Annotated in this window: 50 protein-coding genes, 1 tRNA gene and 8 pseudogenes (2 of these 59 running past the window's edge); 37 read left to right on the forward strand and 22 right to left on the reverse strand. The window is 61.2% G+C overall.

Translation table 11 applies throughout. The annotated features are described in order from the left end of the window. The 4 genes and pseudogenes from C480_RS07525 to C480_RS07540 form a co-directional block, all read left to right on the forward strand. Positions 1-687 carry the 3' portion of a site-2 protease family protein gene (locus C480_RS07525; protein WP_006665018.1) on the forward strand. 576 nt of this gene lie to the left of the window's left edge, so only the last 687 of its 1,263 coding nucleotides appear in the window; the start codon falls outside the window, past its left edge; it ends in the stop codon at positions 685-687. An 80-nt stretch (positions 688-767) separates the two neighbouring features. Next, a complete protein-coding gene (locus tag C480_RS07530) occupies positions 768-1,847 on the forward strand; it encodes an ABC transporter ATP-binding protein (protein WP_049903391.1) in 1,080 nt (359 codons plus the stop codon). Between the two features lie 5 nt (positions 1,848-1,852). Next, positions 1,853-2,017, forward strand: a pseudogene (locus C480_RS07535) (ABC transporter permease); the annotation flags it as partial. A gap of 41 nt (positions 2,018-2,058) precedes the next feature. Then, positions 2,059-2,826 carry an ABC transporter permease gene (locus C480_RS07540; protein WP_006665021.1) on the forward strand — a complete coding sequence of 256 codons (768 nt, stop codon included), beginning with the start codon at positions 2,059-2,061 and terminating at the stop codon, positions 2,824-2,826. 185 nt (positions 2,827-3,011) lie between these two features. Here C480_RS07540 and C480_RS07545 read toward each other — a convergent pair whose 3' ends face one another. From C480_RS07545 to C480_RS07565, 5 genes are all read right to left on the reverse strand, one after another. After that, a complete protein-coding gene (locus C480_RS07545; protein ID WP_006665022.1) occupies positions 3,012-4,031 on the reverse strand; it encodes an NADP-dependent oxidoreductase in 1,020 nt (339 codons plus the stop codon). 255 nt (positions 4,032-4,286) lie between these two features. Then, entirely contained in the window at positions 4,287-6,869 is a 2,583-nt protein-coding gene (locus C480_RS07550; protein WP_006665023.1) for a DUF2309 domain-containing protein, read from the reverse strand. Then, a complete protein-coding gene (locus C480_RS07555; RefSeq protein WP_006665024.1) occupies positions 6,862-8,361 on the reverse strand; it encodes a proton-conducting transporter transmembrane domain-containing protein in 1,500 nt (499 codons plus the stop codon). Before C480_RS07555 ends, C480_RS07550 begins: the two co-directional genes overlap by 8 nt. A 305-nt stretch (positions 8,362-8,666) precedes the next feature. After that, the gene (locus C480_RS07560) at positions 8,667-9,131 is read right to left on the reverse strand and encodes an Lrp/AsnC family transcriptional regulator (RefSeq protein WP_006110605.1); all 465 of its coding nucleotides are present in this window, start codon (positions 9,129-9,131) and stop codon (positions 8,667-8,669) included. Between the two features lie 151 nt (positions 9,132-9,282). Beyond that, positions 9,283-9,477: a hypothetical protein gene (locus C480_RS07565; RefSeq protein WP_006665025.1), complete on the reverse strand. Its 195-nt coding sequence runs from the start codon at positions 9,475-9,477 to the stop codon at positions 9,283-9,285. A 363-nt stretch (positions 9,478-9,840) separates the two neighbouring features. Here C480_RS07565 and C480_RS07570 point away from each other — a divergent pair, with 363 nt between their 5' ends. From C480_RS07570 to C480_RS07625, 12 genes are all read left to right on the forward strand, one after another. Then, the gene (locus C480_RS07570; protein WP_004267330.1) at positions 9,841-10,035 is read left to right on the forward strand and encodes a cold-shock protein; all 195 of its coding nucleotides are present in this window, start codon (positions 9,841-9,843) and stop codon (positions 10,033-10,035) included. A 191-nt stretch (positions 10,036-10,226) separates the two neighbouring features. After that, on the forward strand, positions 10,227-10,796 hold the full coding sequence (locus tag C480_RS07575; RefSeq protein WP_006665026.1) for a hypothetical protein: 570 nt from the start codon (positions 10,227-10,229) through the stop codon (positions 10,794-10,796). Beyond that, positions 10,793-12,364 carry a UbiD family decarboxylase gene (locus C480_RS07580; RefSeq protein WP_006665027.1) on the forward strand — a complete coding sequence of 524 codons (1,572 nt, stop codon included), beginning with the start codon at positions 10,793-10,795 and terminating at the stop codon, positions 12,362-12,364. Before C480_RS07575 ends, C480_RS07580 begins: the two co-directional genes overlap by 4 nt. Further along, complete coding sequence (locus C480_RS07585) at positions 12,361-13,800, forward strand: UbiD family decarboxylase (protein ID WP_006665028.1); 1,440 nt, start codon at positions 12,361-12,363, stop codon at positions 13,798-13,800. Before C480_RS07580 ends, C480_RS07585 begins: the two co-directional genes overlap by 4 nt. 241 nt (positions 13,801-14,041) lie before the next feature. Then, positions 14,042-15,769: an acyl-CoA synthetase gene (locus C480_RS07590; protein WP_006665029.1), complete on the forward strand. Its 1,728-nt coding sequence runs from the start codon at positions 14,042-14,044 to the stop codon at positions 15,767-15,769. A 141-nt stretch (positions 15,770-15,910) separates the two neighbouring features. Then, positions 15,911-17,077, forward strand: a complete 1,167-nt coding sequence (locus tag C480_RS07595; protein ID WP_006665030.1) for an acyl-CoA dehydrogenase family protein — start codon at positions 15,911-15,913, stop codon at positions 17,075-17,077. Between the two features lie 9 nt (positions 17,078-17,086). Beyond that, positions 17,087-18,886 carry an acetyl/propionyl/methylcrotonyl-CoA carboxylase subunit alpha gene (locus C480_RS07600; protein ID WP_006665031.1) on the forward strand — a complete coding sequence of 600 codons (1,800 nt, stop codon included), beginning with the start codon at positions 17,087-17,089 and terminating at the stop codon, positions 18,884-18,886. A 3-nt stretch (positions 18,887-18,889) separates the two neighbouring features. Continuing rightward, positions 18,890-20,716, forward strand: a complete 1,827-nt coding sequence (locus C480_RS07605) for an acyl-CoA carboxylase subunit beta (protein ID WP_006665032.1) — start codon at positions 18,890-18,892, stop codon at positions 20,714-20,716. Positions 20,717-20,794: 78 nt separating this feature from the next. Then, on the forward strand, positions 20,795-21,160 hold the full coding sequence (locus tag C480_RS07610; RefSeq protein ID WP_006665033.1) for a cupin domain-containing protein: 366 nt from the start codon (positions 20,795-20,797) through the stop codon (positions 21,158-21,160). Positions 21,161-21,291: 131 nt separating this feature from the next. Further along, on the forward strand, positions 21,292-22,401 hold the full coding sequence (locus C480_RS07615; RefSeq protein ID WP_006665034.1) for a FecCD family ABC transporter permease: 1,110 nt from the start codon (positions 21,292-21,294) through the stop codon (positions 22,399-22,401). Next, a complete protein-coding gene (locus C480_RS07620; RefSeq protein ID WP_006665035.1) occupies positions 22,401-23,312 on the forward strand; it encodes an ABC transporter ATP-binding protein in 912 nt (303 codons plus the stop codon). The genes C480_RS07615 and C480_RS07620 overlap by 1 nt, the downstream gene beginning before the upstream one ends. A 122-nt stretch (positions 23,313-23,434) precedes the next feature. Then, positions 23,435-24,556, forward strand: coding sequence for an ABC transporter substrate-binding protein (locus C480_RS07625; protein ID WP_006665036.1), 1,122 nt, complete (start codon positions 23,435-23,437; stop codon positions 24,554-24,556). Between the two features lie 77 nt (positions 24,557-24,633). Here C480_RS07625 and C480_RS07630 read toward each other — a convergent pair whose 3' ends face one another. Both C480_RS07630 and C480_RS07635 read right to left on the reverse strand, forming a co-directional pair. After that, a complete protein-coding gene (locus C480_RS07630) occupies positions 24,634-25,287 on the reverse strand; it encodes a hypothetical protein (protein WP_049903394.1) in 654 nt (217 codons plus the stop codon). A gap of 204 nt (positions 25,288-25,491) precedes the next feature. After that, positions 25,492-26,058, reverse strand: coding sequence for a helix-turn-helix transcriptional regulator (locus C480_RS07635; protein WP_006665038.1), 567 nt, complete (start codon positions 26,056-26,058; stop codon positions 25,492-25,494). 376 nt (positions 26,059-26,434) lie between these two features. Between C480_RS07635 and C480_RS07640 the strand changes: the two genes are divergently transcribed. Both C480_RS07640 and C480_RS07645 read left to right on the forward strand, forming a co-directional pair. Continuing rightward, on the forward strand, positions 26,435-26,980 hold the full coding sequence (locus C480_RS07640) for a hypothetical protein (protein ID WP_241433801.1): 546 nt from the start codon (positions 26,435-26,437) through the stop codon (positions 26,978-26,980). 125 nt (positions 26,981-27,105) lie between these two features. Beyond that, positions 27,106-29,172, forward strand: a complete 2,067-nt coding sequence (locus C480_RS07645; RefSeq protein ID WP_006665040.1) for a DEAD/DEAH box helicase — start codon at positions 27,106-27,108, stop codon at positions 29,170-29,172. A 165-nt stretch (positions 29,173-29,337) separates the two neighbouring features. On the opposite strand, the gene C480_RS07650 is transcribed toward C480_RS07645, so the two are convergent. Then, positions 29,338-29,592, reverse strand: a complete 255-nt coding sequence (locus C480_RS07650) for a pro-sigmaK processing inhibitor BofA family protein (RefSeq protein WP_006665041.1) — start codon at positions 29,590-29,592, stop codon at positions 29,338-29,340. 82 nt (positions 29,593-29,674) lie between these two features. Here C480_RS07650 and C480_RS07655 point away from each other — a divergent pair. From C480_RS07655 to C480_RS22970, 5 genes and pseudogenes are all read left to right on the forward strand, one after another. Continuing rightward, positions 29,675-29,747 (forward strand) — tRNA-Pro (locus tag C480_RS07655). 88 nt (positions 29,748-29,835) lie between these two features. Next, positions 29,836-30,066: a DUF7563 family protein gene (locus C480_RS24200; protein ID WP_086009646.1), complete on the forward strand. Its 231-nt coding sequence runs from the start codon at positions 29,836-29,838 to the stop codon at positions 30,064-30,066. Between the two features lie 598 nt (positions 30,067-30,664). Continuing rightward, positions 30,665-30,898: pseudogene (locus tag C480_RS07660) on the forward strand (DNA-binding protein); the annotation flags it as partial. A 321-nt stretch (positions 30,899-31,219) separates the two neighbouring features. After that, the gene (locus C480_RS22965; protein ID WP_152424020.1) at positions 31,220-31,540 is read left to right on the forward strand and encodes a hypothetical protein; all 321 of its coding nucleotides are present in this window, start codon (positions 31,220-31,222) and stop codon (positions 31,538-31,540) included. A gap of 373 nt (positions 31,541-31,913) precedes the next feature. Beyond that, positions 31,914-32,276, forward strand: a complete 363-nt coding sequence (locus C480_RS22970; protein ID WP_152424021.1) for a hypothetical protein — start codon at positions 31,914-31,916, stop codon at positions 32,274-32,276. Positions 32,277-32,280: 4 nt separating this feature from the next. On the opposite strand, the gene C480_RS22975 is transcribed toward C480_RS22970, so the two are convergent. Then, positions 32,281-32,892: a hypothetical protein gene (locus tag C480_RS22975; RefSeq protein WP_152424022.1), complete on the reverse strand. Its 612-nt coding sequence runs from the start codon at positions 32,890-32,892 to the stop codon at positions 32,281-32,283. A gap of 184 nt (positions 32,893-33,076) precedes the next feature. Between C480_RS22975 and C480_RS07665 the strand changes: the two genes are divergently transcribed. The 3 genes and pseudogenes from C480_RS07665 to C480_RS07670 all read left to right on the forward strand — a co-directional run bounded on the left by C480_RS07665 (position 33,077) and on the right by C480_RS07670 (position 34,345). Then, entirely contained in the window at positions 33,077-33,331 is a 255-nt protein-coding gene (locus C480_RS07665; RefSeq protein WP_006665044.1) for a DUF7692 domain-containing protein, read from the forward strand. 477 nt (positions 33,332-33,808) lie between these two features. Next, positions 33,809-33,961, forward strand: a complete 153-nt coding sequence (locus tag C480_RS23770; protein WP_006665045.1) for a hypothetical protein — start codon at positions 33,809-33,811, stop codon at positions 33,959-33,961. Then, a pseudogene (locus C480_RS07670) lies at positions 33,958-34,345 on the forward strand (type II toxin-antitoxin system VapC family toxin). Before C480_RS23770 ends, C480_RS07670 begins: the two are co-directional and overlap by 4 nt. Before the next feature lie 17 nt (positions 34,346-34,362). Here C480_RS07670 and C480_RS07675 read toward each other — a convergent pair. Beyond that, entirely contained in the window at positions 34,363-34,755 is a 393-nt protein-coding gene (locus tag C480_RS07675) for a hypothetical protein (protein ID WP_006665047.1), read from the reverse strand. 389 nt (positions 34,756-35,144) lie between these two features. Here C480_RS07675 and C480_RS22120 point away from each other — a divergent pair. Then, positions 35,145-35,882, forward strand: a pseudogene (locus tag C480_RS22120) (IS6 family transposase). A gap of 201 nt (positions 35,883-36,083) precedes the next feature. Here the strand turns inward: C480_RS22120 and C480_RS22125 are convergent. Beyond that, on the reverse strand, positions 36,084-36,620 hold the full coding sequence (locus C480_RS22125; protein WP_006665049.1) for a type IV pilin: 537 nt from the start codon (positions 36,618-36,620) through the stop codon (positions 36,084-36,086). Between the two features lie 326 nt (positions 36,621-36,946). On the opposite strand from C480_RS22125, the pseudogene C480_RS07685 reads away from it, so the two are divergent. After that, positions 36,947-37,780 (forward strand): annotated as a pseudogene (locus tag C480_RS07685) (hypothetical protein). Positions 37,781-37,784: 4 nt separating this feature from the next. Here the strand turns inward: C480_RS07685 and C480_RS07690 are convergent. Beyond that, positions 37,785-38,099, reverse strand: coding sequence for a hypothetical protein (locus C480_RS07690; RefSeq protein WP_006665050.1), 315 nt, complete (start codon positions 38,097-38,099; stop codon positions 37,785-37,787). Positions 38,100-38,543: 444 nt separating this feature from the next. Further along, positions 38,544-38,782: pseudogene (locus C480_RS07695) on the reverse strand (MarR family transcriptional regulator). Positions 38,783-38,791: 9 nt separating this feature from the next. On the opposite strand from C480_RS07695, the pseudogene C480_RS24750 reads away from it, so the two are divergent. Next, positions 38,792-39,022 (forward strand): annotated as a pseudogene (locus C480_RS24750) (tyrosine-type recombinase/integrase); the annotation flags it as partial. Positions 39,023-39,220: 198 nt separating this feature from the next. On the opposite strand, the gene C480_RS07700 reads toward C480_RS24750, so the two are convergent. Continuing rightward, the gene (locus C480_RS07700) at positions 39,221-39,433 is read right to left on the reverse strand and encodes a hypothetical protein (protein ID WP_006665053.1); all 213 of its coding nucleotides are present in this window, start codon (positions 39,431-39,433) and stop codon (positions 39,221-39,223) included. A 274-nt stretch (positions 39,434-39,707) separates the two neighbouring features. Next, a complete protein-coding gene (locus tag C480_RS07705; protein ID WP_006665054.1) occupies positions 39,708-40,862 on the reverse strand; it encodes a sensor histidine kinase in 1,155 nt (384 codons plus the stop codon). 114 nt (positions 40,863-40,976) lie between these two features. Between C480_RS07705 and C480_RS07710 the strand changes: the two are divergent. Both C480_RS07710 and C480_RS07715 read left to right on the forward strand, forming a co-directional pair. Beyond that, positions 40,977-41,663, forward strand: a pseudogene (locus C480_RS07710) (DUF502 domain-containing protein). Between the two features lie 148 nt (positions 41,664-41,811). Further along, entirely contained in the window at positions 41,812-45,330 is a 3,519-nt protein-coding gene (locus C480_RS07715; RefSeq protein ID WP_006665055.1) for an LAGLIDADG family homing endonuclease, read from the forward strand. 93 nt (positions 45,331-45,423) lie between these two features. Here C480_RS07715 and C480_RS07720 read toward each other — a convergent pair whose 3' ends face one another. Beyond that, entirely contained in the window at positions 45,424-46,335 is a 912-nt protein-coding gene (locus tag C480_RS07720; RefSeq protein ID WP_006665056.1) for a transcription initiation factor IIB, read from the reverse strand. Positions 46,336-46,624: 289 nt separating this feature from the next. Here C480_RS07720 and C480_RS07725 point away from each other — a divergent pair, with 289 nt between their 5' ends. The 3 genes from C480_RS07725 to C480_RS07735 all read left to right on the forward strand — a co-directional run bounded on the left by C480_RS07725 (position 46,625) and on the right by C480_RS07735 (position 49,745). Further along, positions 46,625-47,392, forward strand: coding sequence for a YqjF family protein (locus C480_RS07725; protein WP_006665057.1), 768 nt, complete (start codon positions 46,625-46,627; stop codon positions 47,390-47,392). Between the two features lie 167 nt (positions 47,393-47,559). Further along, positions 47,560-49,005, forward strand: coding sequence for a sugar porter family MFS transporter (locus tag C480_RS07730; protein ID WP_006665058.1), 1,446 nt, complete (start codon positions 47,560-47,562; stop codon positions 49,003-49,005). Positions 49,006-49,133: 128 nt separating this feature from the next. Beyond that, on the forward strand, positions 49,134-49,745 hold the full coding sequence (locus C480_RS07735) for a hypothetical protein (RefSeq protein WP_006665059.1): 612 nt from the start codon (positions 49,134-49,136) through the stop codon (positions 49,743-49,745). Between the two features lie 128 nt (positions 49,746-49,873). Here C480_RS07735 and C480_RS07740 read toward each other — a convergent pair whose 3' ends face one another. After that, positions 49,874-50,926 carry an alanine dehydrogenase gene (locus tag C480_RS07740; RefSeq protein ID WP_006665060.1) on the reverse strand — a complete coding sequence of 351 codons (1,053 nt, stop codon included), beginning with the start codon at positions 50,924-50,926 and terminating at the stop codon, positions 49,874-49,876. On the opposite strand from C480_RS07740, the gene C480_RS07745 reads away from it, so the two are divergent. Further along, positions 50,916-51,107: a hypothetical protein gene (locus C480_RS07745; RefSeq protein WP_049903403.1), complete on the forward strand. Its 192-nt coding sequence runs from the start codon at positions 50,916-50,918 to the stop codon at positions 51,105-51,107. The genes C480_RS07740 and C480_RS07745 overlap by 11 nt on opposite strands. A gap of 18 nt (positions 51,108-51,125) precedes the next feature. On the opposite strand, the gene thsA is transcribed toward C480_RS07745, so the two are convergent. Continuing rightward, a complete protein-coding gene (thsA, locus tag C480_RS07750) occupies positions 51,126-52,790 on the reverse strand; it encodes a thermosome subunit alpha (RefSeq protein ID WP_049903405.1) in 1,665 nt (554 codons plus the stop codon). A gap of 166 nt (positions 52,791-52,956) precedes the next feature. After that, positions 52,957-53,517 (reverse strand): KH domain-containing protein, encoded by a 561-nt coding sequence (locus C480_RS07755; RefSeq protein WP_006665062.1) that lies wholly within the window; start codon positions 53,515-53,517, stop codon positions 52,957-52,959. Between the two features lie 124 nt (positions 53,518-53,641). Between C480_RS07755 and C480_RS07760 the strand changes: the two genes are divergently transcribed. Next, a complete protein-coding gene (locus C480_RS07760) occupies positions 53,642-54,403 on the forward strand; it encodes a proteasome assembly chaperone family protein (protein WP_006665063.1) in 762 nt (253 codons plus the stop codon). Between the two features lie 58 nt (positions 54,404-54,461). On the opposite strand, the gene C480_RS07765 is transcribed toward C480_RS07760, so the two are convergent. Together C480_RS07765 and C480_RS07770 are read right to left on the reverse strand one after the other, a co-directional pair. Further along, positions 54,462-54,965 carry a metallophosphoesterase family protein gene (locus C480_RS07765; protein WP_006665064.1) on the reverse strand — a complete coding sequence of 168 codons (504 nt, stop codon included), beginning with the start codon at positions 54,963-54,965 and terminating at the stop codon, positions 54,462-54,464. A gap of 44 nt (positions 54,966-55,009) precedes the next feature. After that, the gene (locus tag C480_RS07770; protein ID WP_006665065.1) at positions 55,010-56,260 is read right to left on the reverse strand and encodes a tryptophan--tRNA ligase; all 1,251 of its coding nucleotides are present in this window, start codon (positions 56,258-56,260) and stop codon (positions 55,010-55,012) included. Between the two features lie 487 nt (positions 56,261-56,747). Between C480_RS07770 and C480_RS07775 the strand changes: the two genes are divergently transcribed. Continuing rightward, positions 56,748-57,137 carry a hypothetical protein gene (locus C480_RS07775; protein WP_006665066.1) on the forward strand — a complete coding sequence of 130 codons (390 nt, stop codon included), beginning with the start codon at positions 56,748-56,750 and terminating at the stop codon, positions 57,135-57,137. A gap of 43 nt (positions 57,138-57,180) precedes the next feature. Here the strand turns inward: C480_RS07775 and rio1 are convergent, their stop codons facing one another. Further along, positions 57,181-57,671, reverse strand: the 3' portion of a protein-coding gene (gene rio1 / locus C480_RS07780) for a serine/threonine-protein kinase Rio1 (protein WP_006665067.1). It continues 385 nt past the right edge of the window; only the last 491 of its 876 coding nucleotides appear in the window; its start codon lies beyond the right edge, outside the window; the stop codon is at positions 57,181-57,183.

A 57,671-nucleotide genomic window follows, 5' to 3' on the forward strand; every position in this document is an offset into this window, starting at 1 on the left:
GCGCAAGCGACCCAGCAGGCCGCGAGCATCGGGAAGTTCCTCGCGGTTCTGATGGGGCTGTTCGGTCTGCTTCAGTTCAATATCATCCTCATCGGGATCGCCTTCTTCATCTACATCGCGGCCTCGAGCGAGGCCCAGCAGGTGACGATGAAAGCCGCCTTCCAGGACGTGACCGTCGCCGACATCATGACCCCTGCAGGCAATCTTCACACCGTATCACCCGAGACATCGGTCGCAGAGTTGGTGCAGCGGATGTTCAGCGAACGGCACACGGGCTATCCGGTCATCGACACGAGCGGATTCGATAATGGACGGCTGGTCGGCCTCGTGACGCTCTCGGACGCCCGCGAGATCAAACCCGTCGAGCGCGACGCCTACACGGTCGAGGAGATTATGACGACGGATCTCCAGACCATCTCGGCCGACTCGGACGCGATGACCGCGATCGAACGGATGCGAGAGCACAATATCGGACGTCTCCTCGTCGTCGAACGACAGTCGCCGACACAAACCCAAACCCAGCCCCTCGGCACCGATGGCTCTACGGAGCCCGCCACGGAACTGAGAGAGCCACAGGAAGGCGACGATCTCGTCGGCCTGATCTCGCGGTCCGACGTCATGACCGCCTTCGATATCGTCCAGAAGAGCGGTGCCGTCGGACTCTCACAGACACAGCGCGCGGACTGACACCCCGTTCTCCCGCTAAAACCCCGTCTCCCGTGCCGAGACCAACATTCTTAACCGCAGCCGTGGCCGACGATGTGTCGATGCCACCGGCCATCGATACTGTCGATCTCGTGAAGGATTACGGTGATCTCCGAGCGCTGAACGAACTCTCGCTCACCGTCGAGTCGGGCGAGTTCTTCGGCCTGCTCGGCCCCAACGGGGCCGGCAAAACGACGTTCATCAATACGCTGGTCGGCCTCGTCCGCAAATCCGGCGGCGAGGCGCGGGTCTTCGGCTACGACGTCGAGGACGACTACCGCCAGGCACGCGACGCCATCGGCCTCGCGCCACAGGAGTTCAACGTGGATCGGTTCTTCCCCATCAAGGAGGTGCTGATGCACAAGGCCGGCTACCACGGGATTTCCGAGGACGAGGCCGCCGAACGGGCCGACGAGGTACTCAAGCGCGTCGGCATCTACGACAAGCGCAACGAGCGATTCGACTGGCTCTCGGGCGGGATGAAACGACGACTCCTGCTCGCGCGGGCGCTCGTCACCGATCCCGATCTCCTCATCCTGGACGAGCCGACGGCCGGGGTCGACGTGCAGTTGCGCCACGACCTCTGGGACCTCGTCACCGAACTCAACGACGAGGGCACGACGATCCTCCTGACGACCCACTACATCGAGGAGGCCGAACGCCTCTGCGACCGCGTCGCGATCATGAACGAGGGCCACAAGGTCACGGTCGCCACGCCGGACGAACTCAAACAGCGCGGCACCGACACCGTCGACGTGCGCCTCGAGTCGCCGCCGGACACCGCAGCCAGCATCGCGACCGAACTCGGCGCGTACGCCCACGACGCGACCGTCACCGGCGACCACCTCGAAGTCCGCGTCGACGACGGCGGCTCGACCGCCCCGCAACTGCTCAGTGAACTCGAGACGATGGGCTACGAGATCGCCGATCTCGAGATTTCGCGTACGTCGCTCGAGGAGATTTTCGTCGACATGACGAGACAGGATGACCGCTCGGTGACCCGATCGGATGCACCGAGTGCAGCTACCGGTACTGCCGATGGGCCGAAATCCGAACGCAACGATGGCCGGACAGGTGGAACGCAGGAAGCGGTGGCCGACCGAGAACCCGACTCCGAGCGGGAACAGGAGGGGATTGTCTAATGCTCTCGGTCGGTTTTCGCGCGGTCTTCCGGGTGATTCTCGGCGGGCGCATCGAAGAGCCAGTCGACGGCATCGGCTACATCCTCTTTCTCATCCCGAGGCTCGTCGTCCTCGGGGTGATTTCGAACGCCTCGTTCTCGATCTTCCACGGGCGGTGGAACGAGTTCGTCCCAAGACAGAATACTCAAGATATACGTAACGGAGATATACAATGAGCATTGCCAACACACAACTAAAGACGTTGATCCAACGAGAGGTACTCCGGTTCGTCAGACGTCCGTACAACACGTTCCTCCCACCGCTGATAACGAACGTTCTGTACTTTTCGGTATTCGGCGTAATCCTGGGAAGTCGAATTGGATCCATAGGAGATGTGACCTACATCCAATTCGTTTTGCCAGGATTAGTGGTGCTTGGAGCTATGTCGAATGCCTTCGAGAACGCTTCATTCAGCATTTTCCACGGGAGGTGGAACGAATACATTCACGAAGTCATCACGTCGCCGCTATCGCATACGCAAACGATAGGCGGATATGTAATATCAAGTGCGCTTCGTGGCATTATTATTGGCACTTTGATCGTTGCGGTGGGATTCATCTTCACGACAATTCCCTTTGCACATCCGTTTTACCTCCTTAGTTTTGGTGTCGTGACGACCACCCTATTCGCCGGCCTTGGCATAATCGGTGGTCTCTGGGCGGAAGACTTCGATCACCTAACGGTCATGAATCAATTCCTTCTCCGGCCGTTGGTGTTTTTCGGTGGAGTCTTCTATTCGTTAGATCAACTGGAGGGGATAGCCCACACAGCGTCGCTGCTCAACCCGATGGTCTACATGGTCAACGGTGTCCGATACGGAATGATCGGTGTTACAGAGATAAATCCGAACAGATCTCTATTCGTGCTTTCTGCAGCAGCTGTAATTGTCCTTTTTATCGATCTTCTACTGTTCAAGCGGGGATATGGAATTTCCGACTGATGTGCCGTGGTGAATCACCATACGGCGTCGGGTTTTCCTAGCTCACAACACGCCTAATGCTGTTCAAGATCGGATACGGGTTGACGGACCGAGTCGGCGAGCGATCGACACACCTGATTTGGCGTCGAACGACAACACGAGAACGACCGGTCGCGATGCGAAATCGGCGTTCTCGACGGGCTTCGTCACCGGGTATCGAGTTCAGCAACCTGGACGAGTTGTTTCCCGATGTTCTCGCCCTCGAACAGACCGAGGAACGCATCGGGTGCGTTCTCGAACCCGTCGACGACGTGGTGACGGTAGCGGAGGTCGTTGTCTGCGACGAACGTCGAGAGCCGATCGAGGGCTACGTCCCAGCGGTCGTCGTAGTCGCCGACGAGGAACCCCTCGACGTGTGCGCGGGTTTCGATCAACTTGGCGAGTTTTCGCGGTCCGGTCGGTACGTCAGTGGCGTTGTAGATCGAAATCTGCCCGCAGACCGCGACGCGGGCGTCGACGTTCAACAGCCGCCAGACGGCATCCGTGATCGGGCCGCCGACGTTGTCGAAGTACGCATCGACGCCGTCGGGACACGCTTCGGCCATCGCCTGTCCAAGATCGTCGACCTCCTTGTAGTTGATCGCGTCGTCGAATCCCAGATCGCCGGTGAGCCAGTCGCATTTCTCGTCGCTGCCGGCGGTTCCGACGACACGCGCACCCGAAAGGCGGGCGAGTTGACCGGCGACGGAACCGACTGCGCCAGCGGCGGCCGAGACGACGACGGTGTCGCCGGGGGACGGATCGGCGACATCGAGCATGCCGAAGTACCCGGTCACGCCGGGCATGCCGAGGACGCCAAGGGCGGTCGAGACCGGGCCACGGTCGGGATCGACGGGGCGGAGTTCGTCCCCGTCTGCAACGGCGTGCTCGGCCCACAGGAGATTGCCCGTGACGACATCGCCTGCCTCGAATCGATCGTGGTTCGACTCGAGGACTTCGCCGACGATGGCGGCTTGCATCGGGTCACCGACATCCCAGGGTTCGGCGTAGGATTCGGCGTCGCGCATTCGACCGCGCATGTAGGGATCGACGGATTGGTACAGCGTTCGGACGAGGACCTCGCCCGGACCGGGCTCGGGACGGTCGACGGTTACGAGTTCGAAGTTGTCGCGGGTCGGTTCGCCGGTGGGGCGGCTGGCGAGTCGCCACTGTCTGGTTTCTGCCATACCGAACCTAGCGGTCGGCGACGGATGAAACGCCGGCTCGCGGAAGTCAGTGCCGGTGTTGCAATCGACGGGGGTGAGAGGGACCTCGAGAGCGGGGCGGCTTCGTCGTCGGCTTCCTGCTTTTCGTGCTCGTCCACTTCGTTTCGATTGCGATCCACCGGCTCGAGAAGCGCGAGGAACTGTAACGGCGGGGTAGCATCGAGGAGGACGAGACGGAGAAAAAGAGTCAGCAATCAGCGCTCAGTAAGCAACGGATCAATCCTGCGCCGCTGTTGAAATCGGTCCCTGTCCCTGATCGCGGGCCGCCATTGCCGTCTGTGACTGCGACGTCCACTCGAGGTCGCCCCGATAGTGGAACGCCTCGTTATCGCGCTCCGGATCGATGACGGTCAGGTCGCCGACCCAGCCGTTGTCGACCAGCCGTTTGACGTCCTCGTGGTGACGGAGGATGTCGGTCACACGCTCACGGGGTGCGTGGATGACCGCTGTCAGGCGGAGCGGCTGGTGGTACGGCTCGTCGTCGGAGCACTGCAGCGACTGGAGCGGGAGACCGGTCATCAGATCGCCGCCGTTACCCTGCACGACGCCGACGTTACCGAGCGGGTTCTGCGTGATCTTCGAACCGCTGCCGTAGACGCCGTTGTCCACCGTCGCGAAGTAGTACTGGTTGTTGATCCACTGGGTGACGACCAGCGGGCCGGTCATGATGGCCTCCAGTGCCTCGCCCTCGGGATCGGTCGTCCAGTCGTAGGAGTGGAGGAACGCGCGGCCGTCTAAGCTCTCATCGTCGGTCAACTCGCGCGGGCCGATGACGAACGAGGCGTTGCCGGCCAGCCCCCACTCGGGGCGGGTTTCCGCCCAGTCGGCGGCCTTGCGCTCGACTTCGGCGACGGCCTCCTCGGGGTTGACGTCGGTCTCGTCGGTCATCGACTCGAGGCGCTCGGCCGCCGCGCCGGCCTGTGCGCGCTCGAGGTCGGCGCGAAGCTGCTCGAGGTCCTCGCGGTGGCTCTCTGGGACGGCGTCGTCGAACAGGTCGATCTCGTCGGTCGTCGTGTTGTGCTCGCCCGCGAGGAAGACCGTGTCGTCGGGGATCTGGAAGCCGCGCTCGCGGAGTTCCGCCTGCACGTCCGGATCGTTGCAGATTTCGGCGAGCACGCGTGCGTTCGGGCCGCCGGGGTTACCGGCGCAGGCCCCGCAGTCGAGGCTCGAGTCAAACGGATTATTCGTCGTCTCGCTCGCGTGGCCGGTGAAGACGACCAGGCGGGCGAACTCCGTCCAGCCCATGAGCGCGAAAGCGTTCTGGGCGTACTCGACTTTCTCCTCGAGGGTCATCCCCTGCGGAAGGTCGTGGTCGGCGTGACTGTGATCGTCGTGGTCGTCGTAATCGAGGACGGGCGAACAGAACTCGTGCTGGCTCGGGACGCGTTCCTCGACAGCGTTCTCGAGCGAGGCGATCGCCGAGGGGGCGAGCGTCCGGGCGGCCATCGCCGAGCCGTACGCGGCGCCGCCGCCTTCGACGAACGGGAAGGCGGCGACGACGTTGGCCTTGAGCCGCTTGAAGTGTTTCCGGGTCGCCCTCGCGAGGCCGGTCCAGCGGTCGCGTTTCGTCGCCGTCTCTTCGTCGTCGGGCCGGTCGACCACGCGGTGCTCGGGGTCGACGATCGGCGGACACGCGTCGACGGCGGCGGTCGCGTCGTAGCCGCGGTAGCGCATCGGGACGCCGAAGAAGCCGGCGTAGCCGTGGGTCTCGTAGCGGCCCTGCCCCTCGATGTAACGGCGGATGATCTCCGAGCGCGTGTCGATGCAAAACACCAGTTGGGCGGCCGGCCGCGACGACTCGCCCGCGTCGGCGGGATCGGTCACCGAACCGTCGAGTTGCTCGAGCAAGTGCTCGCGATAACTTTTCTCCCAGGCGGTCAGCCAACGTTCGGGGAGCGGGGGCGTCTCGTCTTCACCCTCGCTCTCGTCGCCAGCATCGGCGCCGCGCTCGTCGTCGCTCGAGGGCTCGATCGGCGCGTCCAGCAACTCCGCGAGCGTCAGCCGCACCGCGAGGTACTCGTGCAGCGTGATCGGATACGTCGATTGCCAGGGGTCGGTGTCGTCGTCGACGCGCTGTTTGATGAACCCGGTCCAGCCCGGCAGCGCGGCAAAGTGGTGCTCGGCGATGTCGATCCACCGGCCTTCGGGATGCTCGTCGAGGACCGACTCGAGCGCCTCGGTCGCCGTCTCGGGGAGGTCCGACGAGTCGTCGCAGCCGGGTACGTCGCCGTCGTAGGGGACCATCGAACGCCAGGCGGCGTAGAACCCCTCCTCGCGGTTCGGCATCGGCCACTTGGCCTGCCCTTCGTCGAGGAAGGCGGCGAGCCACTTCGAGAGCACGCGGTCAAGGATCTCAGTCGCCTCGTCGGACTCAGTGTCGGCGTCGCGCGCCGCTTCGGCCGCGGCCATCTCTTCGAGGAGGGCCTCGGGATCACGATCGATCCCGTGAGCCTCGAGTTCACCGGCGAGCACGTCGGGGTCGATCTGGCCGCGCTCCCAGGCCGTGCGAAAGATGTCGGGGTGCGGATACCCCCGTCCGCCGAACAGGCGCTCGCCGTCGGCGACGGCTCGGTGGAACGGCTGGTCCTCGAACCCCGAAAGAGGGTTGGCCGTGACGAACGAATACAGCGGCCAGACGGCCCCGACCCGCTCGACCGCGCGCTCGATCGTCGTGGCGATGGGGTCCTGATCGGCGTCGGGGCGGGTCCCGTGGTGATCCGCCGCCTGATCGGATTGCTGTAGCGCCTGTTCGGCTCGGGCGTCGCCTTCGAGTTCGGATTGGGCAGGCTGCTTAGACATCGTTGTACTCCTCCTTGGTCGTGAGCACGGTCGCGGAATCCGGCTGCGAGAGGTTCAACAGCGAGACGTAGAGACGTTCGCTCGAGCGGTGCCACCCGAGTTCAGTCGCGAGGTAGGCCCCGACGAACAGGGCGACGACGAGGCCGTGGGCGATCGTCACGTCGGTCGGCGCGTGGGTCATCGCGGAGGGGACCACCGCCGAGATCGCGTTGTACAGCAGCGCGTAGCCGCCGATCGCGGTAAGGACGACCAGCGGGACGCTGACGAACCGCAGCGTCCGCGGCAGGGTCGTCCGGTTGAGGATGTCCCGCGCCGCGGTCAGCGTCGTCAGGACCACCACGAGCGTCAGGATCGTCCCGCTGTCAAACGCCAGGCCCGTCGCCTTCCCGGTGAGGGTGCCGAAGAGCACGCCGCCGCCGACGGCCGTGGCGAGGCTGACGGCGGCGCTCGCGAAGCCGAACTCGGTGTGGCCGGCGTGTTTGGCCGTCGATGCGGGCGCGGCCTCCTCGACGGCGGCTCCCGACGAGAGGAAGAGGTAGGCCTTGTAGAAGCCGTGAAGGATCAGGTGGGCGATCGCGGCCGCGAAGAAGCCGAGGCCGCACTGGAGGATCATAAAGCCCATCTGGGCCATCGTCGAGCCGCCGAGCTTGCGCTTGACGTTCGTCTGGACGAGCAACATCGCCTGTCCCAGCAGGGCGCTGACCGCGCCGAGGACGACGACGGCCGACATGATCGCGAGGTGGTCGGAAACCAGCGGCGCGAAGCGGGTCAACAGGACGCCGCCCGCGTTGACGAAGCCGGCGTGCATCAGCGCAGAAGCCGGCGTCGGAGCCGTCATCGACGACAGCAGCCACCCGTGGAACGGGAACAGTGCCGACTGGATCAGCGCCGCGAGGACGATCCCGCCGGCGGCGACGAGGCCGACCGTCGCGGAAACCTCTTCGAGGCCGCCGAGGATACCGGCGATCGATGTCGTTCCCGTCTCCCAGGCCAGCAGCGCCAGACTGCCGGCGAGTACCGCGCTGCTGGCGACGAAGTAGCGACGCGCAAGCGAACCGGCGGCCTGCGCCTGCTCCCAGTCGCGGACGTGTCCGATGAGGCCGGCCATCAGCAGCCCCATCGCGAGCCACGCCGCCGAGAACAGCGCGACGTGATCAGCCGCGGTTAGCGTCATCACGACGATCGTGAATCCGAGCACGCGGGCGAAAAAGCGCTCGAGGTCGCGGTCGCCCGCCATGTAGCGCCGGGAGTAGCTGTGGACGATGCCGCTGAAGAAGGTGACCACGATCCACAGCACCGCGGTCAGGCCGTCGACGACCACGTAGTCGACGCCGGTCCACGGCTCGCCGCGGTTGACCGTCAGCGCGAGGACGCCGACGCTACAGAGAAACAGCGCCCACACCAGCCGCGTCGACGCCCGGGGGACGACCGAATCGTCCGTCGTCGTCAGTTCCGAGAGTTGTACGGCGTCGATCGAGCGTTCGTCGGTCATGTGTCGAGTATCACCTTCGACCAGCGCGGGCGTTCATACGGGTCGATCCGTCTGGTCGCGTTACCAGCCCATTGAACACCCTGGTTATTATATCCTGCTGTTCGAACAAATCGTTCGCTAAATACCGTGTGAAAGAACATCATGGTCTATCGCAAAAAGTGCCGTGAACGAACCTGCCGATCCGACGACGATCCGGAGGGCCAGTCACGCTGGCACGACTGAGACGCCGCTCACCCGCCGTTATCGTCGAAGGTGGGCGAGAAGAGGTGGTATAAAAATCGAGCCGGGAGTCCGCACCGGTGCGGTCACTCCGCGGAGAACTCGTCGAACGAGGTCGACTCGTGGCTGCGCACGAGCACCTCGTCGGTAATCGTCAGACCCATGTCCGAAATCTCCTGCGCGATCGGCGTGATGTCCCGATCGTTCTTGACGACGGCCGTTACGAGGAGGTTCTCCTCGCCCGTTACCAGTTCCTGCACCGAGACGACGCCGGGAATGTCCAGAGTGTCGTCGATGTAGTCGCCTCGGTCCGGAATCGGCGCCGTACAGAAGAGGAGCATCCGGATCGGATACCCGGATTTCATGTAATCGATGTTGGCGCTGTACCCCTTGATGACCCCCTCCGACTCGAGGCGCTGGATGCGCTTGCGGACCGTACTCGAGGACGCGTCGGTCCGTTCGGCGATCTCGCCGGACGAAAGGTTCCGGGCCTCCTCCTGGAGCGCGTAGAGGATCTCCCGGTCGACCGCGTCGAGCTCGTACTCGGACATACCGCGTCGTTTCGACCGGCGAATATAAGGGACTTCGCCTGCGTCCCGCGGACCGGGTCCGGGTCCGGGTCCGACGGACCGACGCTCGCCGGTCTCGAGCCGCCTCGCACGTCTCGCTTTCGACTCGAGGAGAAGGACAGCAGCGACTCGGTTAGTACCCGCCTGCATCGGCGAAACAGCGACCACACCGGGAGACGTTTCGGTCCGTCGTCGTCCGGTCGATCGAGACGAGGCGGAGTCGGTCGTGAGTCACGTGCGATGTCGCGCCGCAGTGCGTTCTGAAATCGGAACGGCCGGTCTTGTGCTTGTGAACAGTGTTCGTCGTTTCGTTTAGAACCCCATCCATGACATATGGTAGCACTCCCAAAGCATATAGTTTCAGTCCCGGAGTACGTAGGCGCCCGCGTTCTGTGACGCGATCGATTGGCCAGTCGAATCGAAAAGAAAGGCGATGAAGCGCTATTCGGGTTCGAGACGAGGTGCTACGGCACGGTTGACCTCTCCGTTCGTGCCGGTAACGTCTCGATACCGATCCACCGTCACGAAGACGGCGAGTACGCTTTGGCGACTGTACTCGAGTTCACCGCACCAGGGCATCGGAGCGACCGCGATTCGTCTGAACTCGCCAAAAGAGGACGTACGAACGATCTATCCGGATATCTGGCGAGTCGCAGGGTTTATGCATACAGGGACGTTCTCTTTAGAGGCAATGGCGAAAGGAACCGTTGATTTCTTCAACGACACTGGCGGCTACGGATTCATCGAGACTGAGGACGCGGACGACGACGTGTTCTTCCACATGGAAGACATCGGCGGCCCGGACCTTGAGGAAGGACAGGAACTCGAGTTCGAGATCGAGCAGGCCCCCAAGGGCCCGCGCGCGACGAACGTCGAGCGCCTGTAAGGCGGATTCGTACGGTATCGGCACTTGACTGCAGTATTTTACTTCCGGTGAGCGACGGCGCTTGCAAGCGACGGACGAGTCCCCGCCGACGGACGTGAACGCGACCTTTTATCTCGCTCGACTCTGTACTCCCGAGGTAGTTCACTCGCGGATCGCGTCGCACACGCGGCTACGATCCAATCCACTCGACTATGGCGAACCAGTACATTACCGCCGACGAGCACCTGCCAGAGACGGGAACAGACGAGACCGTAACGCATCTCCAGATCCGGGATCCGGAGACGAAAGAGATCTTCGAGGCGCGAGTTCACGTCGCGAGGGAGTCGGATCGGCTCGACGACCCGGAGCCGCTGTCGGTCGTCAGAGGGCCGCACGAGAACACGACCGAGCAGTGGTACGTCGAGTTCGTCGACGAGGCGGTCGAGACGGAGCGACTCGAGCGACTCGCCGACGAGCAGCGCGAGCGTTCGAACGTGGTCAACACACGGTCCGACGATCTGACGGTTCTGTTGCGGTATCTCGTCGAGACCGGCCGCTACGAGTCGACATCGGCGGCCGTCAGAGCGATCTTGTTCGAGCACCTCGCCGACCGCGATCCGGCGGTGCTCGAAGCCTACGACGAGATCCGGACGGCTTACGACGCGGATCCGTTGCGGGAGGCGCTCGCGGATGCGAACCATAGCAACGCCGGCACAGACGACGAGCCCGCCGTCGTGGTGACGGAGCAGGAGACGGAAACCGACCGATCCGGGGCCAGATGACCGCCGAGACGTTTCGGGACTTTCTGGGGCTGCTCGCCGACGTCGGCGCAACGAACGAGATCACGACGCCGGTCTCGTGGGATCTCGAGGCGAGCGCGATTACGATGCGGGCGAACGCCACCGACGAGCGGATTCCGGTCTTCGAAACCGTCGAGTTCGACGGCGCGGACGCCCGCCTCATCGGCGACCCGTATCGAGGGCCGCGCGGGCGCGTCTTCGAGCACCTCGCGCGGGCGTTCGAACTGCCCGATCCGGCGGGACTATCGGGGCCGGCGTACTACGAACGGGTGATCGATCGACTGGCGAACCAGCGCGATCCGATCATCGTCGATTCGACGACGGCCCCCTGTAAGGAGGTCGTCCGAACCGGCTCGGCGGCCGACCTGCTCGAGTTTCCCTGGCCGTACATCCACCGGCAAGACGGCGGTCGGTACGCGACGCTAACGACGCTCGTCGCGCCCGATCAGGACGGCGAGTGGGGCCGGTGGTCGCGCCACCGCGCGATGATCCACGGCCGCTCGCAGGCGAGTCTGTTGTTTCTCGCCGGCGAACAGCTCCCGAATCGCTACTACTACGAGTTCGAGCGCCGCGGCGAGGCGATGCCGGTCGCGCTGACGGTCGGTGCGCCGCCGGCCGTAACGGCCGCAAGCGAGATGTGGATTCCAGTCGGCCGCCAGGAAGCGACGTTCGCCGGCGGCCTCCAGGAATCGCCGGTCGACCTCGTCCCCTGCGAGACGAACGACCTCCGCGTCCCGGCGTCGGCCGAACTCGTCATCGAGGGCCGCGTGCTTCCGGAGGAGCGCCTCGACGAGGGGCCGTTCGGCGACTACTTCGGCTACGTCAACGGCCCGCGGCGATCGATGCCGGTCCTTGCGGTCGACGCGATCACCCACCGCGAGCGGCCGTCCCTTCCATTCTGCGTGGCCGGGTCGGGCGTCGGCGACGCCGAGAACTCGACGAGTTCGCTCCAGGTCGCAGCGGGCGGGCCGGACGCCACCCTCGGACTGCGTGCCGCGGGCTACGACGTAGCGATGGCCGCCCCCTGGCCGTTCACCGAGCGGACGGTCTGGGTGATCGCGACGGAGCGCCCTTACGCAGGCTACCTGCACGAACTCGCGAACTTCATCTTCACGACCTGGGGGATGCTCCACATCGACTTCTTCGTCTTCGTCGACGCCGGCGTCAACCCGCTGCACTCGCGCGCGGTGGTGGAAGCGCTTGCGCTGCACGCCGATCCGGCGACGGACTTCCACCAGTTCGGCGTCGAGCGGATGCCGAAGGTGCCGCTGAACATCTACCAGACGCCCGACGAGAAGGGCAACGCGGCGGTCGGGACCTCGAAGTCGAAGACGGCGAAGGCGTACGTCGATGCGCTTTCGGACGGAGACCGACCGACGCGGGCGATCGGCGAGCGCGAGGACCGCGAGCGCGCCCGCGACCTGCTCTCGGCGGCCGGCGTCGACGGCGCGTTCGAGCCCCACTATGTGACCGACGCCGGCATCGACGCCGATACCGACACCAGAACCAACACCAACACCGAGACCACGATCCACCGATCCAACCGATGACCGCCTTCCGGAATCACCTCGAGTTCCTCCGTCGAACCGACGACTGCTGCGCGCTCGACCGACCCGACGATCTCTCCCCGCAGGTCGTCGCCGCGGAGGCGCTTCGAGCCGGCGGTCCCGCGATCGAGTTGACGACCGATGGGCGAGCCGGCGTTGAACTCGCGAGCGGCGTCTACGGCGGTGTCGACCAGACGCGCGGTCGAACGCGGGGACAGCCCCGCAGCCGGTATCCCTGGACCCGCCTCGGGCTCGGCCTCGGAGTCGACCGCGATCCGGCGTACGTCGACGTGCTCGAGACCCTGCTCTCACTCGGCGAGCGACGGGCGGAACGCGACGTGACCTACGTCGAGCGCGCCGCCGCGGCGACTGAACTCGGCGTGCGGGAACTCGGCTTGCCGACGCCGCCGGACGAGGCCTGGCCCCGGTTCACGCTCGGCCTGCTCTCGATCGGCACCGATGCGGGATCGTACTGGGCACCGATCCACGGCGCGATCCTCGACGGACGGACGATCCGCGCTCGCGTTCCAGAGGCGATCGCCGCCCACGATCGGCTCTCGACGGGCGCGTCCGCCACGATCGCGCTCGGCGTCCCGTCGGAGGCGCTCGCGGCGGCGCACGTACTCGCGATCACCGACCGGCTCGCGACGCCGATCGAGGACCGCGGCGTCGGCGCGACGGTCCCGCTCATTCCCACCGCGGGCGGCGTCGTCCCGAGTTCAGCGGAGGTCGTCATCGAAACCAGCGTTGCGGACCGCCAGCCCGACACCCGGTCCGAGAAGCGCGAGTTCTGGGAGCGCCTGGTCCCGAGTACGACGCTGACGCTCGACGCCGAGGCCGTCTTCTCCCGCGAGGATGCCGTCGTGCCGTACACGCCGCTCGGAGCGGCGCTGTCGGACGATCTCCAGTTGGCGGCGCTTGCGCTGTCGGCGACGCTGTACGATCGGGTCAACAGCTACTGGGGCGTGTCACCGGTCGACTGGCTGTTGCTCCCGACGGAGGGACGGCTCGGGCTCTGCCTGGTCGCCTCGGAGATCCTCTACGCCGGCTTCGAGTGGCAACTGGCGAACCTGCTGTTTTCGCTGTCCGACTGCTTCGATAAGGTGATCGTCGTCGACACCGAAACCGGGCCGCGAAATCTCGGGCGAGTGCTCGGCGATAGCTGGGTCAAGGCCCACCCCTCGCGGGACTGGCTGTTCAGCGAGGCCGACGCCCCGGCCGCACGGCTGCCGGCCTACGGCCGGGACGGCGAGACGGGTGCGCGACTGTACGTCGACGCCACCTGGGACCCCCGTTGGAAGGACGAGTTCATCGCGCCGCGCGTGTCAGTTACCGACTCCTATCCGCCGGAGATTCGCGCGGCGGTTCGCGACTCATGGGCTGAACTCGGCTTCGAGTCCGACGGTGCGTTCGAAGAAGCGAACGACTCCGGGAGCTAGCGTGTGCCGTCAGTGTTGGGTCGGTGGAAGGACTGGACGAGTAGCGTCGACCCGATTCTGCGAGTTCGATTCGTGATCAGTTTGCGGGCAATTGTGGCCGAGTCTTGCGTATACGAAACTGTTTACGCAAGCGGGCGTCGGGGTATGCTGGCTGCTCGGCACTGAACACGGTTCATTGTTTCGCTCGATGGCGTAAAAATTACCGGAACAGTTATCATGACCGGAGTAACCGCTTCGGAGTATGCCACCGGACCACAACCTGCCGGCCTACGACGAGACGCGCCAGGCGTTTTCGTGGGACGACGGTTACGAGGAAGCCGACTGGGACGCCCCGGAGCGGATAAATATCGCACACGAGGTCTGCGATCGCCACGCCGAAAACAAGGAGAAGGTGGCGCTCTACCAGGTCGGCGAGGACGGCGAGTTGACGACGCTTACCTTCTGGGAACTCGCCGAGCGAACCGACCGGTTCGCGAATCTCCTCGCTGAACTCGGAATCGAGCGCGGCGACCGGGTCTTCTCGTATCTGCCGCGCGTTCCGGCTCACTACGTGGCGCTCGTCGGGACGCTCAAACGGGGTGCCGTCTTCGGCGGTGTCAACGAGCGGTTCGGGCCGGACGGCATCGCCTACCGGCTCGACGACTGCGACGCGAAGGCGGTCATCACGACCGCCGACAACCGAGATACCGTCGAGGCCGCGCTCGAAGACGCGCCGTCGGTCGAGCACGTCATCGTCGTCAGCGACGACGGAACGGGGCTGCGCCGCGGCGACGTGAGCTACCACGCGGCCATGGAGCGAGCGAGCCGCGAGTACGAGACGGCCGAGACGAGCGGCGAGGACGACGCGCTGTTGTACTACACCAGCGGAACGACCGGACTGGCGAAGGGCGTCCTCCACAAGCACCGGTGGGTTGTCGGCGTCGCCACGACGCAGCGCTACGCCGCCGACCTCCAGCCGGGTGATTTGTACTGGTCAACGGGCGACCTCGGCTGGCTGACCGGCCCCATCAACACGCTCGGAGCCTGGTTCTGGGGCACCGCCCTGTTCACCTACGAGGGCGAGTTCGACCCCGAGACGTGGGCCGACCTGCTCGATACCTACCCGATCAGCGTCCTCTTCTCGGTGCCGACGGCCTACCGGATGCTCCGGGAGAACGAGAGCGTTCTCGAGGGAACTGCACTCGACCTGCGCCACGCGCTGTCGATCGGCGAACCGCTCTCGGCCGGCGTCGTCGAGTGGGGCGAGGAGACCCTCGGCGTCACCATCCACGACACCTACGGCCAGACCGAGACGGGGAACATGATCATCAACAACTACCCGACGATGGAGGTCCGTCCGGGATCGATGGGCAAACCGCTGCCCGGCATCGAGGCGGACGTGGTCGATCCCGAAACCGGCGCGGTGCTCGACCCCGGCGAGACGGGCGAGATCGCCCAGCGCGGGGACTACCCCTGCTTCTTCGCCGAGTACTGGGAAAAGCCCGACAAGACGGCTGACTGCTTCGTCGACGACCCCGACGGCGGTGAACAGAGTGAAACGATGCGATCCTCGCCAGACGAAACGTCTGGCGGCGAGTGGTACCTCTCGGGCGACCTCGCGCACAAGGACGAGGACGGCTACTTCTGGTTCGAGGGGCGAGCGGACGACGTGATCCTCTCCTCGGGCTACCGCATCGGCCCCTTCGAGGTCGAGAGTTCACTCGGCGAACACGAGGCCGTCGCGGAGGCGGCCGTGGTCCCGAAGCCCCACCGCGAGCGCGGCAACATCGTGAAGGCGTACGTGGTGCCGGGCGGCGACGCGACGCCCTCGGAATCGCTCAAAGACGAGATCACGGACCACGTCAAATCCGAACTCTCCGCCCACGAGTACCCCCGTGAGGTCGAGTTCCGCGAGGAGTTGCCAAAGACGGTGACGGGGAAGATTCGACGGACGGAGTTACAGGACGAGGCGGCGGCGGAGGCCGAATAGCGAGTAGCGAGCAGCGAGTAGCGAGTAGCAAGCAGCAAGCAACGAGTCGCAAGCAGCGGATGGCGGGTCCCGAGGAACAACTACCGAGACCCGAACCGACGCGAGACAGCGACGACGAAATCAGACACAACGAAGAACACCATGAACTTCGAATCCACGCAGGAACGCGAGATGATCCGACAGACGGCGGCCGACGTCGCCGCCGAGTACGGACCCGAGCACTGGCGCGAGAAAGAACGAGCGGGCGAGTTCTCCGAAGCCTTCTGGGCTGAACTCGCGGACGCGGGCTTTCACGGCCTGTTGATCCCCGAGGAGTACGAGGGTGCTGGCATGGGGATGCAGGAAATGGGGCTGGCGATGGAGACCCTCTGCGCCGAGGGTTGTGGCATGGCCGGAACCTGGTACTTGGTCCTCACGGCGGGGATGGCCGCGGTCGGCATCCGCGAGTACGGCACCGAGGCCCAGAAGGAGACCTACCTGCCGGACATCGCGAACGGGAAGCGAAACTTCTCGATCGGGATCACCGAGCCCGAGGCGGGGACGAACACGCTGAACGTGGCAACGAAGGCCGAACGGGACGGCGACGAGTTCGTCCTCAACGGCCAGAAGGCCTGGATCACGTTCTCGGATCGCGCCGAGAACATGATCATCGTCACGCGGACGACGCCCCGTGAGGAGGTCGACCGCGGGACGGACGGGATCAGCCTGTTCATCGTCGATATGGACGACCCGAACATCGACGTCTCGCCGATCGAGAAGCACGGGATCAACTACTCGAAGTCCTGTGAAGTCTTCTTAGAGAACGTCCGCGTCCCGGCCGAGAACATACTCGGCGACGAGGATGACGGCTGGTGGGTACTGGTCGACATGCTCAACCCCGAGCGGATCGGCTTCGCCGCGGCGGGGACGGGGATCGGCAAACTCGCCGCGAACACGGCGATCGAGTACGCTAACGAGCGCGAGGTGTTCGACGCGCCGATCGGCTCCCACCAGGGCGTCTCGTTCCCGATCACGAAGGCATACGCACAGATGGAGACCGCCGCGCTCATGCGCGAGAAGGCGGCCTGGCGCTACGACCAGGGCGAGGAGTGCGGCTACGAGACCAACGTCGCGAAGGCGACCGCGGTCGCAGCCGGAATCGAGGCCGTCAAGCAGTCCATGCAGGCCTTCGGCGGCTGGGGCTACGCCACGGAGTACGACGTCGAGCGCTGGTGGCGCGAGATCAATCTGACCCGACTCGCACCGGTCTCCCAGCAGATGGCGTACAATCACATCAGCCAGCAGCTCGGATTCCCGAAGTCCTACTGATCTACTAGCATGTTCGACAAACTACTCGTTGCCAACCGCGGCGAAATCGCCGTACGCGTCATGCAAGCGTGTGAAGAACTGGGAATCGACACCGTCGCGATCTACAGCGACGCGGACCGCAACGCGGGTCACGTCGAGTTCGCCGACGAGGCGTACAACGTCGGCCCCGCGCCGGCGAGCGAATCGTACCTCGATCAGGAAACGATCCTCGAGACCGCCGACCGGGCGGGCGCGGATGCGATCCATCCCGGCTACGGCTTCCTCGCCGAAAACGCCGCGTTCGCCGCCCGCGCCGAGGACGCAGAAGGGATCACCTGGGTCGGCCCGCCGAGCGAAGCGATGGAAGCCCTCGGCGAGAAGACGACGGCCCGACGAGTCATGCAGGCGGCCGACGTGCCGGTCGTCCCCGGCACGAGCGATCCAGTCGACTCCGCCGCCGAAGTTCGCGAACTCGGCGACGAGTTCGGCTATCCGGTCGCGATCAAAGCTGCCGGAGGCGGCGGCGGTCGCGGGATGAAGATCGTCCGCAGCGCGGACGAAGCCGAAGACGCCCTCGAGAGCGCGAAACGCGAGGGGGAAGCCTACTTCGACGACGCGACCGTCTACGTCGAGAAGTACCTCGAGTCCCCGAAGCACGTCGAGGTGCAGATTCTCGCGGACGAGCACGACACCGTGCTCCACCTCGGCGAGCGGGACTGCTCGCTCCAGCGGCGTCACCAGAAGGTCATCGAGGAAGCGCCGAGTCCCGCGCTCGATGCGTCGCTTCGCGAGTCGATCGGCGAGGCGGCCCGCCGCGGCGTCCGCGAAGCGGGCTACACGAACGCGGGTACCGTCGAGTTCCTCGTCGAAGACGGCGAGTTCTACTTCATGGAGGTCAACACCCGGATCCAGGTCGAACACACCGTCACCGAAGAGGTGACGGGGATCGATATCGTCCGGGAACAGTTGCGAATCGCGGCCGGCGAGGAACTCCCGTTCGCGCAGGAGGATGTTGCGATCGACGGCCACGCGATCGAGTTCAGAATCAACGCCGAGAATCCGGCCGCGGAGTTCGCGCCGACGCCGGGTGAACTCGAGACCTACGTCCCGCCCGGGGGGCTCGGCGTGCGCGTCGACGACGCCGTTACCAAGGGCGACGAGATCGCGGGCGACTACGACTCGATGATCGCGAAACTGATCGTCCGCGCGCCGACGCGCGAGCGGTGTCTCGAACGCTCCCGGCGCGCGCTTCGCCATTTCGATATCTCGGGTCCCGAGACGATCGTGCCGTTCCACCGGCTCATGCTAGACGATGCGACCTTCCGCGCGGGCGAACACACGACCGACTACCTCGACCGCGAGGTCGACGCGGACGAACTCGCCGCGGCGGTCGAGCGGTGGGGCTCGGCGGTCGGGAGCGGAGCAGACGGCGACGCCGCGAGCGAGCACGAACTCGTCGTCGAGGTCGACGGGCGGCGGTTCGACGTGCTCGTCGAGGACGATCTTCCGCGGGTGGCGCACAACGGCGGAGCCGACGCAGGTGCGCCCTCGGGATCGGCGGGATCGGCGAGTTCGGGTTCGAACAGCGGCGCAGCCGCAACCGAGCAGGTCGCGGCCGGCGATGCCATCACGGCCGAGATGCAAGGCACCGTGCTCTCGGTCGACGTCGAACCCGGCGACGAGATCGGTGGCGGGGACGTGGTCTGCGTGCTCGAGGCGATGAAGATGGAGAACGACGTGGTCTCCCCGGGGGCCGGCACCGTCGCCGCGGTTCCCGTTTCCGAGGGCGACTCGGTCGACATGGGCGACCCGCTGATCGTACTGGAGTGAGCAATGACGATGGAACTCAGACTCAGTGTGAAAGAGACGACAGGACAGGACGAAAGCGAGATACAGGCAGTCGCGACGGCGCTCGCTGCACACTTCGGCGAAGCCGTCGATCTGTACCCCGAAACCGGCGACGAACTCCTCGCGAGCGCGTCGCCGCCGGACAACGGAAGCGAAACCGGAGCCGGGAGCGCTGGCAGCGGCCCAGGACCAGTACAAAGCGCCGGTCGCAGTCGCGACCGAGGGAGCGAGCAGGACGACCTCGAACCGACCGAACGCGAGGAACTCCTGCGCGAAGAGGTCGCAGAGATACTCGAGGGCGGCCCGGAGAAGTACAAGGAGCGCCTTCCGGAGCAGGGAAAGCTGTTCGTACGCGATCGGCTCGACCTCTGGTTCGGCGACGGCGACGAGTCGGGCGCTGGCAAAACGAACGGCATCACGTTCGAGGACGGAACGTTCGCCAACTTCGACGCCGACGACGACCTGCCGACGGACGGCCTCATCACCGGCGCGGCCGAGTTCGAGGGCCGGGACCTGCACTTCATGGCCAACGACTTCACCGTCAAGGCGGGCTCGATGGCCGAAAAAGGCGTCGAGAAGTTCCTCCGGATGCAACAGCGCGCGCTGAAGACCGGCCGTCCGGTCCTCTACCTCATGGATTCGTCGGGCGGTCGGATCGACCAGCAGACCGGCTTCTTCGCCAACCGCGAGGGCATCGGGAAGTACTACTACAACCACTCGATGCTCTCCGGGCGCGTCCCCCAGATCTGCGTGCTCTACGGCCCCTGTATCGCCGGCGCGGCCTACACGCCCGTCTTCGCCGACTTCACCGTCATGGTCCGGGACGTGAGCGCGATGGCCATCGCCTCGCCGCGGATGGTCGAGATGGTCACCGGCGAGGACATCGATCTGCAGGACCTGGGCGGCCCCGACGTCCACGCCCGCCACTCCGGCAGCGCCGATCTGATCGCGGAGGACGAGGAACACGCGCGCGAACTCGTGGCGAAGCTGATCGGCTACCTGCCGGATAACAGCGACGAGAAGCCGCCGCAGACCGAGGGGACGGCACCGCGACTCTCGCCCGACGGCATCGACGCCGTCGTCCCGCAGGAACCGAATCGAGGCTACGACATGTTCGACGTCATCGAGCGCGTCGTCGACGCCGACTCGGTGCTCGAACTCCGGCCGGAGTACGGGAAAGAGATCATCACGGCCTTCGCCCGGATCGACGGTCGACCGATCGGCATCGTCGCCAACCAGCCCAACCACCGCGCCGGGGCGATCTTCCCCGACGCGGCCGAGAAGGCCGCCGAGTTCATCTGGACCTGCGACGCCTACGACGTGCCGCTGCTGTACCTGTGTGACACGCCGGGCTTTATGGCCGGCTCGCAGGTCGAGAAAGACGGCATCTTAGAGCAGGGCAAGAAGATGATCTACGCGACTTCCTCGGCCACCGTCCCGAAGCAATCCGTCGTCGTCCGCAAAGCCTACGGCGCGGGGATCTACGCGATGTCCGGGCCGGCCTACGACCCCGAGAGCGTGATCGGACTCCCGAGCGGCGAGATCGCCATCATGGGTCCCGAAGCCGCGATCAATGCGGTCTACGCGAACCGGCTCGCGGATATCGACGATCCGGACGAGCGCGCCGAGCGAGAGCAGGAACTGCGCGAGGAATACCGCGAGGACATCGACATCCACCGGATGGCCAGCGAGGTCGTCATCGACGAAATCGTCCCGCCGAGTTCGCTGCGCGACGAACTCGAGAACCGCTTTGCGTTCTACGAGACGGTCGAGAAGGACCTGCCGGACAAGAAACACGGGACGATCCTCTAGGCGTCCGGCCGCGGTCGATTTCGAGTGGAAACAAGAGAATCGGATGCTGTTTTAGTCGTGGCCACCAAAGCGACAGGTATGACCGACCCGCTGATCCGCACCGGAGACGAGATCGAGTACGATGCCGTGGATGCCGCGGACGGCCTGGAAAAGGGCGTTCTGATCGCCGAGGAGCACGGCGCGCCGAACTTCGCTATCCGCCGGTTTGAACTCGAGGCGGGAGCCACAGTCCCGGAACATACGAACGAGGTCGAACACGAGCAGTACGTACTGCAAGGAGCGTATACGGTCGGTATCGGCGACGAAGAGTACGAGGTCGAAGCCGGCGACTCGCTGCTGATTCCCGCAGGAACGGTCCACTGGTACCGAAACGAGAGCGACGACCGGGGTGCGTTCCTCTGTGCGGTGCCAAACGGCGACGACGAGATCGATCTGATCGAGTGAGACCGCTCGTATTCCTCGAGTGCACGCGTCGGTCCCATCCTCGGCCGTCGCGCCCGGATCGTTCTGTCCATCGTTGACATACGATTTCGCAACCGCAACTACTATAACCTTTTTAGGGCTACCTAAATTAGATGGCAGAAGCGCAGTCGATCGACGAGCACGCGGCCGTCCGGGAGCGAGAGGGATGGGTGACCGGGCGGCTCGTCCTCTTTTGTCTGGCAAGCGTGGGTATCACCGTCGTTGCCGGATTGGTACAGGTGAGTTTCGGGGAGTACTCGATGACGTTTGTCGAGGCTTGGAAGGCCGTTTTCAACCCCACGGTGATCTTCAGTCTCGACGCGTGGTCGGCGTTTCTCTTCGGCACTGAACTCCCGAACATGAGCACCGGGAGCGTCGTCGTCTGGAATCTCCGGCTGCCGCGAGTGTTCGTCGGGATCATCGCCGGCGCGACGCTTGCGGTCTCGGGAGCGATCTTTCAGGCGGTAACGCGAAACGAACTGGCGAGTCCGTTCATACTGGGGGTCAGCTCCGGTGCGGGATTCGCCGTCCTGGCGACGCTCGTCGTTTTCAGCGGGCTCTCGAATCTTCTGCCGCTGGTCGCCGCCCTCGGTGGAACGGTCGCGTTCGTGGTCGTGTACATGATCGCCTGGAAAGGGGGAACGAGCCCGGTTCGACTCGTGCTCGCCGGCGTCATCGTCAACATGATCTTCCAGTCGCTCCAGCAGGGACTGTTCTTCTTCGCGGACGACCTGGGGGTCGTCCAGACGGCGATCGCCTGGCTGACGGGCTCGCTGACAGGCACCGGCTGGGGAGAAGTTCGGATCGCAATCGTGCCGGCGATCATCGCGATCGGCATCGCACTCGCCGGCTCGCGGCAGTTGAACGTCCTGATGCTTGGCGAAACCACCGCCCGATCGCTCGGGATGCAGGTCGAACGAGTTCGGTTTTTCCTCTCGGCCGTCGCGATCCTGGCGGCCAGCGTCGCGATCGCCGTCGCGGGCATCGTCAGCTTCTTCGGCCTCGTCGTGCCCCACATCGTCCGCAACACGCTGGGCGGAGATTACCGGCGGCTGATGGTCGGCTGTCTCTTCGCCGGCCCCGCGTTGATGGTCACCGCCGATGTCGGCGCGCGGCTCGCACTGAGCGGCACTCAGATTCCCGTTGGCATCGTCACCGGCCTGATCGGCGGCCCGTACTTCCTCTACCTGATGCGCAAACAGCAATCGATGGGTGAACTCTGATGACACACCAGCATCACTCCGCGACGGAGGAGCAAGACCACGACCAAGAACAGGCACAGGAATACGAACACGAACACGAACACGAGCAGATCACCGACAGCGACGGCGTGACAGTCGAGAGCGCACTGGTCGGCGACGGTCTCGAACTCAGCTATCCCGCGAGCGAGGAAACCATCGTCGACTGCGCTCGCCTCGACATTCCCGAGGCCGCGGTGACCGCGCTCGTCGGTCCGAACGGGAGCGGAAAGAGTACGTTGCTGAAATCCCTCTCGAACCACCTCGAACCGGACGCGGGAACGGTTCAGATCCACGGAGAAGACCTCGACTCGTTCAGTCAGAAGGAACTGGCGCGCGAACTCGGCGTCCTCTCACAGGAGAACGATTCGCTGGGTTCGATCACCGTCGAAGACCTCGTCTATCACGGTCGCTACCCGCACCGCGGCTTTTTCGACTCGGTCAGCGAGGAGGATCACCGTGCGGTCGACCGCGCGATCGAACTCGCGGGAATCGACCACATCTGCGACACCGAACTCGGACAACTGAGCGGCGGCCAGAAGCAACTGGCCTGGATCGCGATGGTGCTTGCACAGGACACCGACGTGCTGTTGCTCGACGAGCCGACGACGTTCCTCGACATCCACCACCAGTTCCGCGTCCTCGAGACGATTCGCCAGTTGAACGAGCAAAAGGGCGTCACCGTCGCCGTCATCCTGCACGATATCTCGCAGGCGGCCCGCTTTGCGGACTACCTCGTCGCGATCCACGACGGCGAACTCTACGACTGGGGTCCGCCCGAGGAGGTCGTGACCGAACAGTTGCTCGCCGACGTCTTCGGCGTCGAGGCGACCGTCAAATACGAGCCCGAACTCCAGGTCTTGCCCAAGCAAGCGCTGCCGGATAATCGATTATAGTTCCTCCGAGCGGAAGAATCGGTGGTACGCCCGACTATCGACGCTCGTTCGAGACGCCGAAGCGAACCGGTAGAGGGCTACCTTCGGAACACTTTTATGATTTTAGGCTCACCTAAACCGTGATGACCGACCAACGACGGTGGACGAGACGAACCGTCCTTCGAACCAGTGGTGCAATCGCCAGCGTGGGTGCGATGGCCGGCTGTCTCGATTCCCTCGGACAGACCGACCAGGAAAACGAATACACGGTGTCGATGCCGCCAGTTGGCGACGTCGAGTTCTCCGGCGTTCCGGAAACGTGGGCCGCCAACAACGGCACCTGGGCCGGCATGGGCGTCGCGCTCGGCCAGGACCCGCCGGAAGCCGTCTACCTCACCGAGCGGTTTCACACGCAACACTACGAGGAGATTCCCGGCCTGAGCATCGACAAAGAGGACGTCGGGATGGACTCACTCTGGGGGGACGAACTGACCACGGAGGAGTTTCTGGAGCTCAGCGAGGACGTGGACGTCTTCATCATGGACCCGAACTTCATCCGCGGTCGAACCGATAACTGGACCGAGGATGACATCGAAACCATCGAAAACACGGGCACGCCCTTCTTCGGCAACAGCATCTTCTCGCGGGGCTACGAGTGGCACGACTACGACTATCTGACGCTGTACGAAGCCTTCGAGTACCTCTCGCAGGTCTTCCAGGAGGAAGAGCGCTACGAGGCCTTCGAGACCCTCCACGACGAGTTCCAGAACGAACTCGACGACATCGTCCCGCCGGAAGACGAGCGACCGTCGGTCGCCATCATGTGGCCCCAGCCGGCCGAGGAGCCAGAGACGTTCTCGCCGTACCTCATCGACGACGGGACGAGCTTCAAGCAGTGGCGGGATCTGGGTGTCGAGGACGCGTTCGCAACAACGGATGTCGAGGACTTCCACGCCGGCCGGACCGAAGTCGACTACGAACTGCTCCTCGAGATCGACCCGGACGTGCTGTTGATCCGCGCCCACGAGCAGAAAAGCGCCGACGAGTTCAGCGACACGGTCGTCTCGCACATGGAGAACCACAACGTCGCCAGTGAGCTGACGGCCGTCCAGAACGGCGACGTCTACCGCGGCGGCCCGCTCCACCAGGGGCCGATCGTCAACATGGTGCTGACCGAACGGGCAGCACAGCAGGTCTACGGCGTCGACGAGGAACTGTTCGACCGCGACCGCGTCGGCGATATCGTCGCCGGCGAACTGTCGTAACGCCGAACTCGAAAGTGGACCGGTGGCCGTCGACGATAAAAACGCAAAAACGGAGACGCTTTTCCGGCGATCGAATTTCAGACCCGATAGTGACCCGTATATGCGGCCGTGTACGGTCCCTCGTTGCCGACGAACGCGTAGTAGTCACCGGACTCCTCGACCTCGACGGTAACAGAGCCCTGTCCGTTCGACTCCTCGGCGCAGACGATCTCGCCATCGGGAGCCATGAGACCGAGACAGAGATCGGAATCGGCGGCATCCCACGAGACGTCCACTGTCAGGGACTCACCTGCAGCCAGCGAGTGCGGACCGTATGCGGTCCCCTCACCCGGATCGATCGTCCCGTCAATGTCGTACGTTGCAGTCGGACCGGCGTCGTCCGCACCGTCTCCGTCGACGGTTGTCACGTCGAACTCGTCGGCTGCGATCGTCCGGGTATCGTTCGTTGGTGGTTCGAGGACCGTCGTTTCGTCGTCGGTCGTGATGGCTATTGATTCATCAGTGGACGCGTTCGTATCAGCATCGATGACCGATATCGACGTTTCCTCGAAGTCGGTCTCGTCGACTCGCTCGATCGTGAACTCGTCATCGGATCCCGTCTCGGCATCGTCCGCACCGACGATCGAAACGTCGGCGTCGATACTATCGCTCGCAACAACACCGCCAACGCTGAGCGCGAGCGTCATCATCGTGACGAGCGCGAGCATCAGCGAGCGTCGATTTCGTTTCATGGTTGTCAATATATTTGAGATCGACCCGAACCGGTACCGCAGCAACCCGTGACCAGATCTCGTCACCTACTGCCACTCTCGTCAGTTCCGGACCGACCTCAAATAAGCCTTGGAAGAAACAACATATAAACAATAGTTGGAAAGCCGTTCCGAAACTCGTGCATAGCAACTGAAACAGCTGTTACACCCGTTACGATGTCGGACTCAGCGAAGGAACACGACCTTTCCCATCCCTCGACGCCGTCTTTCGACGAGATCTTTCCCTTCCAGGCGGTCGAGTTTCCGGCTGACAGTCGCTTTTGAGTGGTCAGTCTGCGCAACGATGAGACGCTGCTCAAGGACGCCATCAGCGTCGAGGATCTGCTCGTAGATGTCTCGTTCCGCTTGAGAAAGCTTCGGTGCGATCGTGTCCCACTCACGGTGTCGTCGTTCGAGGAGTTCGTCGGATATCGTTACTGAACCGGGTTCGTCTTCAACTTCCAATTGTTTTGAAGTCGGCTCCGCGTCGTCTTCCGCTGGAGAGCGCTCCGTTTCTGCCCGCCAGTCGAGAAAGAGGTATGTACTGCATGCACCGAGGACGAACGACGTAACGAGGACGACACCGACATCACGATACGCAAAAAAGCCGGGAAGGCGTGTCGTCTCCGAACTCGATCCGCTAACGGAAACGACGACTGGTGACGGATGTAATAACTGCAGACACAGTAAGAACGCTGCGACAACGAGGGTCGCCGCAACCAATCGGGAACCGAGGCGGAGACGTGTCTTCATTGCTCGTGACTGATGGTTGAGTCGATTATGATTATAAGATTGAGGATTTCACGGTTGTCGCGTTTTGATAGGCAAATATCGTGGATAGAAGCGACATACTGCATCCATAGCGGGAATGAAACTATCTGAAACAGCCACGAAACACGAGTGAAACGCGTGTGAAATAAAATTGTTAAATAGTATTTCGCACAGAGATACAGATCACGCTTCGAAAGCGGACCGGCAGATAATGGACAGAAATACGATTCAGTCGATCCTTCGAGGCCGTTCAGCTCGGATACTGAGTTTGATCTGTGTCGGGATGGTTTTCGCTCTCGTCCTCTCAAGCGCAGGTATCGATGGAACGGCCGGTAGAACCCCTGCAGCAGAAGTACACGTGACAGACGAAGCCGTCTCTCTGGAGTCGGAACCGTTCACCGATCCAGTCGATATATACACGATGTCGGACGAGAAAGACGAACGGCTCCGAATTGCCCGCAACGACGGTGGCATCGAGATTACGGTCGAGTCGCCACCGGTCAACCAGTCCGCGTTCGAAGACAAACCAGCGATCTCGAACGAAACGCACGTACAAGAAATCGTTCGAACCAACGAGACCGTTCAGTCACTCATTGCCAACAGTAGCGAATATGATGTCTCGACGCGGGTGGCACTCGATCTGTCGTACAGAGAAGGGGAAAAACCCCGATCCGCAGAAAGCGACCAGACAGCGTTCGAAGTCACCGCGTCCAGCGAAAACGAAATCCGAATCCGGCAAACGACACCGCCAAATCTCGATACGACAACTGCAACAGTGGTTCTCCAAGAGGAAGGACAGCAAACGACGTATTCGGTTGCGGTCGATGCGGTCAACGAGACAGTGACCGATATTACTGCGACTACTTCGGAGAACGATGGCGCTCGTGGGACAGGGTCAGGATAGCCGGACGTGAACGAATCAGAACGACCGAATCTGATACAGACACCGACGTGCATTCACTTTCTGACGCGCGACGACAACTGCCGGAGTCCGAATCGCTCAAGTACGCCACGCGTGTATCACGTCTCGTGTCGAAGCAGGTCCAGCAGGTCGAAACGATCTTCTGCCACGAAACCGGCGGCGACTATCTCCTCGTCGTCCAACGGGACGGCAAGCGGCTGTTCCGCGCGAAGCTCGGCCTCTCCGAAACGTCGGCCGGCCCTCGCCCCGCCAAGTTCCGTCTCAAAGACGGATCGAGCGAAGAGCCGCGCCAACCCGACGAGTTCATCGAACTCGCACGCCGCGCAAAGCGCATTCGGATCTCCGAGCAGACCTCCCGGGAGGGCCGCCAGGAACTGACCGAGATGCTGTCGGGCTACCAGCTCGAGGACAAAGTCAAGACCGTTCGGACCTGTCGCTACTGCGCCTCCGCCGGACGCTACTCGCCGATTACGACCGAGACGGCGGTCAAAGACGACGCGGACTGGATCTGTCAGGACTGTGCCCGCCGCGAACTCGAGCGCCAACTGTCCTACTCGGGCGGCGGCGAAGTGACGGGGGCGGCGAAGGACCGACTCGAGGACCTCATGCTCGAAGTGCAGGACCTAGATCGGATCGTCAACCTGCTTCAGGGGCGACTCGATCCGGATCTGACGAAGTTCGATACCATCTCGGCGACGACCGACGAGGTCGATCCCGTCCGCGTGGATTCGCTGAACCTGCACCCGGGACTACAGGGGTTGCTCGAGGACCGGTTCGAGACGTTGCTGCCGGTGCAGAGCCTCGCCGTCGAAAACGGTCTCTTCGACGGCGAGGATCAGATGGTCGTCTCGGCGACGGCAACCGGGAAGACGCTCGTCGGCGAGATGACCGGGATCAACCGCGTTCTCAACGGCAAGGGGAAGATGCTCTTTCTCGTCCCCCTCGTCGCGCTCGCCAACCAGAAACACGAGGACTTCGAAGCGGAGTACGGCGACCTCGTCGACGTCTCCATTCGCGTCGGTGCGAGTCGGATCGCCGACAGCGGCAACCAGTTCGACCCCAGCGCCGACGTCATCGTCGGCACCTACGAAGGGATCGACCACGCCCTGCGAACGGGCAAGGACATGGGCGACATCGGTACCGTCGTCATCGACGAGGTCCACACCTTAAAAGAGGAGGAGCGCGGCCACCGACTGGACGGGCTGATCTCGCGACTCAAGCACACGTGTGAGCAGCGAGCCCAGCGCCGGGACGACTACCACGGTGCCCAGTGGGTCTACCTCTCTGCAACCGTCGGCAACCCCGAACACCTCGCCGGCGCGCTGGAATCGACGCTCATCGAGTTCGAAGAGCGTCCCGTCCCCATCGAACGCCACGTCACCTTCGCCGACGGCCAGGAGAAAGTCCGCGTCGCAAACAAACTCGTCAAACGCGAGTTCGACACCGAATCCTCCAAGGGATACCGGGGCCAGACGATCATCTTCACGAACTCGCGCCGGCGGTGTCACGAAATCTCCCGAAAGCTCGAGTACTCCTCGGCACCCTATCACGCCGGGCTGGATTACAAGCGCCGGAAAACGGTCGAACGACAGTTCGGCGACCAGGAACTGTCCGCCGTCGTCACGACCGCCGCGCTGGCAGCAGGGGTCGACTTCCCGGCCTCGCAGGTCATCTTCGACTCGCTGGCAATGGGCATCGAGTGGCTCTCGGTCCAGGAGTTCCACCAGATGCTCGGCCGCGCCGGCCGCCCGGACTACCACGACAAGGGGACCGTCTACGTCCTCGTCGAACCCGACTGTGCCTACCACAACTCGATGGAGATGTCCGAAGACGAAGTCGCCTTCACCCTCCTGAAAGGCGAGATGGAGTCGGTGATGACCCACTACGACGAACGCGCCGCAATCGAGGAGACGCTCGCAAACATCACCGTCGGCGGCAAAGACGCGAAGGCGCTCAACGACCGCATGCTCGGCGACGTGCCGACGAAACACGCCATCGGCAAACTCCTCCAGTACGAGTTCATCGACGGCTTCGAGCCCACGCCGCTCGGACGCGTCGTCACGGAGCACTTCCTGGCACCGGACGAAGCGTTCACCCTGCTCGACGGCATCCGCAAGGACGCCACACCGGCTGAACTCGTGGCGGATATCGAACTTCGCGATGCGGAGTTGTGACGGGGTGAGTTGCGTGGCTGGTCGAGTAGCGTGTCGTTGTGTCGTTTTCAGGTGAAGAGAGTACGGCGGTTTAGGGTTGAGCGTCGAGTGGACAGTGGAGAGCGGAAAGCGAAGAGCAGAGGGTGGATAGCAGAGCGGTGCGAAGAGAACGGTGGCGGGCAGCCATCAGGGGACGAATGCGACGTCGAACACCGACAGGAGCATGACGAGCAGGGCACCCGGGAAGCCGCCGATCGCGACGATGGCGAGGACGATCGGCGTAACGGCAACTGGAAGACCAAACAGTTGTGCGAGGAATAACGCGATGAGTCCAACGACGGCGTTGACGATGAAGGGGCGGACGGTCTGGATAATCGTCGACGCGCCGATGATAACGGCGAGGACGAGGACCAAGAGGAGGATTTCGAGTCCTGTAACCATAGGCGACACTAGCGTGGCAAGGAACAAAACCATTCGGAACGGAACGAAACCCTTTATGGGCTCCACTCAAAAGGGTTGATACGGGATCGTGGGTTAGCCTGGTATACTTCGGGCCTTGGGTGCCCGTGACCCCGGTTCAAATCCGGGCGATCCCATACGGTATATAAGCAAGGCGGATGGTTTTGCCGCTTTGCGCTCACCGTTCTCACACCGACCAGCCACCGCGTTCTGGGGGTGGTCGGGATGTCGGTAGAGTTCCGCTCACACTCTACCAGCAGCTGCTGTCGCCACTGGGGAACCCACGTTACTGACCGGTTCCGGCGCGTCTTCGGCGACGACCAGGACCGGGCACACCGTTGCGGTGATTGCGATTCGTATGCGCGACTGACCCGCGGGTCTGCAGCTGGCGTCGACGTTCCGGTCCCCGATCCGGAAACGTCGCCCGGCCGTCACGGAGGTACGGCCGATGCGTAAGCCGGCGTTCGTTCCTGCGAGTCGGCTGTACGACATCGAGAATCAGACGCCCATAGCCCATCCAGCCCACCAAGCGACCGACGAGGAAGTTCGGCAGTCGATTGAGAACCAGGAGGCCCGAACGGACAGCGGGGTCGATGTAGACGGTACTGTGGTACCCTCAATGAAGGGCGATCGGGAAAACAGGGACGAAGTCCCTGCCGAAATGACGAAATCTGCGCTTGCAGATGCTGGTGGAATTCGGTCTCGTAGTGGGTTGCAGGGTGCCTACGAGGCCAGTTTGGAATGGGGAATAAACGCCCATAAACAGACTGGCTGTTTACAACTCTTGCCAAAGAGTGAAAACGGAACTACACAACTAACTCACAATCTGAGAACTCTACGCGAAACGGAGGGGGTTCGCGATGAGCCGCCTCGTCGAATCGGACGAGTGCGAACGGTGCGGTGACCGAATCACCGGGCTTCGCCGACTCTGTACGGACTGTACGCGTGACGTGCGCAACGCTCGGGAGGGACCGCTATGAGTTCTCGAGCGTCGGCCCTGGAGAGTTCGAAGGCCAGTGGTGACGCGCTCGAGCGCGGCGATCGTGACCTCGCCGCTGAACTCGAGTATGACGAGAACGGGAATCCGAAGAAGCTCCGTATCGACGCGGTTCTGTCGCTGCTGAAACGCGATAGCTTCGAGAACGCCCGCCAGGTCACACAGGAGGCGATAGACGCTTGGCGGCACTCAGGGAACGACGTAGTACAGTTCAGCAAGGTGTCGATGATCTGGCGGACACCTGGCGGCGGGAAAGACAGCCACCGCGTGGGTTCGATCGCCGACTGGTAGCGCAGCCCTCGTGAGTGGCTACACTCTCACGATACTTCTTTTCAGCAAGTCAGGTTGTATTCTATTAGTGACTGTCCAGTTCTGGTTGTAGTCCTCGGCTCGAGGCCGGGGGCGGTAGCCCGATCGCGCCGCACTGCATGCGGGTCGGTTTCGCGCTGCGCGCGAAACGCCCCTTGACGGGTGTCCCCAAGGGGACAGTGCCAAAAAATTACACCGCCCCACCTCCCGCTTCGCGTGAAATCTCCAGTTGAAGCACACGAAATGGGGGTGTCCGTTTCTCATAACACAGAACCTATGTTCTATTTTGGATTAAAGTGGTCTATGGATAGTACGTTTCGGGAAGCATTAGAGAACGCTGGTAAGAATCTTGTTGGTGGGGTAATGGGAGGAGTGGCTGCTTCAGGATATATAGAACATGGGGCCTTGTATCTGCACAGCTTCGGGTTGGCCGCCTTTGTAGTTGTTGTCGGGTTTTTCTATACGATATCTGTAATACCTGACTGGATTGATTCAATACTTGACGGAAGATACGCAGACAATAAGGATTTCGGACCAACAAAACGCCTTGGCCGGCCGAATTCTTCGTCCCCATCACTCCGCTATAAGCGTCAAACTCGGAACCACGACGAGCATGATATATGAATGATTCTCTCTCACACGTTTTCAGACAATAGGGACTTACGGTACGTGACGCGATTCGTCAACTCAAGTAACTGGACTTCACTGATTCCGCAAGAGGGAGGAATTCTCCACAAGATATTAGCCAATCTAACGTATCGTCTTCACTATCTTGACCATATGAAATCTATTCGTCCAAGTGGGATTGATCAAGATACCCTGCTCCCTATCATGAAAAAGGTCCCCCAATGGATTTGTTGGGCAAATCATCGAGATCCATCTATTAGTGATAAAATTCCGTTAGATACTAGGAAATACATAAAATATAGAAGCGAATTCAAAGGGGGGAGACTATACTAATCCAGATATCTGGTTGGAATATTCAGAAGCTTCAGATATGTCCGCACACTCCGGTATTGATGGAATAGGATTTTCTATGCTTAATAAGAAAATATGTTTCATTGATATAGATGATTGCGTACATGATAACCTGACAATCGATTCAGAGGTTTTCAAATTAATGAACTCAATTGGTTCTTATGCAGAATTTTCCCCAAGCAGAGATGGTATTCATATTTATTGTGCTGGTGAATTGGATAGCTATGGTTCCGCACCGGATGATTCACGGATCGAAATAAGTGCATTTGATCGAAGTTGGGCAACAGTCACATTCGATCACATCAAAACTACGCCAACGACTGTCAAATCTAGTCCGAACAATTTGAAAAGGTTGTGTAAAGAATACAATTTAGCCCCGTGAGATCCTACATATAGCCGGATATCTTTTCCCGAATGTTGAATATAAAATGCCAGAAATTTGTAGTTCGTGGAGTTAATTCGTTCAGATTCTTCCTATTTTGATCCAAGTGCTTCAGCTTATCTTTTTTCTCATTAATGCATACCGATTCATCAAGTACTTCTACTTTGGTGAAGTTCTCAAATTCCTGGTGTAGTGAATGATATCGGTCAGCAGTGTTGTAGTGTTTTACTGACTTCTTTCCTAAACTTAGCGCGGCCTGTAACCATGAGATGATTGCAATTGAGATCGCAATTGTCACTAGAAACTCTTGTGACGCGGCCTCCCAAGTTAGTAAGACGACAAGTGCTGCAGTCCCTAAAGCAACTAATGAATTGGAAATAAATACTCTTTTTCGTAATATTCTGCCATCGTATAATGTGTTTTGTAGGTGTAATAAAGCCTCTCTGCTAAATCTTCTGCGCGGTTTTTCAAGCGGTTTTGTTCTTTTTTTGTATGATCTGAGTCCGTCTGAGAGATTTGTTGGTTCATTAGTTCTACAACTCACATCAAGGTCCTTAAAATAGTTGACCGACTTGTCCAGTGTCGTAAAGTCGTCTTCCTCCCCTCGGGGTTGCACGTCGGCAAAATCGGTTTCCCGAATATGCACACGAGTTCAAGCAGGCCGTGTGCATATTCCGTGCCGATCGACGCCACGAGACGGATTCGTCTCTGGTGGGCCGACAGGTTCGCCCGGTTTTGGGCCGATATGGGCCGTTCAGTGAGTCGAAAAAACTAGGATTTCGGGGGTCGTGTGTACGAGCATGCGAATCCGAACGGACGGTGACTACGCGTATCGACGAGACGCTATCGAACGTGCAGCCGACTTCTACGACTGTAACAAGACGAAAGCCGTTGTGAGTGCCTGCGATGACACGCCGCATTTCGCCCAGGCGGCTCGCCAGGTGCTCGCCCGTGATGATCTGACGCTCGAGCAGCGCCGGGAGATCGCCGAGACGTTATCGACGAGAGCAGTGTATTTCGAGGTCAACACCGAGATCGTCGTCAACACCGAATAGACTACGTCGAGGGTGTCATATGACGGTTCGCATATCCATCCTATGACTACCCAACAAACGGCAAATACAGGGGACTCAGTTACCAATAGCTGGATGGAAGCGAATGATCGATTGGGGGATAATTATAGCGACGAAGACAGTGATTCCGAGAACCCGCCAAGAGGAGAATGATGTGAAATAATTCAATAGCAAGACCGTTAGTAGAGATATTGGTCCAAATACCGTGATTACTTTTCCACGTGTAGGTTCCATACATTCGAATCATCAACATATCCTCATAAAACTTATTGACCGGTTGACTCATGTTCAGTTCGCAGATGTAGGGAGTGGTCTGTTCAGTCCAGAAGGGACGAAAGGAAACGTGTGCGAATCGTTCTATGACTCCCCCAGTGATCACCTATCGATGTTTGGAACTCAAACACACGTTGTGTTTGAATCACCAGCAACCTTTTGCAACCAGCGGTGGAATCATGGAGTATGAGCCTCACTACCGACGACTTCGCTGAGTTCATGGCCGGTGATCCGGAGGATGACGAAGAGGTTCCGCTGGGGGACGCCCTCAACGAGTTGGCCGTCGATGTTGAAGTGGACGCTGTCGAAGAGGTACGGGACGTTCGCGAGCGGTTATGAAGCTCTTTCTCGATCAAACGTCATTGTTGTGCTGTCACAAAGGATACCGAGCGGTCCGATACCGCCGTTCGTGCACTCAACGAGTTCGATGAGACCTATACATCTGTATTGAACCTCATGGAACTCCGAACCGTGCTCACGAAAAAGAAGAAGATCGAACGGGAGCGTGTCGATCAAATCGAGCAGCGAATTAGTTCGCGAGTGACGGTTACGTTCCCCGATGCGTCGGATATGGTTGCGGCAAATCAATTGCAAGAGGAAACCCTTCTGTACCCGATAGACGCGATTGTTCTTGCCGCAGCGAACGCCATCGATGCGACACCCGTCTCGTTCGATGGCGAACTGCGAGAGCACGGGGCAAAACAACCACAAGAAATCGTCTAAAGAGCCGGAGATACCGGTTAGAAAATAGAGTCGATAGAGATTTTGGCCTGCTGGGTCCCACGGTGATCACCGCCGCCGTGCCAGCGAAGTAGGGGGAGGTCGCTCGAACGGACCATCTTATCCCGAAGGATCGTCAGTCCCGATCGCCCATGTGGTCGGTAGACGACAAAACAATACCAGCCATCGTACCGCCGTAGCTTCTCGTGGTACTCGCGGTAGACCTTCCAGTTTCCGGGCTGGCCATTCGAATGCTCGTGCATCGTCGATTTGATCTCGACCGGCGTGCCGTTGCCGAATCTGGCGTCGTGCCAGCTGGCGCGCTCGAGTTCAAAGCGACGATTTTCAGCCACCCGTTTCTCGACGATCGTCCCGAAGTGGTTTGCTCGCTTCGAGCGGTTCACGCGGACCATGCGCGTCACGCGCCACTATATATACAGAGAACGACGCCAGGACGAAGATCAGTACGAGCACGCTGTCTGTCACGTCAATACCGTCTTCCCGACGAATCGTGTCAGTAACGTACTTCTGTGGTAGGCTGAGTGTCATACTTCCCCGCGTGGAACCCCCTGCACGAAAACCTCAGCAAAACCGTAGTACAGCCTTGGCGATACCTTGATATCGCCGATAGTCACCAACCTTTATACGAAGGCGGGTTGCCCGCCGGATATGGCGCTGAACAAACTCCGAAAACTCGATCAGAACTCGCTCGGTGTAACACTTCCAAAGGACGATTTCCGTGTCGAAGGCACTGTCTAGATGAGAGTTTGAGGAATGAGCAGGTGGTGGCGAGAAGTGTCCAATGCAACTCGCCAACCTGCTCAGAGAGACCTTAGACGTGGATTGTGATGAGGTTTGGGAGAACGAGCGCACCCCGACACCCGTCAGGGTGTTCGGGATGCGTCTGCATTCGATGGGATTGTCGGTTCGAGAGGTTGTCTCAGTGCTCGAATTACTCGGCATTGACCGCTCTCACGGCGCAATCTGGAACTGGACGCACAAGCTTTCGGAGGCCCAGAGCGACCCGCCGACGGCGCAGCCGTCGCGAGTCGCGGTCGACGAGAAATAGATCGAGGTTGACGGCGAGAAAAAGTGGCTGTACGCCGCGATCGACACAAAATCAAAGCTGCTGCTCGAAATCGACATCTACAGCCGTCCCCAGAACGCCTTGCGTTCTGGTGTGCGAACGAGACGCTGTGCGTCTCGTCAACGCCGCGGGACTGACCCCGCGGCGGCGTTTCTGCACCGTCTCACCGAGAAACACGATATCGACGAGACAGAGTTTCTCGTCGATGCTGGCGGTTATCTGACTGCCCTCGCACGCCACGAATTGAGCGGTCAGATCAATTACAGTGACCGAAACCACGTCGAAAAGTGGTTTCAGACGGTCTCAATGCGGATCGACCGCTTTCACTCCTTCTGGCGCGGCAGTTCGGCCAGTGCAAGACGCTGGCTTAGACGCTTCAGACACCACTACAACCACGATCGACCGAATCAAGCACTCAATGGCCGAACGCCAGCCGAGGAGGTGCTAAACTAGACAGTGCCGTGTCGAAGGACTGTTCGACGAGAACGGCGATCTACAAGACGAACATCACATCCACATTCGCCACATCGACGATGGAGAATGGCGGCTTGAACTAGTTGGAGAACTTAAGCCAAGATCTGAGTGAGTTAAGAATACATGTTGCTCAAATAAAACAATACTAATATAGAGGAGATTGTTATTTAATCAACTATCTTAGAATTCGACAGTGGAATCTGTAACTGTTGTATCAGATTTAGTATGTACAACTTGGACGTTCAGCGTGTCCTCTCCAGCAAGATCCCCACCACTCTCGTCTGACTCAATAGAGAGCGTGGCTCCTGCATCAAACAGGTCAAGATTTGAGACATCTATCTCAGTGTCGCCATTTGATGTGAACGAATCGGATGATTCATCGTAATCCAATGTCGCCAGTGATGCGCCATCCTCATCTCGAACTACAAGGCGAAGGTTTTCGAATTCAATTGAATCACCTGAGGAGTGACTCACATACACTGCCGGATGCGTATTACTAGTACCCGGGTTTGATGGATCCCAATCGGAGTTAGTGCTCACATCAGTGTTTGTTGTCGGTGCTGTGTTACCAATTCCATCGCCCATACCCATTACGGCAGCTGCAATCACAGCTGCGAGAATGACGGTGACTGCGACCATCAGTATAACTCCTATGACCGGCGATACAGCGCGTTCGTCCTCGCTTCCGAGGAATTTCTTGTTGAGTTCGTCAAACATTGTTTGTTCCGCACCCACGACAACCGAAGGCCGAGATACAGGGCCATAGTATGGCGACCCGTGTTGATGGGGACTCTATAGCCGACCCACCTACACACCCTCTTCGTGTCGCGTTGGTGCTGATAGCAACCAGTGGAGTACCGGTATATATAACTAATCGATAGTGTACTCTTTCGGGTCACATCAGGTACTCCATGGGTTTCAGATCTGATAATCAAGGCCATGTAGAGAGCTTACAGCACCCCCTTGAACCCACGCCGTCTTGCATTCTCACATCTGATAGTGTCGGCGGCAAGGATTTTGTCGATTTACTCAAACGACCATCCATGGAGTGGGCCCAGCCGGTGATCGACGAGCGCGACCTTGCGCGCACCTACGATGGGGGTGCGTATGCCGATCCGTGGACCGCCGTTCTCGACTACCAGGTGGTTATGCGCTATGCGAGTCACCACCCAGACAACGGTTCCTACGCGATCTCGACGGCACTCGATATCCCACGGTCGCGAGTTCGCCCGTGGACCGAGAACAAGAGCAAGCCGGACCCGGTTCGAGGAATCGAAACCGCTCGGGACTACGGGTGGCTCGCTGCGACGTACCACGATACCGAGTTCACGATACTGAACACGCTCGTCGCGACTATCTTCTCGGGTGGGTCGATCGATGCTGAACGGTACCAGCCGTAGTTTGCGCTCAATCACCGGCACCGGCGCTCCCACGTGATCGACATGCTCGAGGAAACTGGACTGGGATTCGAGTTCTACCACGAAGATGACGCGGGCCGCGCAACAGAGGTTCGGCCAACGGAGGATGCGACCGTACTCGGCCGAACGCTCGCCGTATTGGGCGCGCCGCTCGGTTCGAAGACCGAAATTGAGGATCTAACGCTTCCGTGGTATCTCGAGGAAGCCCCATACGAGACACGCGAAATGTTCGTCCTCGCCTATCTTGCAAACCGAGCGATCCACCATCGAGACGAGGATACGGTCCATATTCAGGAAGAACGCCCGCAGTCCTATCTCGACGAGCTGGCTGCGCTTATCGAAGACGTTTCGAAAGAAGCGGTGACCGTAGGTGAGCAACAGGTGACGATCTCGGCCGCCGCTGCGCGCTCACTTGGGCTACAGCCGCGGTATCGAACGCCGGCAACGGCATCGGAATAGCGGGTCAGTGGAGCGATGACGAGAACAGCCCGAGTACGATCAGACTCCAGCCGACGAGCCCGATCCCGTAGAAGAGAAGTCGCACCCGAACTGAGAGGTTCGGGGATGACCCCGGCCAGATATCCATATCGTCCCCCATCAGGTGTAACCCTGAATCGTCATTGTATCCCGACCCTCCGGCGGGGGCCTGTGCAGCAGCGCCACCGCCGAGTGCGACGAGCAGAACCCCGAGAGCAGCCAGTCCGATGATGTACGGCCCGGAATAGGTGAGAGCGTACACGAGCCCAACGGTCAGAAGTCCCAATACGCCGGTATCCATCACCAGTGGTTTCAATAACCGAGTTAGATCCATAGTCACAAATGTCAACAATTGTTGAAAAGGTTATCAACTTTTCTGTGCCCTGCGATGAATTTGCGGGACCACTAGATTATTAATTTACTGTGAAATAAGATGATAAATACCCGGAGTAGTGTGGAAAGTTCGACTACGAATTGATCAGATTTCGCCTGTAGCCTGTCTGCAGAAGAGAGTTCATGTGAATCCATTGTTCTTAACTATCAGACGGAGAGGCTAGATTTCATGGGTATTCTACTTCAAATTGCTGTGGTCGTATCAGTAGTACTCGGGTTGGCCTATATTGCTGTGCCACAAACGATGCATCGTTTTGACTTACGATACCTCCGTGGCAACTCGTCTAAACTATCTAAAAAAGAAGTCTGGCTCTATCGTTTGGTTGGAATGGCACTTATCGTGTTAATGTTGTCACGGCTGTCCTTCTAGATCCTCGGCGTCGAGTTCACCTGCGAGATACGCGCGCCCGCGATCAGTGATCCGGTACAGTCCCTCATCGACGCGATCGACGAGTTCGGCGTCGCGCAATTTTCCGAGTCGCGTGCTCAGGTAGTGCCGCGAGTAGTCGGTGTTGACCGCAAGAACTCGCGGCGAGAGGATCAGGCCGCTGTCTGAGAGGTTTCGAGAATGCGGTCATCAGCCTGCGTCATCCACGAAAGAGTCACACCCACGCGAGCAAGTGCCCTTCGGCGAGGTCGCCGCACCACGTTCGAACCGGTTCGATCGCTTGGCATCAGGATCGCGGTGTTCCGCGAGAGGTGACGGCGGAACGGGTGAACGCTTCGCAGGACGTTATCGATCGGTACTACGACAAGGCGACCAAGCGCGAGCGGATGGAGCTTCGGCGGCGTCCGCACCTCGAAAAGCTCGAAATCGAACGAGAGACATGACGACGAAATTCAGCAGTTCGATCCGGTACAGTCCGGCGAAAATCAGCCTAGTTCCTATCCGGGCGATCCCATATTGCTGTCGCGAACAAATTGGTGAGCGGCAGGAGTGGCCAGTGATCCGCTGTGACCTGACGAGAGGCGGTATCGACCGATCGGAACCGAGCGGGCCGGTGAACGGGAACGCTGTGAGCGAATCAGTTACTCCTGGTCGATCCGTTTCAAGGTGGCCCAGACACCGAACACGAGGACGACGAAAACGGCGAACGCAACGAAGAATAAGACCGCTTCGACCCAGCCCGCGAGGTTGACTTCGATAGCTTCCACGAGGGCCAGTTCCCACCCGACGAAGAGGACAAGCAGTCCGGTAGCTGCGATCAGGAGAACCAGGAGTCGGTCGCTAACGGCAGCCATATCGGATGTTTGGGTCTGAGAACGATAAACAACGGACTTGAACTGGCCAACCAGATGCAGAGACTGGGTCGGTCCGGCGCTGTACGGCGGCCGAAATGGCCGCTTCCTGAGCCCAACGGCGGAGTTGGGTACCAGAGTAACCACTGCGGGTCACTGCACACCCGATCGCACGATGGCTGTGCGACTGGTGTGAGAATCGTTGCGGTTGGTACTCTAGTCGACGGTTCACGGAACTGTCTTCGGGGCTGGTTGCGTGTTTGCGGTCACCGCGGGATCACTGTGGACGATCGGTTACTGCTGGTAACGAAAACGAGAACGTCGATCCGTCGCCGGGTGTAGAATCAACCCAAATTTCGCCGCCGTGGCGTTCGACAATCCGCTTACAGAGGGCGAGCCCGATTCCCGTCCCTGACGTTTCTTCATGGGTGTGGAGCCGCTGGAACACGTCGAAGATACGATCTTGATCCGCGGGATCGATTCCGATGCCGGTATCTCGAACCGAGATGATCCACTCGTCAGTATCGCGTTTCGCGGAAATACTGATCCGGGGCGGCTCGTCGCCACTATACTCGATAGCGTTCGAAAGCAGGTTCTGGAAGAGTTGTCGTAACTGTCTCTTATCGCCTACAGTGCGCGGTAGTTCCTCGGTTTCGATAGTGGTGCCAGTCTCGGCGAGCTGGAGTTCGAGATCCTTTCGAACGGTCGCAAGAACCTCGTCGAGAGCAACGGGTTCGAGCGATTCGCCCCGCATATCGACGCGCGAGTATTCGAGTAGCCCCTCGATCATCGCTCGCATTCGCTCCGAACCGTCGATCGCGTAGCCGAGGAACTCGTCGGCGTCCTCGTCGAGTTCACCCCCGTAGCGACGCTCGATAAGTTGCAGATAGCTCGATACCATTCGGAGCGGCTCTTGAAGGTCGTGGGAGGCCGCGTACGCGAACTGTTCGAGTCGCTCGTTCGATGCTTCGAGTTGCGCCTGGGTTCGTTCGAGAAGACGGTTTTGTCGTTCGAGTCGGTAGGCGTGTGTTTTCGCCTGTGCAGCGTAGGCCCCGACGCCGTATCCGGCGACAGAACTGAATCCAGTGAGGATGAGAACGGATCGGACCGGGTTAGAGATCGCTGGACCAGGCTGGAGGTTGTAGAGCGCGAGAATGGCGAGCATCACCCCGATGCCGACGAGACACCAGCCCCCGATAGTGGCGTAGAATCGCGGGTGAATGTCAGTCCGGGGCAATCGATACCCGCCGCCGAGAAGGACGATGCCGGGTCCGGCAATGAAACTGGAGACGACGAGGATGCTCGAGAGGGACAGTTCCTGGGCAACCGGCAAAGAGACCCAGATTACAGCAAGTGCGAGGTACAGGACGCCGAGCGTGAGGATAACGGTTCTCCCACCAGTACTAGTTCCCAGGCGATCCCACGAGAGCATGACAATACGTGTGGATCAAGGCTGATTATAGACCTTGTGTGTTAATAGGGAGTTACCCCCGTACCAGTCCTGCAAGCCGAACGACTACCCTCACCCGCAGTACACGCTACAGGCATGACGGCTCGTCGAACCGGCGTTCAGACTGCGCTGAAACGATGGTTCATAAACGGTGTCGCCGTGACGATTCCACTCGTGATTACGCTCGTTATCTTGCTCGTCGTCGTCGATTTCGTCCTCAGCGTTCTCTCGCCCGTCGTCGACGGAATCATTTATACGCTCCCAAACGACCCACCGACCGCAGTCGTTTAACCGGTGACGCTTACGTCGCTGGTCGCCTTCTTCCTCCTGGTCGGTATTATCGCGGACTACACTCCCGGCCGATACATCTCGAAACGAGTTCACGCCACGATGGAAACCGTTCCCGGCATCAGCACCGTCTACGAGAGCGTCCGCCGGGCTAGTCGGCTGTTGCTCGACGACGAGACGGACCAGTTCAAGGACGTGAAACTCGTCACGTTCCCTCACAGAGACGCCTACACGCTCGCCTTTCTCACCGCAACGACGCCATCCGCGATCGAAGACCAACTCGACAGCGGCGCGATGGTGACGGTCATGGTTCCGCTCGGACCGAATCCGACGACGAACGGCTTCGTCATGCACATGCCTGCAAAACACGTCTACGACGTGGACGTCACCGTCGAGGAGGCCATTCGATCCATCGCGACGCTGGGCGTCGCCTCTGACGAAATCGGAACCGAGACGGAGACCGAACCGTCCATTCCCTCCGAATCACCGGCTTAGACAGGGAGACGGATAGGCGGCAGAGAACCATCGACACCCGCCATCATCCGATCTTCGCATCGCACGTCAGCCACAGTGAGACTCACCGCTACCAGTTTCGATCTGCTTTGCAACCATTTATACCCGAAGGCAGCCCTACCACAGTGTAATGGCGCAAGCGGGAAATTCTGAACTCGTCGATGCATTCGAGCAGTTCTTCCGCAACTACTACGACAACGAGATCAAACAGCTTGCGCAGCAGTATCCCAACGAGCAGCGGTCGCTTCACGTCGACTGGCAGGATCTCTACCGATTCGATCCCGATCTGGCCGACGACGTCTTAGCCCAGCCGGAACAACTCCAGCGCTACGCCGAAGAAGCGCTTCGACTCTACGACCTCCCGATCGACGTCAGCCTCGGCCAGGCCCACGTCCGCATCAAAAACCTGCCCGAGACGGAGACCCCCGAAATCCGCGAGATTCGCGCCCGCGACATGAACTCGCTCGTGGAGGTCCACGGCATCGTCCGCAAGGCGACGGACGTCCGCCCGAAGATCGAAGAAGCAGCCTTCGAGTGCCAGCTCTGTGGCACCCTCAGCCGCGTCCCACAATCGAGCGGCGACTTTCAGGAACCCCACGAGTGCCAGGGCTGCGAGCGACAGGGACCGTTCAAGGTTAACTTCGACCAGTCCGAGTTCGTCGACTCCCAGAAGCTTCGGATTCAGGAGAGTCCCGAAGGGCTCCGCGGTGGTGAGACGCCCCAATCACTCGACGTGCACGTCGAGGACGATATCACCGGCGAGGTAACGCCCGGCGACCACGTCTCCGCAACCGGGGTATTGCGACTCGAACAACAGAGCAACCAGGGCGAGAAGACGCCCGTGTTCGACTTCTACATGGAGGGGATGTCCGTCGACATCGACGAAGAGCAATTCGAGGACATGGACATCACCGACGAGGACAAGAAGGAAATCTACGAGATTTCGAACCAGGAGGAGGTCTACGAGAAGATGGTCGCCTCCATCGCGCCCTCCATCTACGGCTACGAGCAGGAGAAACTCGCGATGACGCTCCAGTTGTTCTCCGGCGTCACGAAGCACTTACCCGACGGATCGCGGATCCGCGGGGACCTGCACATGCTTCTTATCGGCGATCCGGGGACCGGTAAGTGTGTTCGCGGGGACACGAAGGTAACGCTCGCAGACGGACGAGACGTGCCGATCCGCGAACTCGTCGAATCGAATCTCGACAATCCGAAGCCAATCGACGACGGCTGGTGGGACGAGGTTGACTTCGACGTCCCGTCTTTGCAGGACGATGGCACAGTCGCATCACAACGTGCGACGAAGGTCTGGAAGCGCGAAGCACCCGAGCAGATGTATCGAATTCGGACCTCGAGTGGGCGTGAACTCGAAGTAACGCCGTCACATCCGCTGTTCGTACAGCAAGATGGGAGATTCGAGCCAACCGTTGCAGACGATCTCACAGAAGGGCAGTTTGTGGCTGCACCCCGATGTATCGAGACAGAAGGAAACGATGTGCTTGACGTTACGTTCCGACGGTCACAGTCTCGAAATGCGGTTCAACTCGAGTTACCAGAAAAATGGACGCCGTCACTGGCTCGACTAATCGGATACATCATTGCAGAAGGGTATGTCGAACAACGAGACAACAATACGGGATTCGTTTCAGTTACAAATAACGACCAAGAAGTACTGGACGATGCAACGAACGCGTTAGAAAGCCTCGGTCTCAACGTGACGGAGCGGGACCCGCACGAGGCTAAAGAGGCGCGTGAAGTGCTCTGTTCAGCGGGAGAGTTCGTAAGCTTCCTCAAGACCCTCGAACCGTGTATTCTTGAGTCGTCCGCTAAGCAACGTGTTCCGGATGCTATTTTCGCAGCCACCGACCGGACGAAATCGGAGTTCCTGAAATCGTTTATCGAAGGCGAAGGCCATGTTTCTGAATCCCAGCGAGAGATAACTGTCGCTTCAACAAGTCGTAATCTTCTCGAAGATATTCGAACGTTGTTGCTTGCCGTCGGTATCCGCTCACAGATTCACGAGCGACACAACGACAGCTATCGACTCAGAATAAGTGGCGATGCATTTGCAAAGTACGTGACTGAGATTGGATTCGTGACGCAGCGAAAACGACAAGCTGCTGAGCAGTACGCCGATACAAAAGGGAATACCAATCTTGCCATCGTTCCCGATATCGGTTCTGAACTTCGACGGATTCGAGAATCTCTCTCGCTCACACAGGCAGAATGCGGTCTTCCGCGATCAACGTATCAAAACTACGAACGAGAGTCAAAAAACCCGAGTCGGACCGGTCTTCGAACGGTTCTTACTGCTTTCAAAGGTGCTTTGCCGGCGAAAGGAACTCGAAGTGAAGATGTTGCCGTCCCTGATGGAGGTTCTGTACGAGCAAGCATCAATGATCTAGAAAAGTACGTCGATGGGGACGTTTGTTGGGACCGAATCGAGTCTATCGACAGTATCGAACCTACCTACGAGTGGGTGTACGATCTCGAAATCGACGGGACCCACAACTACGTCTCGAACGGCATCATCTCGCACAACTCACAGATGATCGGCTACATCCAGAATATCGCGCCCCGCTCCGTCTACACCTCCGGGAAAGGCTCATCCTCCGCCGGCCTCACGGCCGCAGCCGTCAGAGACGACTTCGGCGACGGCCAGCAGTGGACCCTCGAAGCCGGCGCACTCGTCCTCGCCGATCAGGGCATTGCAGCCGTTGACGAACTCGATAAGATGCGCTCGGAAGACAGGAGTGCCATGCACGAGGCCTTAGAGCAGCAGAAGATCTCCGTCTCGAAGGCCGGCATCAACGCCACCCTCAAATCCCGCTGCTCGCTCCTCGGCGCGGCCAACCCAAAGTACGGCCGCTTCGACCAGTACGAACCCATCAGCGAACAGATCGACCTCGAACCGGCGCTCATCTCGCGGTTCGACCTCATCTTCACCGTCACGGACACCCCCGACGAGGAGAAAGACCGCAACCTCGCAGAGCACATCCTCACCACCAACTACGCCGGCGAACTGACCACCCAGCGCGAACAGATGACCAACCTCGACGTCAGCCAGGGTGAACTCGAGGAGATGACCGAGCAGGTCGATCCGGAAATCGACGCTGAACTCCTCCGGAAGTACATCGCGTACGCCAAGCAGAACTGTCACCCGCGGATGACCGAGGAAGCTCGCGAGGCGATCCGAGACTTCTACGTCAACCTTCGTTCGAAGGGGACCGACGAAGACGCGGCCGTCCCCGTCACGGCGCGAAAACTCGAGGCACTGGTCCGCCTCTCGGAGGCGAGTGCACGAGTTCGGCTGTCGGATACCGTCGAGCAGTCGGATGCGGAGCGGGTGATCGAGATCGTTCGCTCGTGTTTGCAGGACGTGGGGGTGGACCCGGAGACGGGCGAGTTCGATGCGGACATCGTCGAGGCGGGGACATCGAAGTCCCAACGCGATCGGATCAAGAATCTCAAGCAACTCATCAGCGATATCGAGGAGGAATACGACGAGGGTGCGCCGGTCGATATCGTCATGGAGCGGGCCGAAGAGATCGGACTGGATCAATCGAAGGCGGAGCACGAGATCGAGAAGCTAAAGCAGAAAGGAGAGGTGTACGAGCCGAGTATGGACACGTTGCGAACGACGTAATAGTCCCACGAGCCGGAATGCGGCGGCAGCGCTCGAGACGGTCGAAAGAACACGAGGTCGGGCGGACGAGCGAGGAGGACGAGGCGGGACCGATCAGGAGTCGGCAGAAAGCGAGCGGAGTTCGGTGAGTGTCGAGCGGATCGTTACCGTTGCGACATCGGCGACTTCGGCAGCGGCGGTTTGCGTGATCGATTCGGTGTGCGGACAGTCACAAGCAGCCTTGTAGAGGCAGGCAGCGGCGACGCCGCTTGGATTGCGGCCGCCGATGCGGTTGGCGGTGACGAGGGCATCCAGGTGCTCGCGAGCGCGACGCTCGACGGCTGTGTCGAGGTCGAGATTCGAAGCGAAACGCGGGAGGTACTGACCGGGATCGATCGGGCCAGTTGGAAGGCCAAGATCACGGTTAAGCGCGTCGTATGCTGCTTTAAGTTCCGCCTCGGTGGCGGCGGCGATGGTGACGACTTCGTCGATCGTTCGGGGGAGCGATCGGACGCGGCAACTTGCGTAGACGCAGGCAGCGGCAAAACCTTCGATAGAGCGGCCTTGCAGGAGGTTTTCGGACTGGGCGGAGTCGAACAGCGCACAGGCCTGTTCACGGAGGCAGTCGGGAAGAGAGAGGCGTGCCGTAATCCGTTTGATTTCGGTGAAGCCGAGAACCTGGTTGTACTCGGCTTTCGTCGAGATCGTGGCTCGAGTGTGTTCGCGGCGGAGGCGCGAGAGCTGTCGACGTTTCCGGCCGGTGATGCGGGTACTACGGTCGGAGACCGAGTCAGTACCGTAGCCGATCTTCGTCGAGAGACCGCGATCGTGTCGAGAACGGGTCAAGGGCGCACCGGTTCGACGACGGTCGGTGTCGTCGTCTGCAAACGAGCGCCACTCGGGACCGCGATCGATCGGGTCTTCTCCGAGAACGAGACCACAGTCCTCACAGACGGTTTCGGTAGCTGTCAGTCGGAGGAACCCACCACACTCCGGACAGGTCGGAGACGAATCGGATTGTGCCATCGGTAAGTAATCTTCGTATTGTGTTGAGTAATCCAGAGTATTTAAAATAATCGAAGTATAGAAAACTAAGAGTGATCGTAACGGAACTGAACAGGTTTTCGAGGAAGTGAAGAAGTGAAAAAAGGGCGCCGAACGGCCACCGGTTTTGACAGACGACGGGTCGTTTTATACATCTGTTCAGTGGAGGGGACAGACAGGATCAGGGATCGAGATGATAGGGACACAGGCGAGCCGGCATCAGTCTCCGCTCACGTCGAGTTCAGAACGGCGGCTGCCACACGTTGGATCGATGACGTTGCGACACGGACTGTTCGTGAATTGGCCGATCGATCCCGAGCGGATTCGGCCCCACGTTCCGTCCGAGTTGACGGTCGACACCCGGGACGGCACGGCGTGGCTTAGCGTGCTCCCGTTCGTGCTCACGAACGTCGGTTTCCGCGGGACGTCGGCGAGTACGCGAGTCGCGTTTGCGGAACTCAACGTTCGGACGTACGTGACGTACCGCGGTGATCCGGGGCTGTACTTTTTCAGCGTCGATGTCGGCCAGCACCTCCTCGCAAGCGTCGCCGGGTGGCTCACTCGACTCCCGGTTTTCCCCGCGGAGATGCACGTCAGTGGCGGCAGTGAGGGCATTCGGTTTTCGAGTCGGCGACTGCAAGCATCCAGTTGGCAGCGACGGTTTCAGGACGCGATCGGTTCGGAGCGGAAACCCGAGGCAACGAGAGGGGCGAACGCGAATGTGGATGCGAGTGCGAATGGTGATACGGAACCGCCCTGGTTCGTCGCGACCTATCGCCCAACGGGACCGATCGCGACTCCCGATTCGGAAACACTCAAACACTGGTTGACCGAACGGCGGCGGTTCTATGCGCCGAATCGCGACAGCGTGCTGGTCGGCGAAGTCGCACACGATCCGTGGCCGCTCCAGCCGGCCGAGGTGACCATCACCGAGAATACGATATTCGACGCGCTCGGGTTGGCACCGACGCGCGATGAGCCACTCGTCTACTACTGCGACGAACTCGAGATGACGGGCTCGATTCCACGCCGACTCTGAACGGGGCCGGTGGTAAGAGAACCAGATACCAGAATTCCGTCGGTAGAACCTGTATTGTGGGCGGGTATGCTACTCGGTAGACGTATTTGTAGCAGCATTGAGTGGTTCCTGCCGAGATCGATAGATATGTTACTATCATCCGAGATAATTATTATGGCACACAATCGATGGCACTCTCAGAGACAGACACAGCCTCCGGGAATCAGAACTCGTTCGTGTACGTAGTTGCGGGGTTAGCTGCGCTCAACGGCCTTCTATTCGGGTTCGATACCGGCGTGATTTCCGGTGCAATGCTGTACATCAAGGACACGTTCGACATAACGATGTTATTCGGCCAGTCGATCCACCCGTCTCTCGTCGAAGGGGTGATCGTCAGCGGCGCGATGGTCGGGGCGATCGTCGGTGCCGCACTCGGCGGCCGACTGGCGGATCGACTCGGACGGCGGCGGCTCATCCTGATCGGGGCCGTCGTGTTCTTCGTCGGTTCGCTCATCATGGCGATTGCGCCGACCACTGAGGTACTGATCGTCGGTCGTATCCTCGACGGCGTTGGCGTCGGCTTCGCCTCCGTTGTCGGACCGCTGTATATCTCGGAGATCGCACCGCCGAAGATCCGCGGGTCGCTAGTGGCGTTAAACCAACTGACGATTACGAGCGGAATCCTCATCGCCTACATCGTGAACTACGCGTTCTCGAGCGGTGGCGAGTGGCGCTGGATGCTCGGGCTCGGGATGGTCCCCGCAGCGATCCTGTTCATCGGTATGCTGTTCATGCCCGAGAGCCCGCGCTGGCTCTACGAACACGGCGACGAGGAGACCGCCCGCGACGTGCTCTCGCGGATTCGAACCGAGGGCCAGATCGACGCCGAGTTGCGCGAAATCACCGAAACTATCCAGAGCGAAACCGGGGGCCTGCGCGATCTGTTCCAACCGTGGATCGTTCCGATGCTCGTCGTCGGCAGCGGACTGGCGATATTCCAGCAGGTGACCGGGATCAACGCGGTCATGTACTACGCGCCGCGGATCCTCGAGTCGACCGGGTTCGGAGATACGAACTCGATTCTCGCAACCGTCGCAATCGGTGTCGTCAACGTCATCATGACCGCCGTCGCGGTGGCGTTGATCGACCGAACCGGTCGCCGACCGCTGCTTCTAACCGGGCTCGCCGGAATGACGGCGACGCTCGGCATCGCCGGCCTCGTCTACTATCTGCCCGGCCTCTCGGGCGGACTCGGTGTGCTCGCGACCGGCAGCCTGATGCTGTACGTGGCGTTTTTCGCCATCGGTCTCGGGCCGGCGTTCTGGCTGCTCATCTCGGAGATCTATCCGATGGAGGTTCGCGGCATCGCGATGGGCGTCGTGACGGTACTCAACTGGGCCGCAAACCTGCTCGTCTCGCTCACGTTCCTCCGTCTCGTCGACATCATCAGCGAATCCGGAACCTTCTGGTTGTACGGCATCCTCTCGCTCATCGCCCTCGTCTTCTGTTACCGGCTCGTTCCGGAAACGAAGGGGCGTTCGCTCGAGGAAATCGAGGCCGACCTCCGGAATACCGCCATCGGAACCGATCCGGGCGAAACGGACCGGACCGACGCCGTTCAAACGGACGACTGACGGCCACCGACGCTAGACGAGAGGGACAGACGACGGCCGAAACCGAACCGAACCACACTGTACTCGGTTCGCCGTTCACTTTTTCCCCGACCCCATATCATTATCTCCACTACCCGCCTGCTTCGACTATGGACGGACCAACACTGTTTCACCTCCACTTCAATACACCCGACGTAGAGAGCGCGGCCGAGCGACTCGAGCGAGAGGGCCTTCCCTGCACGCGCCGTTTCGGAACGGTTCGTGGAGAGAATCGATCGTTTGGTCCCGAAGACGACGTTCCGGACGAGTTCAGATTCAAGCTCCAGGTCCATCGTCGAGGGAACGTCGATATCACGCTCGCCCCCGGGAAGCGCCCCCGAATTGATCATCTCGGCCTTCGCAGTTCGGATTTCGATGGGGCACTCGAGCGGGCGCGCGCTCGCGGCTCGTCCGTTCGGCAGAACAGTCGGCGGACGTTCGTGATGACGCCGTGGACGTTCCGAATGGAGTTGCATCCGAGGGCTGACGAGGATCGGGGAGCGGCGGAACGGAGTGAGAGTGACGATACCGTATACCGGATCGAAGACGCACTGCTCTCGGTGCCGGACGCCGATGCGGTGCGGACGTATTTCGATACCGTATTCGGGGCTGTGCCGCAGTTGGCGATCGAATCCGGCGGGGAGATTTGGCTGGAGTCGTTTACGGTCGCTACCGACCGAAAACAGCGGAGAATAGACGTCGCGGAATTACTCGGGGCATAGACGGTCCGTTGCGAGTCGCTGCTACATGGGTTAGAACTGCGATCGGGAAGAGGCGTGCTGGGAGAACGAGCCGCCCAGTTCGGGAAACGGAACCGGTACCTGACACTCGACAGTTCCGTTCCTTACCGTTACTGTACGTCCGTATCGATCAGCCCGAACCGCGAGCCGCTGTCGCTCTCGCTCGCGTTTTCGTACACCACGTGTGCTGCGGCAACGTCCTGAATCGCCAGTCCCGTCGAGTCGAACACCGTCACATCCGTCTCGGCCGTGCGGCCGTCCGTCGTGCCGACGACGAGTTCACCGAGTTCGGCGTGGATGTCGGCGTCGGTGAGCGTGCCGTCGGTGTAGGGCACGTTGATCTCGCCGGAGTGAGTGCACTGCTCGTGGTCGTCGATGACGACCGTCGCCGCCTGCAGCAGGTCGTCTGCGAGTTCGTGTTTGCCCTCGGCATCGGCACCGATGGCGTTGATATGCGTGTGCTCGCCGACATCCTCGGGCGTGACGACCGGGTCGCGGACGGGCGTCACCGTCGAGAGCACGTCACAGTGGCCGGCCTCGGAAATCGAGCCGGCGCGCACGGTGAACTCGTCGTCGTAGGCGTCGATGAATCGCTGGACGCGTTCGTCGTCGAGGTCCGAGACGACGACTTCCTCGATCGGACGAACTTCGCTGATCGCGTCGAGTTGGGTGTACGACTGGACGCCGGCTCCGACGAGGCCGAGGCTCGTCGCGTCGGAGACGGCGAGGTGGTCCGTCGCGACGGCGGCGGCGGCTCCGGTCCGTTTCATCGTGAGCGTCGTTCCGTCCATGATCGCGAGCGGGAACGCGGTTTCGGGGTCCGAGTAGATCATCGTCCCCAGCACGGTCGGCAGGTCGTGGTCGGTCGGGTTGTCAGGGTGGACGTTGACCCATTTCAGGCCAGCGGCGTCCCACCCACCGGCATCGTCAGCATCGCGCTGCGATCCTGACCGGTTCGAGGAGGCGTCGCTTTCTCGAACGTTCAGGTAGGCCGGCATCGAGCGAAAGTCCCCGTTGTACTGGGGTAAATCGATATAGGACTTGGCCGGCATCTGGGTGTCTCCCCGTTCGAACGCGCCGAAGGCCTGCTCGACTGCGTCGATGAGCGCCCCCATCCGAATGTTCTCGTCGACATCGTCGCTATCCAGCAGAATGGTGTTCATATCCGCGAATATTGCGGGCGGCACCTTAAGTGATTCTTCCTGTGGTCGCGGCGTGATCGCGGTGGACGCGAGCGACGAATTGAGCGATCGCTATCCGGTTGAGAGCACAGAGACGAATCGGCAAACGGCAGAAAATGGGCCGCCGAAAGCGGTTGTGATAGCGGTCGAAATCGCGGTGTGAGCGGGGGTTTCCCCTCGCTTACATCATGCCGCCCATACCGCCACCCATGCCGCCCATGCCGCCGCCCATACCGCCTGGGCCGCCGGCGGGCATGTCTTCCTCGTCGTCGTCGTCGGCAACCGCGAGGTCGCCGGCGGCGATGACGTCGTCGATGCGAAGCAGCATGACGGCTGCTTCGGTGGCGGATTCGATGGCCTGGGTCTTCACGCGAAGCGGCTCGTAGACGCCTTCCTCGCCCATGTCGATGGTGTCGCCGGTGAACGCATCCAGTCCGGCGGCCTCGTTGCCGCCGTCGTGGTCGGCGCGCAGTTCGACGAGCGAGTCGATGGGGTCGAGTCCTGCGTTCTCGGCCAGCGTGCGTGGGATGACTTCGAGTGCGTCCGCGAAGGCCTCGACGGCGAGCTGTTCGCGCCCGCCGACGGAGTCGGCGTAGTCACGCAGCGCGAGCGAGAGTTCGACTTCGGGCGCGCCGCCGCCGGCCAGCACCTTGCCGTCCTCGAGGGTCGTCCGCACCACACCGAGGGAGTCCTCGATGGCGCGGTCGACCTCGTCGATGACGTGCTCGGTGCCGCCCCGGAGGATGAGCGTGACGGCCTGTGCGTCGTCGACGTCCTCGACGAAGATGCGCTGATCGCCGGCGATCTCCTTCTGGGCGACGCTGCCGGCGAAGCCGAGGTTGTCCTCGGTCAGGTCGTCGACCGTGGAGACCGGCGTTGCGCCGGTTGCGCGGGCCAGTTGGGACTGGTCGCTGGACTTGACGCGGCGGACGGCGATGATGCCCTCCTGTGCGAGGTAGTGCTGGGCCATGTCGTCGATGCCGCCGTCGACGAAGACGACGTCAGCTCCGACGTCGGCGACCTGCTCGGCCATCTCGCGAAGCTGGGCCTCCTCCTGCTCTAAGAACTGCTCGAGCTGGTCCGGGTCGGTGACGTTGACTTCGGCGTCGATCTCGGTCTCTTTGATCTCGAGGTCGCCGTCGACGATCGCGACCGAGGCGTCCTCGGCGAAGTACGGCATGTTGTCGGAGACGCGCTCCTTGTCGACGATGACGCCCTCGACGAGTTCGGAGTTCTCGATCGAGCCGCCGACGACCTTTTCGACTTTGACGTTGTCCGTGTCGACATCGTCGCCGTCGGAGACGGACTGGACGGCGTCGACGACGAGGTCGGCGAGCAGGTCGCGGGCGCTCTCTGCGCCCTTGCCGGTCATCGCGGTGGCGGCGATCTGGTGGAGGATCTCCTCGTCGTCCTCGTCGACGTCGACCGCGATCTCTTCGAGGGCCTCGGTGGCCGCTTCGGCGGCCTGGCGGTATCCCTGCGCGAGCGTGGTCGCGTGGATGTCCTGGTCAAGCAGGTCCTCGGCCTGGCTCAGGAGTTCACCGGCGACGACGACGGCGCTCGTGGTGCCGTCGCCGACCTCGTCCTCCTGGGTTTCGGCGACTTCGACGATCATGTCGGCCGCCGGGTGGTCGATTTCCATCTCCGAGAGGAGGGTGACGCCGTCGTTCGTCACGATGACGTTGCCCGAGGAATCGACGAGCATCTTGTCCATCCCCTTCGGTCCGAGTGTCGTGCGGACGGACTCGGCAACGGCCTTGCCGGCCTGTACGTTCATCGACTGCGCGTCTTTCCCGGAGGTTCGCTGGCTGTCCTCCGAGAGAACGATAAGGGGCTGGTTGCCCATCTGCTGTTGCGCCATAGTCACCCGAAGGATTGATTGTTATTCTATATAAATATTTTGGTGTCGATTCACGCAGAGCGCCTGAATCGACGGGGGCTATCGCTTCGAGAGAGAACGACCGGCGGTTATTTATGAGTGAACCGAACGAAAACGGGAGTCAAGCAACAGCTCAAGACGATCCGGAGCCGGGAAAGCGGTGGTACTGCATCCCCTGATGTTTCATCTCGTTGTGTCGCTCCTCCAGGAACGAGTAAACGGTTCCGTGTGGCGCGCCGTCGAGAAGCATCTCTGCGGCGCTGCGGACCGCATCGACTTGCGGTGGCGTGCCGATGATACCGAGCGTCGAGCCGTAGATAACGACCGATGCGCCCGACAGTTCTTCCATGAGTTCCCGCGTTCGGCCGCCTTCGCCGATGAGCCGGCCCTTCTGGCGCTTCAGGTCGTTCTTGTTCCGGGCCGCCGCGTCGATGTCGACGACGTCGAACAGCATCATGTCGTCTTCGAGCAACTGCAGCGCCTCCTCGGGAGCGAATCCGCGCCCGATCGCACGGACGATTTCGGGGGCTTTGAGACCGCGAACGGGGTCGCCGACCGTCTCGACGGCGACGGCACCGTCCTCCGAGTCGATATCCAACCGCACTTCGGCTTCCGCCTCGATCTCGCGCATCGTCTCGCCGCCCTCGCCGATGAGAACTCCGATCCGGTCCTGCGGAATCTTCACGTGCTGCATACACTCGGGTATTCGCTGCGTGAGGTTAAGACCTTGGTCCCCGCGCCAGCACCCGCACCGGCACCAGCGCCGCCGACCCGTCCGCAGGGCCGGCAACTATACTCGAGTTCAGCGTACCGGTCGTATGGCAACCGACCCGCAGTACGAACTCGTCACGAGCGCCACCGACCGGCTCGAGGGACCGCTGTTCCTCGCTCTCTCGAATATCGGGTTGGCGGGCCTCACCGCCGCCGATTACCTCGTCCAGCAACTCGAGTTCGACCAGATCGGTCACGTGCGGACGAAAAACCTGCCGACCGTCGTTCCGTTCCGAAACGGCGAGCCGCGGCGGCCGATCCGCCTCTACGCGAGCGACGACGCCGACTGCTGCGTGCTACTCAGCGAAACCGTCGTTCCGGTCTGGACCGCCGAGACCTTCGTCGATGCGGTCGTCGACTGGCTCGCCGAGACGGCGCTCGACGACCTCACCGTCTTGCACGGCATCCCGTTTCCGCACGGTCCCGACGAACACGAGGTCTTCTCGGTGGCAACACCGGACTACCAACGGCAACGGCTAGCCGACGCCGACAGCACGCCGCTCAGCGGCGGCATCTTAGACGGCGTGCCCGGCGAACTCACGACCCGCCGGTTCGACGGCGACGTTCCGCCGGTCGGCGTCCTGGTGACGCCGAGTCACCCGCCGGGACCGGATCTCGATGCGGCGCTTCGCTATCTCGCGTTCCTGACCGCGCACTACGACCTCGAAATCGACACCGAGCCGTTGCGCGAGCGCTCGGAAGCGCTCACCAGATACTACGCCGAACTCGCAGAGCGCATGGCGGCGATGGAGTCCCAGGAGACCCCGCTCGAGGGACGCACGCTTCCCGATGATCGAATGTACATGTAGCACGTGGCTCACCGGCCGAGCAGCGGCTGGGAGAACTCGGACAGCCCCGACCCCGGCGCTACTCCGAGACGGAGCGGAACCGTACGGACTCCGAACGCGTCTCGAGGATCGCGACCGTCCGGTCCGCCGCGGCCGTCGTCGGAAACTGCGCTCCTGGGTTCAACAACGTTGTTCCCCCGTACTCGGTGCGTTCGCTGACGTGGTGGTGTCCGTAACAGACGAACTCGTACTCGTCGGCGGCGGCGATCGCCCGCACCTCATCCATCGACTCGCCGTGGAGAACGGCGATCGAGAGCCCGTCGAACTCGAGATCCGCGAACCGACCGTGGAGTTCGCTCTTACCGCCGAGCGAGTCGAATGCCGCCTGCAGATTGCGAGCGTCACCGTCGTTGTTTCCGAGGACGCCGTGGAGTTCGAACTCCGAGAAGTACGGCACGATCAGCGGCGCAACGAAGTCGCCGCAGTGGACGACGATTTCGACGCCTTCGTCCTCGAAAATCTCGGCGATGCGTTCGACCGCGTCGACGTTGTCGTGCGTGTCGGCGACGATGCCGATGTTCATACGCAGTTCCCCGCGGGCGACCGACAAATAGTGTTGGGTCGAACTTAGGTCCCGACGACCGGCGACACCCCGGCGCTGTCGAGCGCCCGTCGCCGTTCCTCGTCGGTGAGCCGGTAGGGTTCGAGTTCAGTTGCGAGTTCATCGAGCGCGTTCCGCCGGCGCTGGTGGGCGGCGAGGAAGTCGGTGATGCGCTCGATCGCGAGGTCTTTCAGGTCGCCGCTCAGCAGGTCGCCCGCGCGGTAGGCCGCGCCGATGCGTTCGAGTTCGTCGTCGTCCGGTTCGAAGAAGAATCGGAGATACTGGAAGGGGACATCAACCGTCGGGTCGCCGCCCTTCTCACGGTGTTCCTCGAGCGTTGCCCGCCCGCCGGTGTAGGCGTGGGTGTGGATCGTCTCGGCGACGGTTTCCGGGTCGGCGGTGAGTTCGATCGAAGGTGCGTCGCCGGACGAACTCATCTTGCCGGGACCGGCGAGGCTCGGGAGGAAGCGCCCCAGGAGCGCACCCGGTTTTCGGACCGGAAGCGCCTCCTTCGCGGCCACGTCGCGGCAGACGCGGACGTGCGGGTCCTGGTCGACGGCGATAGGGACGAGCGTCGGCTGGCGACCCGCGACGAGTTGCGGGAGCAGGAGGTGGGTCGCCTGCACGGCGGGGTAAAACTGCAGACCGACGGTCTCCTGCTCGCCGTAGACGGCCTCGACGGTTGCCGGCGTGAGGTGCTTCGCGAGGCGGACCGCGATCGGGTAGAGCACGTCCGCGTCAGCGGTGTCGATCACGATCCGCGTCTTTGCGGGGTCGAAACCGACCGCGAGGATATCCCGCAGGTTCTCGCGGGTGTGCTCGCCGATCGACGCAAAGGACTGCTCTTTCGCGAGAAACTTTTCGTCGTCCGACAGCGGGATGTAGACCGTCGCGCCCGTCTCCTGCTGGAAGCGCTTTGCGAGATAGAGCGGCAGGACGTGCCCGAGGTGCATCGGCCCCGACGGCCCCCTGCCGGTGACGACCGCGTGCGGGTCGCCCGCCTCGGCGGCCGCGAGGTAGTCGTCCGCATCCCGACCGGCGTAGAACGTCCGGCGGCGGAGCAGCGGGTGGTCGGGAAAGCGTGTGATCTGTTCGTCCGTCAGCGGCTCAGCACCGAAGCGTTCGAGCAGTTTGTCGTAGTCGATCTCCCCGGAGACGGCGTAGGGCGTGACGGTGAACTCGTCATCGGCGTGGCTGTCGGCGTCATCCGGTTCGGTACTGTCGCGATCGGGCTGGAAATCGGTCGTCGTTGTCTCGGTGTCGTTGGAGTCGGACATCGTTTCGTATCCGTGGTGGTGAAACTACAGCGGTGACTGGAAGTCGAAACGGCGGAGAACGAACGGAGGGAGCGCCCCTCGCCGCAACCGATCGGTTAGGCCGCGTCGGCGACCGCGAGGACACTGTCCGCTCTCGAACGGGGCTGCCAGCGCCACTGCCACTCGAGAGCGGCCGTCATTACGTGATACTTCGGGGCAGGACAGATTAGCGTTTCGGGCAGTGAAGACGGACGAGCGAGCACCTGGTGGCACCAGTCGCCACGTGGCCTGTTGGAGGTTCGATGGCCTTGTCTTCCCGGTTTCCCCGGGAGACGACAACGGTTAACGCGGTCGGCGGCGTGATGAAACAATAGCGCCAACGATACGACACGTCCTGACGGGGACCCGTTGTGTCTGGTGCACCACACGGAGGAGTCGATGGCGACAGCAATAGAGGCCGAAAAAGAAGCGGTACAACGCGGCTGCAAAGCTACCCGGAGGAGGCAGGATGACTGACTCCATCGTCTACATTGACCGGTCATCGGTACGCGAGGGGAAGTTGGACGAGCTCAAGGCAGCGATGGCGGAGTTGGTGGACTTCGTCGAGACCAACGAACCCGAGATACTATCCTACAACGTCTACTTCAGCGCCGACGGCGAGCGGATGACCGTAATGCATACGCACGCTGATTCGACGACGCTAGAACAGCACATGGAAGTTGCGGGTTCGGAGTTCCCGCCGATTGGGGCGTTCATCACGCTCGAGTCCATCGATGTGTACGGTCAGTTACGCGAAGATCTCGTTCAGCAGTTGCAAGCAAAGGCTTCGACACTGGGAACCGGGAGGGTCGTCGTACACGACCTCTTCCAGGGCTTCGACCGCGTTATAGGCGACTGAGCAAGGTGGGATCTCACGGAAGACATATTTTACAGAGCCACTGTCAGTTGCGAGACGGATCCGGCTCGGGATCGGTCACGAACTCGAGGAGGTCGTCGGCGTCGGTGTCCAAGCCCTGCCGGGAGAAGAAACTCGACACGTTCTCGCAGTCGCGCTCCAGGAAATCGCGGCTGTTGGGATGGTGAACGGTGACGGCCTGTCCGAGGTCGATCACCACGAGTTCACCTTCGTGGAAGACGACGTTGTACTCGCTCAGGTCGCCGTGGACGATGCCGGCCGCGTAGAGGCGGCGCATGTACTCGCGCATGACCTCGTAGGCGGTCCGGGGATTCTCGATGTGAACCTCGCCGAGGCGCTTGGCGCGGCCCTCGTCGTTGCCGATGTACTCCATGACGAGCACGTTTCGTTCGGTGGCGATCGGTTCGGGGACGCGGACGCCGGCTTTCTTGGCCCGCCGGAGGTTCGCGAACTCCTTTTTGGTCCAGGCGAGGACGACGTCTTTCTTCTTGCCGCCCAGGCCCTCGAAGCGCGGGT

The sequence above is a fragment of the Natrialba aegyptia DSM 13077 genome, from assembly GCF_000337535.1.
Taxonomy (GTDB): domain Archaea; phylum Halobacteriota; class Halobacteria; order Halobacteriales; family Natrialbaceae; genus Natrialba; species Natrialba aegyptia.

Bases quoted from the DNA above. Each gene is read 5' to 3' on its own strand.
- C480_RS07530 (WP_049903391.1), top strand. From the start codon at position 768: ATGCCACCGGCCATCGATACTGTCGATCTCGTGAAGGATTACGGTGAT.
- C480_RS07540 (WP_006665021.1), top strand. From the start codon at position 2,059: ATGAGCATTGCCAACACACAACTAAAGACGTTGATCCAACGAGAGGTA.
- C480_RS07545 (WP_006665022.1), bottom strand. From the start codon at position 4,031: ATGGCAGAAACCAGACAGTGGCGACTCGCCAGCCGCCCCACCGGCGAA.
- C480_RS07550 (WP_006665023.1), bottom strand. From the start codon at position 6,869: ATGTCTAAGCAGCCTGCCCAATCCGAACTCGAAGGCGACGCCCGAGCC.
- C480_RS07555 (WP_006665024.1), bottom strand. From the start codon at position 8,361: ATGACCGACGAACGCTCGATCGACGCCGTACAACTCTCGGAACTGACG.
- C480_RS07560 (WP_006110605.1), bottom strand. From the start codon at position 9,131: ATGTCCGAGTACGAGCTCGACGCGGTCGACCGGGAGATCCTCTACGCG.
- C480_RS07565 (WP_006665025.1), bottom strand. From the start codon at position 9,477: ATGGATGGGGTTCTAAACGAAACGACGAACACTGTTCACAAGCACAAG.
- C480_RS07570 (WP_004267330.1), top strand. From the start codon at position 9,841: ATGGCGAAAGGAACCGTTGATTTCTTCAACGACACTGGCGGCTACGGA.
- C480_RS07575 (WP_006665026.1), top strand. From the start codon at position 10,227: ATGGCGAACCAGTACATTACCGCCGACGAGCACCTGCCAGAGACGGGA.
- C480_RS07580 (WP_006665027.1), top strand. From the start codon at position 10,793: ATGACCGCCGAGACGTTTCGGGACTTTCTGGGGCTGCTCGCCGACGTC.
- C480_RS07585 (WP_006665028.1), top strand. From the start codon at position 12,361: ATGACCGCCTTCCGGAATCACCTCGAGTTCCTCCGTCGAACCGACGAC.
- C480_RS07590 (WP_006665029.1), top strand. From the start codon at position 14,042: ATGCCACCGGACCACAACCTGCCGGCCTACGACGAGACGCGCCAGGCG.
- C480_RS07595 (WP_006665030.1), top strand. From the start codon at position 15,911: ATGAACTTCGAATCCACGCAGGAACGCGAGATGATCCGACAGACGGCG.
- C480_RS07600 (WP_006665031.1), top strand. From the start codon at position 17,087: ATGTTCGACAAACTACTCGTTGCCAACCGCGGCGAAATCGCCGTACGC.
- C480_RS07605 (WP_006665032.1), top strand. From the start codon at position 18,890: ATGACGATGGAACTCAGACTCAGTGTGAAAGAGACGACAGGACAGGAC.
- C480_RS07610 (WP_006665033.1), top strand. From the start codon at position 20,795: ATGACCGACCCGCTGATCCGCACCGGAGACGAGATCGAGTACGATGCC.
- C480_RS07615 (WP_006665034.1), top strand. From the start codon at position 21,292: ATGGCAGAAGCGCAGTCGATCGACGAGCACGCGGCCGTCCGGGAGCGA.
- C480_RS07620 (WP_006665035.1), top strand. From the start codon at position 22,401: ATGACACACCAGCATCACTCCGCGACGGAGGAGCAAGACCACGACCAA.
- C480_RS07625 (WP_006665036.1), top strand. From the start codon at position 23,435: ATGACCGACCAACGACGGTGGACGAGACGAACCGTCCTTCGAACCAGT.
- C480_RS07630 (WP_049903394.1), bottom strand. From the start codon at position 25,287: ATGAAACGAAATCGACGCTCGCTGATGCTCGCGCTCGTCACGATGATG.
- C480_RS07635 (WP_006665038.1), bottom strand. From the start codon at position 26,058: ATGAAGACACGTCTCCGCCTCGGTTCCCGATTGGTTGCGGCGACCCTC.
- C480_RS07650 (WP_006665041.1), bottom strand. From the start codon at position 29,592: ATGGTTACAGGACTCGAAATCCTCCTCTTGGTCCTCGTCCTCGCCGTT.
- C480_RS24200 (WP_086009646.1), top strand. From the start codon at position 29,836: ATGTCGGTAGAGTTCCGCTCACACTCTACCAGCAGCTGCTGTCGCCAC.
- C480_RS22965 (WP_152424020.1), top strand. From the start codon at position 31,220: ATGGATAGTACGTTTCGGGAAGCATTAGAGAACGCTGGTAAGAATCTT.
- C480_RS22970 (WP_152424021.1), top strand. From the start codon at position 31,914: ATGTCCGCACACTCCGGTATTGATGGAATAGGATTTTCTATGCTTAAT.
- C480_RS07665 (WP_006665044.1), top strand. From the start codon at position 33,077: ATGCGAATCCGAACGGACGGTGACTACGCGTATCGACGAGACGCTATC.
- C480_RS23770 (WP_006665045.1), top strand. From the start codon at position 33,809: ATGAGCCTCACTACCGACGACTTCGCTGAGTTCATGGCCGGTGATCCG.
- C480_RS07675 (WP_006665047.1), bottom strand. From the start codon at position 34,755: ATGGTCCGCGTGAACCGCTCGAAGCGAGCAAACCACTTCGGGACGATC.
- C480_RS22125 (WP_006665049.1), bottom strand. From the start codon at position 36,620: ATGTTTGACGAACTCAACAAGAAATTCCTCGGAAGCGAGGACGAACGC.
- C480_RS07690 (WP_006665050.1), bottom strand. From the start codon at position 38,099: ATGGATACCGGCGTATTGGGACTTCTGACCGTTGGGCTCGTGTACGCT.
- C480_RS07700 (WP_006665053.1), bottom strand. From the start codon at position 39,433: ATGGCTGCCGTTAGCGACCGACTCCTGGTTCTCCTGATCGCAGCTACC.
- C480_RS07705 (WP_006665054.1), bottom strand. From the start codon at position 40,862: ATGCTCTCGTGGGATCGCCTGGGAACTAGTACTGGTGGGAGAACCGTT.
- C480_RS07715 (WP_006665055.1), top strand. From the start codon at position 41,812: ATGGCGCAAGCGGGAAATTCTGAACTCGTCGATGCATTCGAGCAGTTC.
- C480_RS07720 (WP_006665056.1), bottom strand. From the start codon at position 46,335: ATGGCACAATCCGATTCGTCTCCGACCTGTCCGGAGTGTGGTGGGTTC.
- C480_RS07725 (WP_006665057.1), top strand. From the start codon at position 46,625: ATGACGTTGCGACACGGACTGTTCGTGAATTGGCCGATCGATCCCGAG.
- C480_RS07730 (WP_006665058.1), top strand. From the start codon at position 47,560: ATGGCACTCTCAGAGACAGACACAGCCTCCGGGAATCAGAACTCGTTC.
- C480_RS07735 (WP_006665059.1), top strand. From the start codon at position 49,134: ATGGACGGACCAACACTGTTTCACCTCCACTTCAATACACCCGACGTA.
- C480_RS07745 (WP_049903403.1), top strand. From the start codon at position 50,916: ATGGTGTTCATATCCGCGAATATTGCGGGCGGCACCTTAAGTGATTCT.
- C480_RS07740 (WP_006665060.1), bottom strand. From the start codon at position 50,926: ATGAACACCATTCTGCTGGATAGCGACGATGTCGACGAGAACATTCGG.
- thsA (WP_049903405.1), bottom strand. From the start codon at position 52,790: ATGGGCAACCAGCCCCTTATCGTTCTCTCGGAGGACAGCCAGCGAACC.
- C480_RS07755 (WP_006665062.1), bottom strand. From the start codon at position 53,517: ATGCAGCACGTGAAGATTCCGCAGGACCGGATCGGAGTTCTCATCGGC.
- C480_RS07760 (WP_006665063.1), top strand. From the start codon at position 53,642: ATGGCAACCGACCCGCAGTACGAACTCGTCACGAGCGCCACCGACCGG.
- C480_RS07765 (WP_006665064.1), bottom strand. From the start codon at position 54,965: ATGAACATCGGCATCGTCGCCGACACGCACGACAACGTCGACGCGGTC.
- C480_RS07770 (WP_006665065.1), bottom strand. From the start codon at position 56,260: ATGTCCGACTCCAACGACACCGAGACAACGACGACCGATTTCCAGCCC.
- C480_RS07775 (WP_006665066.1), top strand. From the start codon at position 56,748: ATGACTGACTCCATCGTCTACATTGACCGGTCATCGGTACGCGAGGGG.